Origin of the sequence: Staphylococcus sp. GDX8P80P (assembly GCF_017893095.1) — a bacterium.
Taxonomy (GTDB): Bacteria; Bacillota; Bacilli; order Staphylococcales; family Staphylococcaceae; genus Staphylococcus; species Staphylococcus borealis.
Genome location: NZ_JAESMI010000110.1, coordinates 1 through 42,905 on the forward strand (window position 1 = coordinate 1; position 42,905 = coordinate 42,905).

Here is a 42,905-nt window from a genome sequence, read left to right on the forward strand (position 1 = left end):
CATAAGCGCGATATCTCTCCTTTTATTTAGTTTGGTCACTTAATATTATAGAGATATTTGCGCTCTTTTTGTATAAAAAATGCGGTTAATGAAACAATCAATTTGTTTCATCAACCGCATTTCTCTTAGAACCTAAATAATAGACTTCAGGTGCATCATCTTTAAATATATTTAACTCAAATGATTTATATCCTGTAACATACACAGTTTTCATTTGTGCGACATCACCCTTCAATAGTTTGATAAATATAATTTAAATCGTAATTGACTGCTTTTACCTTTTCAGTAAACAACTTTTTACTCGTTCTATGAAAATGACAGTCGACAGATAATTCTTTATAAGACTTGATAAGTAAATCAAATTTGTTGGCGTTCATATAATTTAGTTGAATAATCTGTGGTTTTAATTTGATTAGGCTTTCTAATTTAGCATCTATCATTTGCGTGTATGGAAAAACCACATTGTAAAAATCATAATCATTTTGTGAAACTTTCACGTTATTAAAGCGTTCTTCAATTGTTTCTAGTTCATTGAGTAAGTCATTTATTGTTTTTGTATCCATGAAGACGCCCTCCTTATATCCAATTTAATTTATCATAATTTAAACCGACCGTCATTTAATTGATAGCTTCATTAATAGGATAAATACATTGAAATATTGTTTTACCAGATAAATAACGTTAAAATGAAGAAGATTAATAATGAAGTCACTCATGAGTATAAGTACTTATTTGTTTATGCTTCATTATTATCTATCCTAGTTTGAAATTACAATTCGTAATCACTTAAGGATACCATTTAGAATTGGTTGGTATTAGTGTTACATATCCACTATTAAATGTATTCAAACTTGTGTGGTGAATCTAATGAATTACCCTAATGGGAAACCTTTTAAGGGAAATACGACTAAGGTCGGAAGAAATGGCAAATCGAATTCTAGTAATATAGAATATGGTGGCCGTGGTATGACTCTTGAAAAAGATATTGAACGTTCTAACGATTATTATTTAAACCATGGCAAAGCGGTTATACATAAAAAACCGACACCGGTTCAAATCGTTAATGTTCATTATCCGAAGCGAAGTAAAGCAGTTATTAATGAAGCTTACTTTCGTACACCTTCAACTACGGATTATAATGGCGTGTATAATGGTCATTATATTGATTTTGAAGCAAAGGAGACTAAGAATAAAACTTCTTTTCCTTTGAATAATATTCATGATCATCAAGTAGAACATATGAAAAAAGCATTTCTTCAGAAAGGAATTGTATTTTTAATTATAAGATTTAAAATACTTGATGAAGTATATCTATTGCCATTTTCCAAATTCCAAAAATTTTGGGAAAGATATAAAAATGAAATAAAAAAATCAATAACAGTTGAAGAAATAAGAAAAAATAGTTACTATATTCCTTATCAGTATCAACCAAGATTAAATTACCTCAATGCAGTTGATAAGTTGATATTAGATGAAAGTGAGGACCGCGTATGACGGAAAATAAAGGATCTTCTCAACCTAAAAATGGTAAAAATGGGAAGTCCAAAGCAAAAAAGAATAAGAATGTGAAAAGAACGATTATTAAGATTATTGGCTTTTTATTAATCGCCTTTATCGTTTTAGTTCTACTAGGCATTTTATTATTTGCGTACTATGCATGGAAAGCACCTGCATTTACCGAATCTAAATTACAAGATCCTAAACCGGCAGAAATTTACGACAAAAATGGTGACTTGGTTAAAAAATTAGATAATGGCGCAAGACGAGAACATGTTGAATTAAAAGATGTTCCTAAAAATATGAGAAATGCCGTGCTAGCAACTGAAGATAATCGATTCTATGAACATGGTGCAATTGACTATAAACGTTTATTTGGTGCTATTGGTAAAAACTTAACTGGTGGATTTGGTTCACAAGGTGCATCTACCTTAACGCAACAAGTAGTTAAGCGAGCATTTCTAAGTGAAGAGAAATCTATCGGACGTAAAGCCCAAGAAGCTTACCTATCTTATCGTCTAGAGCAAGAGTACAGTAAAGATGAAATTTTTGAAATGTATTTAAATAAAATTTATTACTCAGACGGTGTATACGGTATTAAAGCTGCAGCTAAATATTACTTCGATAAAGATTTGAAAGATTTAAATCTTGCTGAAGAAGCATATTTAGCAGGTTTACCACAGGTGCCTAACCTTTATAATATTTACGATAATCCTAAACAGGCAGAAAATCGTAAGAACACTGTACTATACTTAATGCATTATCATAATAGAATTTCTGATAAAGAATATAATGATGCTAAGAAAATTAACTTAAAAGCTAATTTAGTAGATCGTACAGCTAAGGAACGTCAAATTGGCACAGATGATTCTGATTCTGAATACGATTCATATGTAAACTTTGTTAAATCTGAATTGATGAACAACAAAGAATTCAAGGATAAAAACTTGGCTGATGTTCTTCAAAGTGGAATCAAAATTTACACTAATATGGATAAAGATGTTCAACAAACATTACAAAATCGTATAGATAATGGTAATTACTACAAAAATGATGACCAACGAGTTGGTTCAACAATTCTTGATAGTAAAACGGGTGGTCTAGTTGCAATCTCTGGAGGACGAAACTTCAAAGACGCTGTAGATAATAATGCTGCAACAGATGCACACTTAACTGGTTCATCATTGAAACCATTCTTATCTTATGGTCCAGCAATCGAAAATATGCAATGGGCTACAAATCACGCAATTCAAGATGAATCTAGTTATTCAATTGATGGCGGTACATTCCAAAACTATGATGGAAGTGGTCATGGAACTGTAACTGCGTATGATGCACTAAGACAAAGTTTCAATATCCCAGCACTTAAAACTTGGCAACAAGTGAATGCACAAGCTGGTGACAATGCAGTTAAGAAATTTGCATCAAAAGTTGGATTAGATTATCAAAGTGATATTGGTCCTTCTGAAGTACTTGGTGGTGGCGCTTCTGAGTTCTCACCTACTCAATTAGCATCTGCATTCGCAGCAATTGCTAATGGTGGTACTTATAATAACGCGCATTCGATTCAGAAAGTTGTAACAGCTGACGATGATACAATTGAGTTTGATCATACGAGTCATAAAGCGATGGAAGACTACACAGCTTACATGTTAGCTGAAATGCTCACAGGTACATTTAAAGCCTATGGTTCAGCTTATGGACACGGCGTTTCAGGCGTTACAATGGGTGCTAAAACTGGTACAAGTACTTATGGTACTGAAATTAACCAACAATATAACCTACCTGATAACGCTGCGAAAGACGTTTGGATTAATGGCTTTACACCTAAATACACGATGTCTATCTGGATGGGCTTCAGTGAAATTAAAGAAGGTGGCGTTAACTCATTCTTAGGTCACACAGAACAAGAATATCCACAATTCTTATATGAAGATGTCATGTCAGATATATCTTCTAGTAATGATGGTGACTTTGAAAAAACAGATTCAGTTAACGGTTCTAGTCCTGATAATTTATCAGTTAGTGGTCATCCTGATAACAACACGACTAATCGTGAAGTTAACGGAAGCAGTGGCTCAAGTACATCAACTAACGCTAACAGTTCAAATAGCAGTAATAGTAACAATAGTAGTAATACTAATTCAGGAAATACGAATAACAATTCATCAACACAAAGTTCAAATAGTTTCGGAAGTACCCTTTCAAACATTTTTAATTTAAATAGTATTTTCGACTTTAAAAAAGCTTCATAGTGTTTTTGAAGTGTTAAATATTTAAATGAAAGACTGGGACATCATTCCTAGTAAAATAGCCAGTAAATGAGTTTTTGATAAATTCATTTACTGGCTTCTTTATTTTATAATAATTAGTACTGTTGGAGTGCTTGCCCAACTTATTTTGCTTGTAAAATTTCTTAATGAAATGCTTTTTGTTAAGGCCCGGCCGCAAGAATGACTAGAACTGAGAACGTTTATTTTAAGAGCCTTTTCAGAAGAGCGTATTGCAAGAAATTGAAATCATTAAACTGTAACCCTATTTTGTGATCTTTATCTATAAATAACGGCTCAATCTCAACGGCTATTATCTTAATTTTAGTCCTAACGCTTCCTTCTAATTTGATACGAAGCATTCATTTTAATTAACTCACTTTTTAGCGTCTTCATTTGACTATAGCCCATAAAATGATACTTTCTAGCTAACATATACTGATAGCGTTCCTCAAAGTTCATAGGTACCACTGGATATTGATCTAATAATTTGAAATCAATCGTCTCAATTTCATTTATCTCTTTAAAGAATTGAATGATTAAGTCAAAATATTTATCAATAACCTTTTTAGCTTCATTTGAGTTTAATCTGCGCTGATTAGCAAATTCATCAAGTTGTTCTTCAATTTCTATAAAATCCTGTTTATTAATCATTTAATCAAGCTTCCTAAATTATTATTTTGTTTGTGCTTTCATACGTTTTTGCCCTTCTCTACAATCATCTAGTAAAGGACAAATGTCACACTTAGGCTTTCTGGCTAAGCAATGATAACGACCAAAGAAAATAAGTTGGTGATGACTTTTACTCCATCTTTCCCTAGGAATAATACTACATAATCGCTCTTCCACTTGGGTAACATTATCTTTCCATCTATTGATACCAAGTCGCTTAGAAACACGCTCAACATGTGTATCAACTGCTAATGAAGGTTCGTCAAATGCTACGCTCATTACAACATTTGCTGTTTTGCGTCCAACACCCGCTAAACTTTCTAGCGCTTTATGCGTATTAGGAATGTCACCATTAAATTGGTCGATAAGTGACTGACATAGCTTTTGTATGTTTTTAGCTTTATTACGATACAAACCAATGGAACGTATGTCATTTTGCAATTCTTCGATATCAACGTTTAAATAATCTTGAGGCGTTTTATATTTCTGAAAAAGTGTACGTGTCACCTTATTCACTAAGTTGTCTGTACACTGTGCAGATAATAATACCGCAATCGTTAATTCAAAAGCATTATCATGTTTAAGTTCACATTCTGCATCTGGAAACATTTCAGCTATGACGTCTATCATTTCAAGTGCTTTCTTTTTACTTATCATCTAATTTCTCCCCATTTAACCAATCAAACTTTGGTATATGTTTAACCGTATGTGTCATAGTTGGTTTGTTAAATTGTTCTCTAATTTTCTTAGATTCTTCAGTCGTCGTTACGTTGTTCTTTTTCCAGTTCAATAAAATACGGTCAACATATTTAAAGCTAAGCTTGTCATGGCTATATGCTTCATCTAATGCAGCTCGTATTAAAGCAAAATCATGTTGGTCTACATCAATCCATTGATTAAGCGTTTCGATTTCATAAGGAGAAATAGGTCTAGCAAACAAAGTTTCAATGTATTGAAACAAATCTTTGAAATCTTGCTGCGTTTGATTCGTTTTTTGATTTGTTTGTTCCTGAGATAAAATAGTACTTAATTTCTCAAAAAAGCCATCCAAATCCATATATTCAGTAAATTTACCTTCTTCATCCTTCTTCACTTGAAGTTGTAACAAATCTTTTTGAATTAAATGTTGAATAATACTAGTAATTTCCCTTGGCTCCATGTTTGACCCTAATTTTAATTCATCGACGGATGGTTGCTTATTTGATGATTCAGAGGCGTAAATCAATTTAATTAAAATGATTAAATCTTTTTCAGATAGTCCTAATTCACTATAATGATCAAATAATTCTCTTCTAATGACAACAGGACGTTTTTTAAGTTGAAATTTATTCAAATTGATATTCCTCCCTCTTTAAAGTTGAAAAAGCGTCCAGTCAAACTGCTGACTGGACGAGTAAATAACTGTGTATGAAAAGTAATCATAAAACCTATGGATATAAACGATTTAATAATCGTGGGAATGGTGCAGTTTCTCTTACGTGTTCTACACCTGAAATCCAAGCAACTGTTCTTTCTAAGCCCAATCCAAATCCACTATGTGGCACACTACCATAACGACGTAAATCTAAATAATAATTGTAACTTTCTGCGTCCAAATGATGTTCATCAATACGTTGTTCTAATAATTCTAAATCATTAATACGTTCAGAACCGCCGATGATTTCACCATAACCTTCTGGTGCAATTAAATCAGCACAGAGTACAGTGTCTTCATTATCTGGATTTGGTTGCATATAGAATGGCTTAATTTTAGTTGGATAATTTGTAATAAATACAGGTAAATCATAATGATTTGCAATTGCAGTTTCATGTGGTGCACCAAAATCTTCGCCCCACTCGATATCGTCGAAACCTTCTTCTTTTAAGAATTTAATTGCGTCATCATACGAAATTCTTGGGAATGGTGTTGATACCTTTTCAAGTTTACTTGTATCTCTATCCAATGCTTTAAGGTCTAATTGACAATTTTTAAGTACAGATTGAACGACATGTGTTACGTATTGTTCTTGTACTTCTAAACTTTCAGCATGATTAGTAAATGCCATTTCTGGTTCAATCATCCAAAATTCAATTAAATGGCGTCTTGTTTTAGATTTCTCTGCTCTAAAAGTTGGACCAAATGAGAATACGCGACCATGAGCCATTGCAGCTGCTTCCATATATAATTGGCCACTTTGAGAGAGGAAAGCATCTTCATCAAAGTATTTCGTATGGAATAGTTCACTTGTGCCCTCTGGCGCACTTGCTGTTAAAATTGGTGGATCAATCTTAGTAAATCCATTCTCATTGAAGAATTCATATGTTGCTCTAATAATTTCATTTCTAATTTTCATAACAGCATGTTGTTTTTTAGAACGTAACCATAAATGACGGTGATCCATTAAAAATTCAGTACCGTGATTTTTAGGTGTAATTGGATAATCATGTGCTTCGTGTATAACTTCGATTGATTTCACTTGCATTTCATATCCTAAATCTGAGCGGTTATCTTCAGTAATAACTCCAGTCACATAAAGTGATGATTCTTGTGTGATTTCTTTTGCAAGTTGGAAAGTTTCTTCATCCACTTCTGATTTAACTACCACGCCTTGCATGAAGCCACTACCATCACGTAATTGTAAAAAGGCAATCTTGCCACTTGAACGTTTATTCGTTAACCAAGCACCAATAGTCACTTCTTGGTTAAGGTGTTGTTTAGCTTGTTTAATCGTTGTTTTCATAACTAATCTCCTAATTGTCATTCTATATAGTCAATACTTATTTATTTTAACAAAATAAATTGTGAAGTTCTAGCATGTGACGATGTTGTTTAATCGTTTAATCCTATTAGTTATTGTTTCTTATCAATATTTTGCTGGATTTTTGTAATGAGTTTACCAAACTGTTTGATATCCCCTTTTTTCTGTTTATAATTTTCTAGAGTTTGAGCAAAAAAGTTCTTATAGTTACTGCTAATTAAACGGTCATCAAATGAAACAATAAGTCCTTGATCATCCTCATTTCGAATTAATCGACCGAGTCCCTGTCTAAAACGTGTAACTGCATCAGGTAATACATAGTCTTTAAAGGTAGACTCAAACTCTGAATCCATGAGCCAATGTTTTGTATTATATTTATTCATAAATGGTAGTTTGGCAATCATGACACATTTAATACCATTTGATTGATAATCAAAGCCTTCAAAAAAGGTCGACGTACCAAGCAATATCGTTCTATCGAAACTATTAAATTGTTGAACGATTTTATAATTTTGATTTTGCTGCTGTGTGAGCACAACATAGTCCTCAAATGCAGGTAGTTCATTTAATAACTCTTGAACCATATGCATCATGCGATAACTTGTAAATAATACTAAACATTTCGACTGCGTGATTGTAACATATTCCTGTATATAATCGACAATAGATGCTACATAATCATCGATATTTTTGAAGTTATAAGCACTAACATCGCTAGGAATATACACATTCGTATTCATACGATTTGATAATGTCGATGGAACTTGATAAGTGTTAAATTGCACATCCTCTTTGAACCAATTTTTGAAGGCATCGAACTTATGATTAAAAGTTAATGTCCCTGAAATAAAGGTTAAAGAGTTAAATTTATCTAAGACACGTGTTGTAAGAATATCTCGGACAGCGTAATCTTTAACAATTAATTTAATTGTTGATTTCTGAGTCAAATTTCTAATAGATAAATAAGCTGTATGATGATCTTTAAGGCTTTGTTCTATGTTTCGATAAGTATCGTTAATATATAGCAGTTGTTTACGTAAAGTCTTAATCGTTTTATGCGTCATGCCATTAAATATTTCTAATGTTTTATTTATTTTATCAACAATTAAATGTAAATCTTTAAGAATCTGTGTTGAATCAAATTCAAATACATAGTGGTGTCGATGAATGTCATCATCGTGAACGTCCGAATTTTGAATGATTTCAAATATATGATTGAATAAACGCTCATTTAAATCGTGTATTTCTGAGATGTTGATCTTCAGTCCAAATACATCAATTGGTGGAATATCTAAACGTTCTAATATACGTTGTTGTTCAAGATGATCGATTGCTTTCAACAATTTTTCATTTTCATTCTTCCCTATTAAGCCAAGTTGATATTTTAAATCTGAGTAATCAAGTTCATTTGTAACTTGATTTAATGCATAATCAGGCAAGCGATGGGCCTCATCAATGATACAATCATCGAACAGTTGGTATATTGAGTTCTCTTGATCTGAATGTATAAGATGTGCATGATTAGTGATGCCGATTTGGATGTGTTGTGCATTTCGTTTGATGTAATTGTAATAATGAATATCATGTCTAACGGGCACATAGGTTTCAACTTTTTGATCAAAATACATTTTTTGACCACCTTTAAGATTTAAATCTTGAATATCCCCTGTTTCAGTTTCGATAATCCATGTCAATAATTGCATTTTTAAAATATTAACTTCATAGTTAGTAGTTTCATCTTTTAATATTTGACTAATTAGACCAAGTGAAATATATTCTGTTTTACTTTTAATAAGTGTTGCATTAATTTTAAAATTTAGCGCTTGATTTAAACTAGGTATGTCTTTTAATAAAAGTTGATTCTGTAATAATTTAGTATTGGTTGAAATCATGACATGACGTCCTGTTTCAATATTATACATTAGCGCTGCTAATAGATATGCTAATGACTTCCCACTACCTAAAGGTGCTTCTATCATTGCTTTATCGTTGTGCATCAATTGTTCTAATATAATTTCAGATAAATATAATTGTTGAGGACGATATGTAAGATTGAGTGCTTTAACTGCATCGCGATACAGATCTTTAAGTGATCCATTAAATTTAGTTTTTGGTGCTTTTAAATCCACTTGCTTTTTATAAATAATTTGTTCAAATTGTCCAAGCGTATTATCTAAAGGTAATGATGGATGCTGACGAACCATTTCAAACAAGATATTATATAAATCATATTTTAAATTTTTACTTAAATAATAGAGTTGTTTTAACGTATCTATTGGAAGTTGTTCGAATTTTTGAAAGGCTTTAATCATTAATAATGCAGTTGTTGTAGCATCCTCATCAGCTCTATGTGCATTATCTAAAGGTATATTATGAGACTCCGCTAATTCACTAAGTTGATAACTTTTATCTGTTGGATAAGCAATTTTAAATAACTCTAATGTATCGATGACTTTTTTAGGTTTGAAATGTATATTACAATTTTTAAAAGCCTTCTTAATAAAATTCAAGTCAAAATCTACATTATGCGCCACAAATACACAATCTTTTAGTTGTTGATAAATATCTTTTGCGATTTCATGAAAATAAGGGGCTTGTTCTAACATTGTATCTTCAATTGAGGTCAATGCTTGGATGAATGGTGGAATTTCCAAATCAGTACGAATCATAGAATGATAAGTCCCAGATATTTTATTATTACTTACAAAGGTTATACCAATTTGTATAATTTCATCATAATCAAGTTGATTGCCAGTTGTTTCTAAGTCGACAACTGCATAACTTGTGTGTCCCATAACTAACTCTCCTTATCTTCTTGTCATACGCTTTATATATCTATATCCGCACTAATAAGGCGTCTAACTTCATTATTCTCATCTTTTACAATTAAGAAACCATCACGATCAATATCAATCGCTTCACCAATAAATTGTTTGTTATTCTCAGTAAAACGTAATTGGCGTTGCCAAATATTAGAAGCTTGAATATACTCATTTCTAATTTCAGCAAATGGCTGAGTTAAAAATTGAGTATAACGTTTTTCGATTGACGAAATGAGCGCTTCTAAAAATGTATATCGATTGATTTTAGTATCACTATGTAAACCGACACTTGTCGCGCTATGTTTAATCTCATCAGAGAAATCACTATCTTCATGGTTTAAATTGATGCCAATACCACAAATGATGGCGTCAATTGAATCATAATTTGCTATCATTTCAGTCAAAAAACCGCATACTTTTTTGTCAGCGATATAAATATCATTCGGCCATTTAATTTCTACTTTGTCATTTGAAAATGACTGTATAGCGTCTCTAATTCCTAAAGCAGCAAATAAATTAAATTTTGGAATCATTGAGAAAGGTACATTAGGACGTAATACTAATGACATCCATAAACCTTTACCTTTTGAAGATGCCCAATTACGATTAAATCGTCCACGTCCTTGTGTTTGTTCATCACTTAAAATAATCATTGATTCACTATTGCCAACTAATTCTTGCTTAGCAATCGTTTGAGTTGACGCAACACTCTCAAATACCTCTATTTCTGAGGCTAATTGTGAATCTTTTAAAATATAAGCTACGATACCTTGATACCAACAATCTGGTAGTTCATTTAATTGATGACCTTTATGATTGATGGAGTCTATTTTACACCCATCTTTTTTTAGTTGATCGATGACTTTTTTTACAGCTGCTCTAGAAATATTTAATTGATCAGCAATATATTGTCCTGAAATATATTCAGATTGATGCTTATATAGTATACGAATAACATCTTGACTATATTTTGACATTCTCTTTCACCCACTTCAATAATTCATCTTTAGAATTTGAAACTTTATGTGTAACAACTTCACTTTCGATTTGTCGTAACACCTCTTTTAACCAAGGACCACTTTTTTTAGACACAACTTTGAGTATATCGCCACCATTGATATTAAGCGCTTTACGACTTTTAATTGGTAATTGATGATTAATTTCTTTAATCGATTGATAATTAAAGATTAGAGGTGACGCTACTTTAATATTATTTTCTTTAAGTAAAGGAATTATGTCAATGATGTCCAAAATATTATTTGCGTCATAATCATAAACAAATAACTGTAATTGATTTTTAGTCGAGATTTTTGGCATCTCTAATAATAGTTTATGATATTGATTGATTTTGGCTTTCTCTTTATTGCTTATTTTCAAGCTTGAAAGCGGCGTGTCTGATTGCTCAATGGTCTTCAAAATTGCTAGCCATAATTCAAAGCTTATCGGTGCATTAATCCTTGTTGTTTTCATATCTAGATCTTTAAAAAATGGAACATAATTAAAGAAGTTCAATGTCAATAAGGTTGTATAGCTTTCACTAACATTTTGACCTTGTATTAATTTTTTAAGTTCTACAACGATACGTTCTATAGATAAAAATTCGATATCTGCAATATGATGTCGCATTGCCTCAAACGTATGATGTGAGATCGTGAAATTTAATTGTGATTGAAAGCGTACGCCTCTCAAAATACGTAAAGCATCTTCATCGAAACGCTCGTGTGGTATACCAACAGTAGTTATAATCTGTTGCTGTAATGCCGTTTGACCATCAAAATAGTCATAAATTTTAAAATCTTTATCCATAGCAATAGCATTAATTGTAAAGTCACGACGTTGTAAATCTTCTTTTAAATCACGTACAAAATACACTTCATTAGGTCTGCGATGATCAACATAATCTGATTCAGCTCTGAAAGTTGTCACTTCGTAATTCGTTCCTTCGTACACGACATTAATCGTTCCGTGCTCTTTTCCAATTGAGATTGTCTTATCAAATATCGATTCTATTTCATCTGGTGTTGCGCTAGTTGTAATATCGATATCATGGATGGGTCTATCCATTAAATAATCACGCACAGACCCTCCGACGAAGTATGCTTCAAAGCCATGATGTTCTATTTTTTCTAAAATGGGTTTTGCTTGAGTAAATAGTTTTGTTCCCATACTAATCCTCTTTTTGATTTAACATTTTTCTATAGTAGTGTTCGTATTGATCTGTAATTAATTCTGAACCAAATCGTTCTTCTATGTCATTTAACATAGCAGTTTGCATGTGTTGGTATAAATCTGGGTTAGTAAGAAGCTGTATGGCATAATCACTTGCGCTAGTGCTATCACCAATATCTACGATATAACCTGTCTCATTATGCTTGATAACCTCTTTTATACCACCTGCATTAGAACCGATAGGCACAACACCTGTTTTCATTGCTTCTAGTAATGTCAATCCAAAGCTCTCTTTTTCACTTAATAGAAGCACTAAATCAGACATTTGATAGAATTCACTCACTTGATCTTGTTTGCCTAAAAATAACACATCATTTTCGATATCTAATTGACGTGCTAACTTTCGCATATCTAATAATTCTGGACCGTCTCCTAATAAAATGAGTTTACTTGGTATATGATGATGAACTTTCGCAAACGTTTCTAAAATAGTATCAATACGTTTTACTTTTCTGAAATTAGATACGTGAATAAGTACCTTTTCATTTGGTTTGATGCCATAGACCTCTTTAAGTTTTTCATCATGACGTGTTGGAAATTCATTTTCACGAACAAAATTATAAATAGGGATAATTTCTTTCTCAGTTTCAATGATGGACTTTGTTTGACGTGCTAATGAATGACTCACGCTTGTAACAATATCACTTTGCTCAATTCCGAATTTGATTGCACCTTTAAGTGAGTGATCGTAACCTAATACGGTAATATCAGTGCCGTGTAACGTCGTCATTATTTTAATATCTTTACCAGACATTTGACGTGCTAAAATGCCACAAACAGCATGAGGCACGGCATAGTGCATGTGCAATACATCTAAATCATATTCTTTTATCACTTCAGAAATTTTAGTACTCAAAGTGATATCATATGGAGGATATTGAAAGACGGCATACTGATTTACTTCAACTTGATGAAACGTAATATTAGGTAAAGGTTTGCGGATTCTAAAAGGAATATTCGACGTTATAAAATGTACTTCATGACCTCTCTCAGCCATTTTAATGCCTAACTCAGTAGCGATGATACCAGAACCGCCCATTGATGGATAACATGTAATACCTATTTTCATGTTACACTATCCTCCTTTTTAAAAATGATTATTTTCGTTCAAAACGATTTTTATCTCTAGTGTTGAATTTTTCCATTGTTTCATTAAAGCTTTCAGTCATGTCGATATCGAGTGAGTTTGCTAAGCAAAGTAAAACAAATAAATTGTCTCCTAATTCGGCTTTAATTGTATTTTCATCTTCAGTTTCTTTCTTTTTCTTTTCACCATGATAATGGTTGATTTCTCTAGCAAGTTCTCCGACTTCTTCTGTCAAACGTGCTAAATTTGCAAGTGGAGAAAAATACCCAGCTTTGAATTGTCCAATGTATGCATCCACTTCATTTTGCATCTCTTTCATAGATTTCATTGTGTTCACTTTCTCCTTTATTATTGATACTTAATAAGTATATATCATATTAAACAATCATGCATTTTATGAATATGAAAAGAACGGATTATATTTTAATTAAATTTTCAAGAATTATAAAATAAAAAATTGGGAGTAGAACAGAATTCTTTACGAATTCAATGTCCTACTCCCACGTCGCTATCTAAAATTGAAAAGCATATTATAATTACTTACTCAACTTTAGTGAGCGATTAATACTAGTAGCATAAAAATGATGTTGTTTTATGCTAAATATTTATAAGCTAAATTAATTATCACTAGCTCTAGCGATAAGAATAATTCTTACTAATTCTGCGACAGCTGTTGCAGTTGCGGCAACATACGTCATTGCAGCTGCTGAAAGAACTTTTTTAGCATGTTTATATTCTTTTTCATTGACAATATTCAAAGCAGTTATTTGTTTCATTGCTCTTGAACTTGCGTCGAACTCAACAGGTAACGTTACAATCGAGAATAGGACAGCGAGTGACATTAATCCAGCGCCAATCCATAGTGCTGTTGATCCAAATGCACTTCCCATAGCTGTAAGGATAATTCCTAACATGATAATCATGTAACTTAAAGAACTACCTAAATTGGCAAATGGTACTAACGCACTTCTGAATCTTAAAAATACATAACCTTGTTGATGTTGAATCGCGTGTCCAACTTCGTGTGCAGCAATAGCTGTACCAGCTACTGAAGGTCTATCGAAGTTTGCAGGAGATAAACAAACAACTTTCTTTTTAGGATCATAGTGGTCAGTTAGGAAACCTTCACCTTTAACAACGTCAACATCATAGATGCCATTCGCATGAAGGATTTCTTCAGCTACCTCACGGCCAGTCTTACCACTTGTTGATCTCACTTGTGCATATTTTTCATAATTCGATTTTACTTTGTGTTGTGCCCACATTGGAATGAGCATAATAATGACGATATATATTATATAAGACATTATAGACAATAATTCCACTCTCCTTTATCCATATTCTACTGAGAATCCTTGATTTAATCAAATAATTTAATTGGTATTATCTTTTGTAAATAATAATATAAGCATAATGCCAATGAACTTAACCAAAACGCGATATAGCCAACCATAACTTTCTGTTGCTCAATAAAGTCATAGTACGGATACTTATTTAAAACATAATCAATGAAGTCATTATGAAATATCCACATCATCGCAATTAGCAAACTACTTATTCTAATCTTTAAGCGAGGATAAAAGTAAATTGCTTGTATCGCCATAATACCATGACTCAAAATTAAAAATATATTCATGATTGTTATATTATGATTTAAATGAATCATTAGAAGATTCATTATTACAGCCCATAGCCCATATTTTAATAAAGTAACGAAAGCAAGGGCTTCTATAAACGGGATGTGTTTATTGATAATTAAACAAAAAATAACAATACATAAAAAAAGCGAAGCAATTGGACTATCAGGTATAAAAGGTAAGAAATACCAAGGTGTTTGAACTAATTGATCACCATACCAAATGAACCCATACAACGTGCCAAGTAAGTTACAAACAAGTAAAAAGATTAAGCAGGATTGACGATATAATGTTAACTCCCACATTTGTTTAAATGTTAGCATACGTTTTATTTCCTTTAATGACTTTTATCGATTTTCAAGTACCTCTAAAATTTGAGTTAATTGATAGAATTGTTCTCGATCATTAAATTGAAGGCTTAAATCAATATTATGGCGCAAGTGCTCAATGAGTGAGTAGACACTTGTCGAATCAAGAGATAAATTGTAAATCGTATTTAGATAAGCCATATATTGAGTTGAATACATTAATTGATGGATCATCAAGTCATTTAATTTAAAATCGGTAGTGTGTTCGTCTGAAAAATGAATCAGAATATCAAATTCACAATGATGAGATATAATATAATTGAAAATCTCATTTGTGTTTATGAGTATGTGATGATTATTAACCAACTTAATTGCTGGAGCATCTGCATTACTTAAACTAATTTCTAGCGTTTTATGATTGGATATTTTTTGATTAACAAAATGAACGTGTTCAAGCAGATCGTAATGAGATTTAATATAGTTTAAAATCCATACACTAATACGCGATTTAAAATGATAATGAAACAAAGCATATTCAATATAACTTTGTTTCATTTGATTAAGGGTTTGACTCAAGTAAATCACCTTCATTAATAATCAAGACGATTGGCTTCTTCTTGCCAAGTCTCATTACTAGGATCCATTTCTAGTAATTGTTGTAAGAGTGTCATTGCTTTTTCTTTATTACCGATTTCAATTAAATAATAGTAATAGTCACTTAAGAATGCGCTTTGCGTTTTCATTGTAGGATAAGCAAGTTCAAAGAAATGCTGTGCTTCTTTATCACGTTCTTCTTGACCAAATGCATGCGCTAAATGCCACATGAAAACAGGATCTAAATCATCTTCATCAACATATGATAACAATGCAATAATTGCTTCATAGTCTTCTTCGTTTCGGAATAAATCACTCAAAATTAATAATGGCTCATGATAAGCGTTGTCCACTTCAAGCGCTTGTTTGAGTAATTCAACACCTTCATTTGCATCGCCATGCTCAATTTCTAAACTTCCTGTTGAAACCATCAATTCTTTATAAAATTGATTTAAGCGTAAGCCTTCTTTACCAGTTTCTATTGCATCAGGATAATTTTTTTCATTTTCATAAAGTGATTGTAAATAGAAATATCCTTGTATAAAGTCAGGATCTTTAGATAGAAGATTTTTCGTGATTTTAATGGCTTCTTGAGTGATATCATTTTTTTCATATGCGATGGCTTTTTTGAAGAAATCTTCAGAAGTCATTTCATCTTCATTAATTTCATCATATAAATTAATCGCATCACTATAGTTACCACTTTGTAATGCGCAATCTGCCATGCGAGCAAACAAATTGATGCCATTTACTTCGTACTCACCTGTATCTAATACGACTTCATATTCACGAGTCGCACGTAAGTATTGACCATCAAAATACAACAATTCAGCTAATGCAAAATGGATGATTGGGTCGTTAGGTTCTAATTCTCTTGCTTCTAATAATTTATCAATAGCAACTTCGGTCATATTAATTTGTTGATATAAATCAGCTTCTAACATTAGTTTTTCGGTTGATATTGCAACTTGACTTAAATATTCTAACGCCTCATCAGTTTGATTCTCTGACATTAAGCCTTCAATAAAGTATATTAGTAATTCACTCTCATCTGGATACTTATGATATAAAGTTCTAAACACCTCTAGTCCCTGAGGTGTTAATCCAAAATTATATAAGGTTTCACCAAGAATAAATAATGCATCATCATTATTAGAGTTCAATGCATCATTTACGCGTGTATCTAAATGATCTAATTTTTGAAGATTGATATCGTCTATTAATTTATAGATATCTTCCATTTTATTTTATCCCTCATTTTCTAAAAGCTTTAATTTAGGAAGGAAACCAGGGAATGATACATTTACAGCATCAAATTGTCGGATATTAAGCGGTTCATTACTCAATAATGAAGCTATAGCTAACATCATTCCAATTCTATGGTCAGTTAAACTATCTACGGTTGCTGACTTTTTGAATTCTGAAGGATGAATGATTAACCCATCTTCAGTTGGTTGTAATTCGAAGCCTAATAATCCAAGCATATCTGCAGTTGTATCAATTCGATTTGTTTCTTTCACTTTTAATTCTTCTGCATCTTTAATGATACTTGTACCAGTTGCTTGTGTACACAATAGTGCAATGATAGGTAATTCGTCAATCGCTTTCGGTACTAAATTGCCTTCGATATGGACGGGTTTTAAGTTTGGTGTATATTTTACACGAATCGATGCAGTTGGTTCTGACGTTTGCGTGACATTAAAACACTCAATACGCCCTCCCATTTGTTCAACGATATCTATAATACCTGAACGAGTTGGATTGATGCCAACATTATGAATTATTATATCGCTTCCAGGCGTAATAAGTGCTGCTACGATAAAGAATGCTGCTGAAGAAATATCTCCCGGAACATTAAAGTCTGTAGCTTTGATATGTTGGATAGCGTTTGCCTGTGTAGTAATCACCTTGCCAGAAATGCTAATTGGAATGCCATAATGTTCAAACATTGTTTCAGTATGATTTCGACTTATATCTAACTCAGTAATTTCAGAAACTTCATTTGAAAATAGACTAGCAAACAATAACGCACTTTTAACTTGTGCACTCGCTACTTCCATTTCATAGGTAATGCCTTTTAGTGAAGCGGGTTCAATAATTAAAGGCGTATAGTTATCATCTATTCCTGAAATATTAGCACCCATCAATCTGAGTGGTTTCATCACTCTATCCATAGGTCGCTTACCTATTGACGCATCACCAGATAACACACAATTAAGGTTGAGACCACTTAGCAAACCTGCTAATAAGCGTGTCGTAGTTCCCGAATTGCCTGTGTATAAAGTTTGATGTGGTGTTTTAAATTTATTATAGCCTGGTGAATTAACAACGATTTTGTCATCCGCAATTTGTATGTCAACACCCAATAATTTAAATATTTCGATTGTACGTAAACAATCTTCGCCTAATAACGGTTTAAATATCGTTGATTGGCCAGTTGCTAAAGAAGCCAACATGATGGCTCTGTGCGTCATGGATTTATCTCCAGGCACTTCAATTTCACCAACTAACGGTCCCTTAATATCGATCATTTGTTCATTTGACATGCTATCATCCACCTACTTTAATACTAATTGTAAATCCTCAAACGCTTGAATTAATATGTCTTTTTCAACGTGGCAGACACGTGGTTTACCAAGCTCTTCTAGTAAGACCATTTGAATACCTTCACCATTATTCTTTTTATCCGTTAACATATATTGATACATATCATTAAAATTTAATTGTTGAACCAATTCAACTGGATAACATAATGTTTTTAAATAATTAGCATAATGTGAAACATCAAATTGTGATTCAAACAGTCTGTTGGCGATAATAAATTGATAGATAATACCAATCATTATGGCGTGACCATGTGGTATTTTTGTTTTATATTCAACAGCATGGCCGAACGTATGCCCTAAATTTAAATATTTTCGCATATTATGCTCTTTTTCATCTTTAACGATGACGTTCAATTTCGTCTTAATGCCTTTGAAGATAAACTGATCCATATCTTTTAGAGAATTCAGCTTTTCTCTAGTAGAAAAGTGCTTCTCAATATCATCTGTAGCGACTTGTCCTGTTAATAAAGCATGTTTATAAACTTCAGCATAGCCACTTAAAATTTCTTCATAAGGTAAAGTATTTAAAAAGTTTAAATCATAAATGACAGCTTTTGGTCGATAAAATGCACCGATTAAATTCTTCCCATGAATAGAATTAATACCTACTTTGCCTCCAACACTTGAATCATGCGCAAGTATCGTCGTAGGTACTTGTATGAAATCAACACCTCTTAATAAAGATGAAGCTAGAAATCCAGTAAAATCACCTGTAGCACCGCCACCTATCGCAACTAAACACGTGTTGCGCGTTAAGTTATATTTAAGTAATTGTTCTAATGTTTGTTGATAGTGCTCAAATGTTTTCATTTTCTCACCGGCAGGTACAACGATCTTATAAGTGTTTGATGCGTTAAGTAGTGTAGTGAACTTATGTTTAAAATTAAAATCAACAAATTCATCAACGATGAGAAAGACTTTATCATAGTCTTGTATATAGTCAGATAATGTTTCAAACGCATTATGTTCGACGATAATTGGATAATTATTATTTGGATACGTTGTTTGTAATTGCATTCAAAATACCTCGTTTCTATACGTACATTGATTTAAAATTCAATGTTTAGACGTCTTCGTTCCTCAATTTGGGCTTTTAATTGATCAATATGATTGGATTGGAACTCTTCTGTAATCGCTTTGGCTACTTCAAAAGCAACAACATGTTCACAAACTACACTTGCTGCAGGTACAGCACAACTATCAGAACGTTCAATCGTAGCTTTGAAGTCCTCTTTAGTGTTGATATCAACAGAATTAAGCGGTTTGTATAAAGTTGGTATTGGTTTCATAACGCCATTTACGATAATTGGCATACCATTTGTCATACCACCTTCAAAGCCACCTAGGTGATTAGAACCACGGTAGAAGCCTGATTCGCTATTATATAAGATTTCATCTTGTATTTCGCTTCCTGGTTTTTCTGCAGCTTTAAAACCTTCACCGAAGCTTACTCCTTTAAATGCATTAATACTAACAACACCTTGAGCAATACGACCATCTAGTTTACGATCATATTGTACGTAACTACCAACAGCCACAGGCATATTCTCGACCATTACTTGAACAACGCCACCAATTGAATCGCCTTCTTTTTTAGCGGCATCTATCTTATCTCTCATTTTCTGTGCGATAGATTCATCGATAACACGTACATCATTCTTATCTATATTTTGTTTGAAAGTTTCAGTATCATATAACCCCTCGTCTTTAATACCGCCAATTTCAACTACACGACTATACATATGAATATCTAATTGTTCTAACAGTATTTTAGATACTGCCCCAACTGCAACACGCGCTGCTGTTTCGCGAGCAGAAGAACGTTCTAAAACGTTTCTTAAATCTCTATGATTGTACTTCATACCACCAATTAAATCCGCATGTCCCGGACGTGGTTTTGTAATAGTACGTTTCATATTCTCTCTTTCTTCATCTGTAATAGGCGCAACACCCATAATGTTTCTCCAATGTGTGAAATCATCGTTTGTGACAACAAGTGTGATTGGACTGCCAAGTGTATAACCATTTCTGACACCTGATACAATTTCTACAGCATCTTTCTCAATTTGCATACGTCGTCCTCTACCGTAGCCACCTTGACGTTTAAACATTTCCGTATTAATATCTTCTGCTTTTAATTCTAAATTCGCAGGTACACCTTCAATAATTACTGTTAATTGAGGACCATGTGATTCTCCTGACGTTAAATATCTCATGAGAATACGCTCCTTTCCCTTTACTACGTTAAATTGTGATATGTGTTATCATATCACATTCAACCGTATAACATAACTAGTGTGCAATAGTAAATTTGAATTTATTAGAATATTTCAATAATTAAAGAATGAAAAATGAAATGATGATATTTCATCCTAAATAAATAGAAAGAGAGCGAACTAGTATTCATAATGCATTCTAGTTCGCCCTCTATAGGATGACAAGTGTTAGGCAACGTATTATTAACGGCTTCACTATTTTGTCAGTCTTTGTGATTTATCTAAAAGGTAAGCCTCAACCTATTTGTCTAGACTACCCTTATCAGTAGAATATGCGTATTAAATTTCTATTCGTATAACCAAGCATCTCTAGGTGACGCATAGCTACTTAATTCGTCTTCATTAAACCAAAGTGCAATTTCACGTTGTGCTGATTCAACTGAATCTGAACCATGAATTACATTTCGTCCTATAGTTAAGCCGAAATCGCCTCTAATTGAACCTGGTGTTGCTTCAGATGGATTTGTTTTACCTATAATATGTCTTGATACATCAACGGCATCTTCGCCTTCAACAACCATTGCAAAAACAGGTGCAGAAGTAATAAATGAAATTAATTTGCCGTAGAATGGTTTATCCGTGTGTTCAGAATAATGTTCTTCAGCTAATGATTGAGGAACAGTCATCAATTTACCACCTACTAGTTTTAAACCTTTTCTCTCAATGCGTGAAATAATTTCTCCCACTAAATTACGTTGAACTGCATCTGGTTTAATCATTAAAAATGTTCTTTCCATCGTAAATTATCCCCCTGTGTGTGAAGTCTCAATGATATAAACATAAGACTTGAATGATGAATATTTAAATATGTATCGTATTTTGGCGTAACAAAAAACCTGCTACTATTCAATAGTAACAGGTTGTTAAAGCGCTTTCAATATTTTTTCGTTTTAAACGTTACGTGATCCCATTTTCTTTATTAATTTAATAAAAAGACTTTGAGCATTGGGTTCATCAAGTTCATTAATTAACTTGAGTGCTTTAGCTAAATATTTATCACTAATTGCTTTAGATTCTTTAATGCTATTAGAGTTTCTAATTTGCTCAATCAAAGGTTCAAAGTCTTGAGAACTAGATTGATGGTTGAGTGAAGCAATTTGACGCTTGAATGATATATTTTTTTTCATTTCAAGTAGCACTGGTAACGTAATGTGTCCATTCATTAAGTCACTACCCACAGGTTTGCCCAGTTTCTTTTCAGTGCTAGTGAAGTCCAAAATATCATCAACAATTTGGAAACTCATGCCAATATAGTGGCCTATCATTTTAAGCTTTCGAATAGTTTCATCATCAGCCTCAGAAGTAATCGCACCGACTTCAGTCGCTAATTGAATTAACAAAGCGGTCTTTCTATTGATGCGTCTCAAATAATTGGTAATACTTTGCTCACTATTGAATTGGTCTTGAAACTGGAATAATTCACCAAGTCCTACGTTTACAATCGAATTTGAAATAATATGATGAATACGGTTATCACGAATTTCAGATAAATGTTCAAGACCCAATGCAAGTAAGAAGTTTCCAGTTAATATTGCGGTAGTAACGTCCCATTTTTTAACTATGGTTAAACGTCCACGTCGTTTGTCGCTTTTATCGATAACATCATCATGTACTAGTGTTGCCATATGAATTAATTCAAGGGCAACTGCAACACGATACGTATCTTCAGTTTGCTTTTGTGGTCCGAACTGACTACTCAAGATAACGAATGCAGGTCTAACTCTTTTGCCTCCTGAAGAAAGCAAATGAGATGATGCTTCATGTAAAATTGGATCATTGCTTTCGATAGCTTTTTGAAGGCGTTTTTCTACGTTCTTAATTTCGCTATTCATGTTTAACTTTGCCACGTTAATCACCTTTTATTTTGTCTAACTTTTTTGTTTATAGCCTAGATGCATTGCAGCAACGCCACCTGTAAAGCTACGGATTTTAATTTTAGTGAAGCCAGCTTGTTCAAATAATTGTTTTAATTTGTCTTTATCTGGAAAATCGAACGTAGATTGTTGTAACCACTCATATTCTTCCTTAGATTTAGCGAATAATTTACCGAAAATTGGCATTATGAATTTAAAGTATAATTTATAAATTTGTTTAAATACTGGCATTGTTGGTTGACTTGTTTCAAGACAAACGACCATTCCACCTGGTTTTAAGACTCTATTCATTTCTTTTAATGCAACTAAATAATCAGGTACGTTACGGAGACCGAAGCCAATTGTGACATAATCAAATGAATTATCGTCGAATGGTAAATTCATTGCATCTCCATGAACTAAATGAATATTATCCATATGCTTTGTTTTCTCTTTACCCACTTCTAACATGTTTTCACTGAAGTCTAAACCAGTTACTTCACCATGCGCACCTACTGCTTTACTTAGTGCAATAGTCCAGTCAGCAGTACCGCAACACACGTCAAGTGCTTTACTACCAACTTTAACGTGCATATCTTTCATTACATGTTTTCGCCACACTTTATGTTGTTCAAAACTAATAATGTTGTTTAAGCGATCATACTTACTTGAAATATTTTGGAAGACTGTATGAACTTGTTCTTTTTTTGCATTATTTTCAGTCATTAATATTACCTCTACTTTTCTCTATATAACTTTGATTGATATTTTGTAAAAACTGACGTACATCAGATGGTTGGTACATCTTAAGATAAGATGGATAATAGTCATCTACCTCGGAGATTAATTGTTGATATAAATCTAAAGGCGTAACTTGTTCTTTACTGAAATGAGACAAAGTTATATATGGGAAGATTGTTTCAATTTCAATAATTGCATCATAGATAGCTTCAGACTCTAATACTTGATGATGTAATGATGATTTTAATTCATTCGATTTGACTATCGCTTTGCTCATTGCTAATTGAAACGTTGGATCATTTATTTCAGCTAAAAGCGTATAAAAATGAGCGCTTAGTAAATCACCAATTAAAATAGATTTTTTTGACTTTTGGTTTTGTGTTATCTCATCAAGATGTTTCATTGAAGTATCGATAGTGAGGCAAGCAAGTTTAGCATTTTCAGGAATGTCATAAGTATCGAGTAATGCACTCAAATTAGCATTTATATGAATCGTTTCATAGTCATGAATTCCTGTAAGCTTTTGATTAATTTGTGTATTTAATTTGCTTATTGTTGTTTCCATGTTCACACCTCACGTTATTATCACTATACATCTTAACATTATATGAATAAAAATAAAATACAGTGACTTAAGTGGATGTGACTTTACTTATTTGAATATATGCACTGATGAGACATTTGTAATAGTCAAGTTAAACTACATATGACAAATTAAGTCTATTGAAATGATATATGTATAAAAAAAAGCCCTTTATAGGGCTTTTAAGTAAATTATTTAACAGCATCTTTTAATGCTTTACCAGCTTTGAATGCTGGAACTTTACTTGCAGGAATTTCTATTTCTTTACCTGTTTGAGGGTTACGTCCTTTACGTGCAGCACGTTCACGTACCTCGAAGTTTCCGAAACCAATTAATTGTACTTTTTCACCTTTAGAAAGTGATTGTTGGATTGATTCGAAAACAGCATCTACAGCTGAACCAGCTTCTTTTTTAGTTAAATCAGCTTGTTCTGCAACTGCGTTAATTAAGTCAGTTTTATTCATTACGAGTTCACCTCCAGATGAATGATAATGATATCTTTATATCATTATGCTATGACTTTAACACAATAATTAATGTTACCGCAATAATTTATGCACTTAAAACACTGAAATATCAGTATTTTAAGTGCAAATCTGCGAAAATTTTTCGAAATAAAGTAATATTACACTCTATTCGGATTTTTTATCTCTTCCCATCAAGTCTTTAACACTATCTTTAACTGGTTTATCTTCGAATAAAACCTTGTAAAGTGCATTCGTTATAGGCATATCCACATTTTGTTGTTTGGCTAAATGATATACAGAATTAGTAGTATAAATACCTTCTACAACCATATTCATCTCATTTAATGCTTCATCCATAGTTTGGCCCTGTCCTAACTTATATCCCAATGTGTAGTTACGGGAATGTGTAGATGTACACGTAACAATTAAGTCACCAATGCCGCCAAGTCCTAAAAACGTCATAGGATCAGCACCTAATTTTTCACCTAATCTGCTTATTTCAGCTAAACCACGTGTCATTAAAGCAGCTTTAGCGTTATCTCCATAGCCCATACCTGCCACAATACCACTTGCGACTGCTATTATATTTTTTAACGCGCCACCTAATTCAACGCCAACTAAATCGTTATTAGTATAGACACGTAAATAATCATTCATAAATAAATCTTGAATGAGTTCACTAACTTTTTCATCTTTTGATGATGCAGCCACAGTTGTTGGTTGCTTAATTACTACTTCCTCAGCATGGCTAGGACCTGATAATACGCCTATGCCACCATTATGTTCTTCAGATATAGAATCTTCAATCATTTCTGAAACACGTTTAAATGTATCATTTTCAATACCTTTAGCTACATGGATGAAGGTTTTCTTTGAGTTAATCAAACCATCAATTTGACTAGTTACTTCACGCATAGCTTTAGTAGGTAAAGCCATTAAATAAATATCGGTAAAATTCACAGCCTCATTGATATCGCTAGTGGCTTTAATACTACTATTGAGTACGACATCTTTTAAATAACGGTTATTTTGATGGTGATCATTTAATTCTTTGACACTATCTTCGTTTTTACCCCACATTAGAACAGTATGTCCATTTTCTGCTAACACATTGGCTAATGCAGTACCAAAACTTCCCATACCAAAAACAGTAATTTTAGTCATAGTATTATCTCCTTTTTAGTTTCTTCTTCTCGGAATGATGTGAATGGGTGTTCCTTCAAAACCAAATGCATGACGAATTTGATTCTCAAGGTAACGTTTATAAGAAAAGTGCATTAATTCGACATCATTTACGAATACAACAAACGTAGGAGGTTCGATAGCTACTTGTGTAGTATAAAACACATTTAAACGACGACCCTTATCTGTTGGCGTAGGATTCATAGATATAGCGTCTGTCACTACTTCATTTAATGTAGAACTTTGAACACGTTTCTTATGATTTTCGCTTGCTTCATTAATATAAGGGAATAGCGTGCGCAGGCGTGTACCTTCTTTGGCAGAAACGAAAGCGATTTGTGCATAATCTAAAAATTGAAATTGGTTTCTAACATCATCTGCAAATTTCTTCATTGTGTTACTATCTTTATCGACTGTGTCCCACTTATTCACTACAATTACTACGGCTTTACCTTCTTCATGAGCATAACCTGCTACACGTTTATCTTGCTCTATTATACCTTCCTCTGCATCTATTACAATTAGTACAACATTAGAACGTTCGATGGCTTTAAGCGCACGTAATACGGAATATTTTTCAGTAGACTCATACACTTTACCCTTTTTACGCATTCCAGCAGTATCGATTAAAACATAATCTTGACCATCGTAACTATATTCAGTATCAATGGCATCCCTAGTCGTTCCAGCAACATTCGATACAATAACACGGTCCTCGCCAAGAATGGCATTTACTAAACTTGATTTTCCTACATTAGGACGTCCGATGATTGATAATCGTATTGTGTCTTCGTCGTAAGGGTCTTCATAATCCTCTGGAAAATGTTTAACCACTTCATCTAACAAATCACCTAATCCTAAGCCATGTGACCCTGAGATAGGATATGGATCTCCAAAACCTAATGCGTAAAAATCAAAAATGTCGTTTCGCATTTCAGGATTATCCACTTTATTAACGGCTAACACAACGGGTTTTTTAGATTTATATAACATCTGTGCAACCATTTCATCACTTTGAGTTAAACCTTCACGCACATTTACCATAAAAATAATAATATCTGCTTCATCTATTGCAATTTCAGCTTGTGCTCTAATTTGTGTTTGGAATGGCGCGTCACCGATTTCAATTCCACCAGTATCAATAATGTTAAATTCATGTGTTAACCATTCACCTGATGAATAAATTCTATCACGAGTAACACCAGGTGTGTCTTCGACTATTGAAACACGTTCACCTACTACTCTATTAAAGATTGTAGATTTCCCTACATTTGGTCTTCCTACAATCGCTACAATAGGTTTCGTCATAAGCTAACTTCCTCTCTTTCTAAAATCTCTATAATTTTATCATATGACCTACTTATTTCAAACATAGTATATAAGTTAAGTTACATTATAATGAATTGATAATTGAAATTTGAATGATAACAGCTTAATTAAATAGAGAACGACTCATTAAATGTTTTTCTTAAAAGATATTACTAAGATTGATAATCAGGTTGAGATCAAAATTTTGTTAAGGTTAATCATCAAAATTCATGCAACCTATCACGTTGATAATACGCTTAAATCAAATTGATTCACATCTGACAGCTACTGCCAGAACAATAAAATAGACTGAGACATTTTATTTTGTCCCAGCCTCATGAATTTCTATCCTAACTTTAGATTAGAATTTTAAGTTTTTGAATTTATCACCAAAGACATCGCCAAGTGTTGGATTATCTTCGTTTGAATCATTACTTAAATAAGATTGAGTTGTAGCATCATCGCTTTCAACGACATCTTCTTTAGGTAAAGTAGCTTTGATTGAAAGTGAAATACGTTCATTTTCTTCATCAATACCTAAAATTTTAACATTAACTTGTTGACCTGGCTCAAGCTTTTCACCTGGTGTACCGATATGTTCATGTGCAATTTCTGAAATATGAACTAAGCCTTGTACACCTGGTGCGATTTCAACGAAAGCACCAAAGTTAGCTAAACGTACAACTTTGCCTTCGACAACATCATCTTCGTGGAATTGTCCTTTAATACTTTCAAATGGTGTTGGTAAAGTGTCTTTAATAGAAAGTGAGATACGTTCTGCATCTTTCTCTACAGATTTAACTTTCACATCTACTTCTTGTCCTACAGAAACAACATCTTTTGGAGAATCAACATGTTCGTGTGAAAGTTCTGAAACGTGGACTAAGCCATCTACGCCACCGATATCAACGAAAGCACCAAAGTTAGTTAGACGAGCTACCTTACCTTTAATAACATCGCCTGCATTTAATGATTCTAGTAAAGAAGCTTTTTTAACATCATTTTCAGCTTGCTCTACTGCTTTACGGCTTAAAATGACTCTATTATTTTCAGGATCTAATTCTTCTACCTTGATACGAATAGTTTGTCCTTCAAATACAGAGAAATCTTCAATGAAATCAGTTGAAATGAGTGAAGCAGGTACGAAACCACGTTGACCTACATCTACAACTAGGCCACCTTTAACTACTTCTGTAACTTTTGCTTCAATTATTTCATCATTATCTAATTTTTCTTGTAAATATTCATATGATTTTTCAGTTTCAAGTTGACGTTTAGAAAGAATATACGCACCTGAGTCATTTTCTTCATCAACTTCTATTTTAGTAACATATGCTTCTATTTCATCACCTTGTTTAACAACCTCACTAGGGTTTTCAATATGATGAGTTGAAAGTTGGCTAATTGGAATAATTCCATTGAATTTGCCACCATTAATATGAACTACGACTTGTTTGTCTTCAACTTGTTGAACCTCACCAGTGACTTTGTCACCTTCTTTAATATCATTAATCATTGATTCATTGAATTCTTCAGTCATCTTATTTGCCTCCTTATACACTACATACATATAACATCTTATAAACCAGTAGAATTGTCAAGAAATTCCCCTTTAGTTTCATAAGTCCTTAAAAAAATTATCAATTATCAAAATTATTAAATAGAAATTTAACTGATTTGTAACTTTTAAAGATTTATATTTTTAATGAACCTTAATAAATGTTATACGATTTAAACAGTGATTAATTATTACCACTTTTAATTATATAGAATAAAAATAGCTATTTAAAATAATTCGCACTTTATTCTAAATTAAGTACAAATTATTCTATATAGCTATTATTGCTCATTTATAAATTGTTAACTAAGTTCATTATTTCTTCAGTTACTTCTTCAATCGTTTTACCAGTTGTATCCACTGTAATCGCATCGTCTGCTTTTTTTAAAGGTGAAATGTCACGATTCATATCATAGCGGTCTCTTTCTTCGATTTCTTTTTTTAGTTGCGATAATGTTGAAGGAATACCACGTTGTTCATTTTCTTTTTGTCGTCTTTCAGCTCTCTCCTCAACTGAAGCAATCATGTACACCTTTAATTCTGCATTTGGTAGCACTACTGTGCCAATATCACGTCCATCCATGACGATACCTTTTTTTGCTGCTAGGTCTTTTTGTTTTTCAACTGCAAATGTTCTAACTGGCGCTTTAGAAGCGACATAGGATACATTTTGAGTCACATCATTTTCTCTTAAAAAATCGGTAACATCTTGATCATCTAATAAGATGCGTTGTCCTTTACTTTTATCATAAGTCAATTCTAAAGTAGTTTGATCAACGAGTGCTTTAAAATCTTCAGGTTTATGATTTTGAAGATATTTATAAGTTATTGCGCGATACATTGCACCAGTATCAACGTATATCATTGATAATTTACTAGCAACTTGTCGAGCAATTGTACTTTTACCTGCTGCTGCAGGACCATCCAAGGCAATATTTATTAAGTCCATATTATTTTATCCTTCCTTGTTGTTTTGTTTGTATTATTTTATCATAAATATGTAAATTAAAAATAGGAGGAACGCAATGAAGCGATTATTAGTTATACATACTGGTGGTACGATTAGCATGTCTCAAAATCAATCTAACCAAGTAGTAACAAATGATGTAAATCCAATATCTTTACATACAGACATTATTGGTCAATACGCTGACGTAGATGAAATACATCCATTTAACATTCCGTCTCCACACATAACAATTCAAAACGTTGAACAATTGAGAAATATCATTATTGATGCAAATAAGACAAGTCAATACGATGGTTATGTGATTACACACGGAACAGACACGCTTGAAGAAACTGCATATCTTCTTGATTTATTAATAGATATTCGATATCCAGTTGTGATTACTGGAGCGATGAGATCTTCAAATGAAATTGGTTCTGATGGTTTATATAATTTTATTTCGGCCATTCGTGTAGCTTCATCTAGTGATGCGCAAGACAAAGGTGTAATGGTCGTATTCAATGATGAAATACATACTGCCAGAAATGTCACTAAGACGCATACGTCTAACATTAATACCTTCCAAAGTCCTAATCAAGGTCCATTAGGTATTTTAACCAAAGATAATGTTCAATTTTATAATCAGCCCTATCAACAACAGTCTTTTGATACAGTCAATCATGAGTTAAGCGTGCCATTGATTAAAGCCTATATGGGGATGGACAGTGATATATTTAATTTCTATTCACAACAGCATGTAGATGGTATTGTCGTTGAAGCTTTGGGTCAAGGTAACTTACCACCAAGTTGCTTGAATGGCGTTCAATCATGCTTGGACAATAATATACCAATTGTGTTAGTTTCAAGATCCTTTAACGGTATTGTAAGCCCTGTATATGCTTATGATGGCGGAGGGTTCCAATTATCGAATAAAGGCTTAATATTTTCAAATGGATTAAATGGTCCGAAAGCGAGACTAAAATTATTAATTGGTTTAAGTAATCATCTTAATACGTCAGAATTGAAGCATTATTTTGAAAAGCAAAATTAGCAAGGGCCGAAAAAAAGGCGTATTGAATTGAATCTGATGAGCATAAAATAAGATGACAAGAGCTGAGAAACGTCATATGTAGACGTCTACTCAGCTCTTCTATTTAGCTACTATGAAAGTACATTGTAGCTTTGAAATATTTATCTCGTTGCGTTTAGCATTTTATGATTACACTTTAACTTTCGAGAGGTGTTTGTTTTTTACTTAAAATGCTTTGGGTAATAATGCCTCCATGATATTTACCGTTTTCAATGAAGATTGCATTATTATCATTACCAGCAGCAATGACGCCAGCAATATAACAATTCTCTACATTTGTCTCAAACGTTTCTTTATTATGAACTGGCGCAGTACCGAATTCATTTGTATTGATTTCTATTCCAATTGATTCTAAAAAGTCATAATCAGGATGGTATCCTATCATCGCGAATACATGATCATTAGGTATTTCAATTAATTTACCTTCTTTTTCATAAATCACACTATTTTCAGTGATTTCAGTTACATTAGCATTAAATTCCATTGTGATTTTTTCATGATTAACTAATGATTCAAAGTTAGGTAAAATCCATGGTTTAATAGCAGATGAATAACGATTGCCTCTATATAATACAGTTACATTTGCGCCAGCTTTTTCTAATTCTAATGCTGCGTCAACTGCAGAGTTTTTACCACCAATTACAGTTACATTTAAATTGAAATAAGGATGTGCTTCTTTGAAGTAATGTTGTACTTTCGGAAGTTCTGCACCTTTAACCTCTAATGTATTATGTTGACCATAATATCCAGTTGCAACAGTTAAGAATTTACATTCATATACATCTTTGGTAGTTGTTATAGTGAATTTATTATCAATCTTTTTAACAGTTAACACTTCTTCAAATGCATGAACATTTAATTGGTGATGTTTAACAACTTCTCTATAATAAACTAACGCTTGATTACGTCGAGGTTTACTTTCTTCTACGATAAATGGTATATCGCCAATACTCAATTTATCACTAGATGAGAAGAATGTTTGATGTGTTGGATATTTATATATAGCATCTACAACATTCCCTTTTTCGATGACTAATGTTTCAATACCCTTTCTTTTTTGTTCGATAGCAGCACTTAAACCGCATGGGCCTCCGCCGATTATAATACTTTCTATGCTTTGCATGTCATTGGCCTCCTTTAATCACCAATTAATTATAGCAGTTGTAACATGATTTCTAAATAGAATCGCACCTATATTATTTACAATTTAATGAGATTATAAGTTTTATAAAGAAAACAGGGATAGGACTGAATTCTTTTTGAATCCATTGTCCTACCCCTGCAAGGTTAACTAAATGAGAGATATGCTTAATTTAAGCGCCCTTTCAATTTTAGTCAGCTACGATGAATGAACAACGTAGCATTATTTTCTAATTTTTATCCTATGGTCGTTTTTTAATGTAATTATTGTGGAATTACTAATCTTTGGCCATTTGAAATGTTATTACTAGATAAGCCGTTCGCTTGTTTAAGTTTGTTAACATTTTCAACAGTACCTTCTCCGTAGTATTGAATCGCGATACGATATAGGTTCTCGTTACCTGATACGACATGCGTTTGTTGTCCTGAATTAGTATTATTTGATTGATTGTTATTACTATTATTTTGGTTACCACTATTCTGAGTGGCTTGTGAATTAGCATTATCACTGTTGCTATTTGAATTATAAGCATCGCTATCTGACGTTGAACTGTTGTCAGATGCGTTTGATGAATCATTGTTGTCAGAAGTACTACTATTATCATCGCTTGAATTACTTGATGATTCATTATCAGTTGTAGCTTTGTCACTTGAGTCATCATCTTTAGTGGCATTATCTTTATTCTTGTCACTGTCGTCGCTAGCTTTGTCTTTGCTATCTTTGTCATTATCTTTGTTTGCAGTTTGTTCAGTTTTGTTATTATCAGCTTGGTCGCTATCTTTTTTATCATTGTTTAAATACATACCAATAAAGATAGCAAGTGCTGCTAGAATAAGTAATAACGCAATTAATGGAAGTAAAAGGCCTGCTAAACCACGTTTCTTTTTACCGTTGTGAGCTTGGAATCCATCATTATCCTCTTGATGTTTTTTATCATTGTGCTCTTCATTCGTATGATTATCTTTTTGATTGTGATGGTCTTTATTATCTTTTTTATGTTTTGCGGCTGCTACGCCAGCAGCACCAGCAGCACCAGCGGCACCAGCACCGACTGCAGCTTTTTTCCCTTTATTACCTTTTTTTGATTCGTCTTTAGAAAGATGTTCTTGATTGTCATCTAGTTGCTTTTCATTGTTATGTTTTTTATTGCGATCACGCTTATTATCATGATTTAAATGATCGTCATCTTGATGTTCATTATGATTTGAACGATGATTCGTGTCTTTATTTCGTTTATCCTTAGCAGCTTTGGCACCAGCACCACCAGCGACACCAGCTAGTGCAGCATCTTTACCATGTTTTGACTTATCATGTTTGTTTGCATCGATATGCTCTTGGTGATCACGACGGTGACGATCATCATCATTTAAACTTTCATTATCATAGTCTTTATCATGCTTTCTACTTGATGCTTCATGACGATGATTTTCTCGAGACGATTGATTATTAAAGTCTCTTTCGGGTGAGTGTTCATCATCTTTATGTATTGATGCTTTATCTAATTGATTCTCTTTTTGATTGTGTTGTAACTCATTTAAAGAGTCTTCATCGTGTCGATCATCAAGTGAACCAGTAGCATTTGAATCAGAAGTTTGATTATCGAATTTTCTGTTTTTATTTGTAGCTTGGTTTCGTCTTCTTTGACGTCTTTGTGCATTTCTAGGTGGGAATTGTTGATCTGATTGATTCTCAAATTCATCTGAATGATTTGAGTTATCATCAAACTCATTTGTGTTTTCTTCGAATTGTTCATCAGAATTAATAGACTGACGATTTTTTTCGAAATCATCTCTAAAATTATTTTTAGACACGGTCATCATCCTCTCTTAATTAAATATTTTAATATCACATACCATATACCCCACAAAGTGTGAAATATGTATAGTACCACGATATTTCTTGAAAAAACTTTAAGTATTTTAATTATATCCTCTTAAAATAATTTTAGTAAAGAAAAGCAACTATACTTTAAATAAATATTTTAACTTTTCACTATAATTTAATTTTCTTTTAACTTTTTTTCGGTTTGTAACGTGAATGGATTCTAAATCCGAATCAATATCACAGCATTGTTTAGGTTGAATTGGTGTATCGTCAAAAAATTCTAATAAATAGCGGCGTCTACATTGATCTAAAGATGTATATCCAATCATCCTTTGATAACCTAATTTTTTACGTATTAAAGCGTTGTTGAAAATTGATTTAAGCACTTTGGATGAATACCTTTGGCTTAAAATGGATAGAATTTCTTCCTTTTGTGGTGGTAGAAATGCGCCAATATCATAAGCGTCAATATCTTCAGTTGTAATCGCATCACTAAAAAGTAATGTTTCCAATATGAAGCTGTCATCAGGTTGATATAGGCTTATCGCTTGGCTTGGTAAATTATCTCTACCTGCTCTACCTATTTCTTGTAAATAGTTTGATGGACTTGTCGATAAATGAAAGTGAATCACTGTTCTAATATCTTTTTTATTGACCCCCATACCGAAAGCGCTTGTGGCCACAATAACGGGTATAAAGTTTTCCATAAATTGATTTTGAACGGTATGGCGTTCTTGATAGGATAGATCACCGTGGTATATACCAGTTAAATAGCCATGGTGATAGATCATGGTCGCTAATTCTAAGCATACTTTTTTGGATGAAACATAAATGATTGTAGGTCCAGATTGTTCTAAAAAGTTTAATAACCACTTGATTTTACTATCATCATTATCAAAATTGAGATGTGAAAAAGCAATATTTTGCCGATTCATAGAAGTCTTAATAACAGTTAATTCCTTAGATAAAATAAGTTTTAAATCTTTCTCGAGATGAGGTGGCGCTGTCGCCGTTAGGGCTAATATAGTTGCATTCTTGTAATAAGATGTAATTTCTCCAATAATTGCATAGTGTGGTCGAAAATCATATCCCCATTCTGATAGACAATGTGCTTCATCAAGTACTATTAAACCGAAATCTATGTTCCTAATTAATTTGAAATTTTGAGATTGTAACATAAATTCTGGACTTAAAAACACAAATCGACTTTTTTGTAGTAAATTTATATTTTGCCTTTTTTCATTTTCATCCATACCAGAGTGAATTGAAGTAACTAATTTCTCTCCTTGAGATTTCAATTGCATGACTTGATCATCCATAAGAGAGATTAAAGGTGAAATGATGAGAGTTGGCTTTTCTTTTATATAAGTTGGCATTTGATAACATAAACTTTTGCCACTACCTGTTGGAAGAATTCCTAACGTATCTTTATCACTCAACACGCTTTCAATAATTTCTTTCTGACCCGGATTAAATGAGGAGAAACCAAACCATTCTTTTAATTTATCTTCAAGCACTTAACTCACCTCTTTCAATTCCAATAATTAATAATTTAATTTGAAAATAAGACAATTGATTGAATTGTTCTTTATATATTTTTAATCGATATCCTCTATTCTGACGATAGAATTCTATGAACGATTTATAATCTGTCGTACTTACAAATTGTTGATACGCTGTAAAATAACCTTTAATAAATAATTCAAGTACATGGTCTTCAATCGTATTGATTTTAACATTTTGAGTCACTGCAGCTTCATTCATTGAAAGTCCTTTGAGTAATTGATGATATGTAATTGTAGTTTTATTTAGTAATGTAGGTAAAATAATGGTTTGAGATAATATTGGAAATTGTTCTTTATGCTCTAATGCAAACATTATTTGAACTAAATTATTCAATTCATGGACAAATAAATCGGTTACTGCTATGTCTTCAATGAGAGAAACTTGTTGACGCGTATACATTGGTTCTTCATACCCTTGTAGATAATAATGAATCAAACAGTTGCCATTGCACGTTTCATTAATGATATGAAAAAGCTGCTCAATTTCATTTTCTAAATCATTAATTAAGTCACTCTCAATTATAGTTGAATATAATTGCTTTACTTTATTTTGAACTGTGACTTGTTGCGTAATAGGTATAAAGTCTAAATGATTATTTTTGTAATGCGTCATCGTTTGTATAAGTAATTGAATACAACTAAATGTTTGAATAATACTATCGTATGTAAACCTTGGATGAATAGTAATGGTGATATTTGGGTCATCATTACTATTCAAAAATCGCTCAAAAGACGGATATTTTAATTTAGGTAAACTGTGATATAATGATAAAAGTTGTTGGGAACATGCATCAAAAAAAGTTTGATGTGATTTTTTTCCAATTAAAATATTATAGATACTTTTATTGGTTTTATATTCGAATGAATGATTTGATGCATAGGTAATAATAGAATGCATTAATGATTCCTCACTTTATGTAACTAATAAAATAGTAAATAAATTAATCGAAGTGTTAGTTAACATTTGTTATACTAGTGTAGCATTTTTATCAAAGGAGGCGAAGAATTTGGCAAAGTATACAATCGTTGATATGGATACATGTATTGCTTGTGGCGCATGTGGTGCTGCGGCGCCAGACATTTACGATTATGACGACGAAGGTATTGCTTTCGTAATCCTTGATGATAATCAAGGTACTGCAGAAGTACCAGAAGAATTATATGAAGATATGGAAGATGCGCTTGAAGGTTGTCCAACTGATTCAATTAAAATTGAAGAAGAACCATTTGATGGTGATGCCCTTAAATTTGAATAGTTTATGGCACAATCAAATAAATATCAAATCTCCTATTGCTGAGTACTTAATTCAACAATAGGAGATTTTTTTATGATAAAACGCGTTTTAATCGATTGTATAATAGTACAAATATAATTGAAATCACAACACCTTTAATAATATTAAAAGGTATAACGCCAGATAAAATGACAATTTTTAAATTATTAAATACATCTCCTAAATTAAAAATCATCCCATATAAAGGAAGTAACACAAAGTAGTTTAATACACTTAACACAATCGTCATAACTATAGTACCGATTGCGAGTCCTATCACTAGAGAACTTGGCGTATGTGCATGTTGTCTTTGACGTTTTGTAACATAGTAAGCGGATAATAAGAAACTTACACCTGCTAAAAAGTTAGCAACTGGCCCCACTGGATCGCCCATGTTAAATAAAAAGTTAAGTATATTTTTTATGAGTGCTACGATAATACCAGCAACGGGACCCAAAAGGAATGTTGCTAATAATGTTGGCACATCACTAAAGTCTAATGTTAAGTATGGTGGTAAAAATGGTAGCGGAAATTTAATAAATGTTAAAATGAACGCTATCGCACTTAACATACTTATCGTGATAAGACGTTTGTTTTGTTGCATATTGAATTATCTCCTTCCATTCATCTTACTTAGAATAGGAGATAATTTTGCACAACAAAAAATCTCCATCTTCTCCCATCCAGACTATACTGTCGGCTTCAGACTTTCACTGAATCAGCCACTTCATAAGAAGCGGGTCGCAGGCTTGAATTACTGCCGGTTGGGACTTACACCCTACCCCGAAGATGAATTATAACTATATATTAATTTAATTTTTATATTACCTCATGTGAGCACAATGCGCAATAATGGTGCTTAAACTAACTAGATAAAAAAAGAGTGAAATCAGATTCAACATGAATTCTGACCCACTCTTGATATAGCAATTTCATTTTTAGAACATAAGCTAGTACGTTAAGTAAAACGTCGTGATGTACGAGTTTCTACTGTAACTTAAATTAAAGCGCTTGATAGATAAGTGCGTAAGATTGTAATCATATTAGCACTTAGGTTTAGGTAATTTAATGATAAAGGTTGTACCTTTGTTTACTTCGCTTTCTACTTGAATAGAACCACCATGTTCTTCGATAATCATCTTGCAAATAAATAATCCTAAACCAGTACCTTGTTTCCCTCGAGTTCTTGATGCTTCGACTTTATAAAATCTATCAAAAACAAGTTCAAGATGTTCTGGAGATATACCACTTCCGGTATCGCTAATGTACAATGTCTGGTATGTGTCATCAGATGATGAAGTGATTGTAATTGAATCACCTGGTTGAGTATAACGTGTGGCATTATCAATCAGATTTGTTAGTACTTGATCAATACGATCGGCATCATAATCCCACATTTCATCAGTCATTTCTGGCGCGAGTGACATGTCTAACTCTAAATCTTGTGCCTGTTGTTTATACTTCATTTGCATTTTGTTTAATAAAGGTTTAATAGGTTGTTTCTCTTTATTAACAGTTAAACCTTCTGCATCCATACGCGCTACATTCAATAATTCATTTACTAGACGATTTAAACGTTTTGTTTCATCAAGCACGATAGATAAAGAGTCTCGAATTTCATTGGGCTCTGTTACAATGCCATCTACAATGGACTCTGTATACCCTTGTAATAAAGAAATAGGAGTTCTTAATTCATGTGAAACGTTAGCAATGAAGTCTTTTTTCATTTGATCAAGATTATGTTCGTTAGTCATATCTCTAATAATGACTACTAGACCACTACGGCCATCTTGTTGGATTCGCTCGATATAACTCATGATAATGACATAATATTTGTTATTAATTTCGTATTCTTGGAATTCTGTATTCTTAGAAACAAATGTTTTTTCGATTTGCTTTTCAATGTCTTTATATACAGGTGCACTAAGTGATTTAGTAATATCATCAGCCATTTTATTTGAAAGGATAACTTCTCTTTTGTCATTTAGGCCTAGTACACCTTCTATCATAGAATTGATTAGACTATCTCTAATATTTTTTTGAGTTGAAAGTGCTTCAATATTCTCTTGTATTTCAGAACTCATATGATTGAAAGTATGTGATAATTCACCTATTTCATCTTTAGTTGAGACGCTTGTCTGTTTAGAATAGTCCCCTTTAGATATATTTAACGCTTGCGTTCTAAGTTGTCTCAAAGGCTTTGTAATTCTATTTGATAAAAAGAAAGCAAATACAGTTGAAATAGCAATAAAGATAATCGCAGTAATTAGTATGATAATTGTAATTGCATTATTCGTATCTTCAATAGATTTCAAATCTTGATATATAAATACAGCACTATACTTTGAGTTTGCATTGTCTTGTGCTTTCATTGGATAGCCCAATAGAATATAAGAGTGCGAGTTACCATTATTACTAATGGTTATATTTTGAGTAGTAGATTTACCCTTTGAAAAGACTTGTTGGAATTTGGCATTATTGTGTATTGCTTCAAGCATTTTATTTTTAGTTTCACTATTAGAATGATTAAGGCTAGAAGATTTATTTGCCATAATAATCACGCCACCTGAGCCATCAATTAATTGTTGACTATGTTGAATGGCTAATGTCTTATTATCTGCTTGTTCAACTAAGTGACTAATTCTAGACGCGTCTTCCCTTATAGCATTTTCAGTTTGTTGAGTGTAATAATACTGTATAAATGTAATTAAAGCTGCACTTAATAAAATTAAAACTGTCGTTACTATGAAAAGTATAGTTAACCACAGTTTTATTACCACACTATTTAGTCGGCTCGTCATTAGACTTTACCTCGAATTTGTAACCAACACCCCATACAGTTTGAATCATATGTGCAGCATCTTCAGATACACGATTAAGTTTCTCACGAAGGCGTTTTACATGAGTGTCTACCGTTCTTAAGTCTCCGTAAAACTCATAATGCCATACTTCTTTTAATAGTTGTTCACGATCAAAAACTTTATTAGGTGTCTTAGCTAAATAAATAAGTAACTCATATTCTTTAGGCGTTAAATTCACTTGTTGATTATCAGCTAAAACGCGATGCGCATCATTATCAATGATTAAATGATTAAATTCTATAACATCTCTTGCGTGAGGTTCACTTTGTTCAGGTTTAGAAGATTGCGTTCTACGCAATAATGCTTTAACTCTTAATACAACTTCTCTTGGAGAGAATGGTTTAACAATATAGTCATCAGCGCCTGATTCAAACCCCTCAACCCTATTAGTTTCTTCACCTTTAGCAGTAAGCATAATAATAGGTGTGTCTTTATGTTCACGTAATTTAGATGCCACTTCAATTCCATCCATCTCTGGTAGCATCAAGTCTAAAAGTATGCACGCATAGTCATTCTCCATTGCAAGATCATAGGCTTCTTTACCATCACTTGCTTCATGAATCGTAAACGATTCTCTCTCTAGGTAGAGTTTAAGTAATCTTCTAATTCTATCCTCATCGTCTACAATTAAAATTTCGTTTGTCATTTTGTTTATACCTCCTACACATGCTCAATACACTCAATATTATAGCATATAGCATGATTGAAAGCTTTACTTTAAAGTTAACTTTGTGAAAAAAATAGCAAGAGAAATTAAGTTAAATTAAATTCTCTTACTATTGTAAAATATTATTTATTTATTTTCCATTTTCTGCCATGTGTCTTAATACTTTAACTTCATGTGGTGTTAGGACTCTACCCTCACCTGCATTTAAACCTTTAAGATTTAAGTTACCGAACTCAATTCTTGTTAATTTATCAACTTGGTGACCAAAGTGTTCAAACATACGACGAACTTGACGATTTCTACCTTCACTTATAGTAATTTCTACAAGTGTAGTGTTTTTATCTTTATCCTGTTTTTTTACTTTCACTTGTGCTGGTTGCGTAAACCCATCTTCCAGTTCGATCCCTTTTTCTAAAGCTTTGACTTCCTCTCGCATGAGATATCCTTTTAATTTAGCAACATACTTTTTCTGAATGTGGTATCTAGGGTGTGTCATTAAATTCGTAAATTCACCATCATTTGTTAGTAGTAATAGTCCTGAAGTATCATAATCTAATCTGCCAACTGGATAAATTCTAGTCTCTAAATCTTTAAAATAGTCTGTGACTACTGTACGTCCTCTATCATCAGACACACTTGTGATCACTTGCGTTGGTTTGTAGAATAATATATACATTTTGTCTTCTTGTTCTATTTTAATGCCTTCTACTTCAACAGTATCAGAACTTTTAACTTTAGTACCTAATTCAGTCACAGTTTCACCGTTGACTTTTACTTTTCCTTCTGAAATTAAAGTTTCAGCTTTTCTGCGTGATGTATACCCACTATTAGCAATGCGTTTTTGAAGCCTTTCTAATTCTTTGCTCATTTCGTATCTCCTTTTTGATTTACTAAATTACTAAAGAAATCTTCCATCTCTTCTTCATCTTCTTCAGTAGTTGGTAAATCTTCAATTTTTTCTATTCCGAATACATTTAAAAATAAATCTGTTGTTTGTAAAGCATGACTACGAGAATTTTCAACATCTTTTGCTTCAATTAAACCACGGGCAATTAAAGTTCTAACTGCACCATCGGAATTAATGCCTCTAATTAATTCGATATCACTCCGCGTTAATGGTTGATTATATGCAATAATCGACAATGTTTCCATTGCTGCCTGTGATAACTTCATATTTGATTTTTGTTCAATAAGTTGTTCAATATAAGGCGATGCTTCTTTCTTTGAAGTTAAGATATAAGTTGAACCAAATTTTTGAATCATTAAACCACTTGAAGTATACGATGACACTAATTCAGCTAATTTTGCTTGATTAATATCTAGAATCTCTAAAATTTGCTTTTCTTCAAGACCCTCATCTCCCGCTGTATATAGCAATGCCTCTATGATTCCATGTTTATCCAAGATTAAAATTCACTCCTCTAACGATACGTATATCATCAAAATTTTTAACTTGTTCAATATTGATTTGTCCAGATTTAGACATTTCTAATATTGCTAAGAAGTGAGTAACCACTTGTTCTAATGGTTCACTAAAAGTAAACAAACTAAAGAAGTTAAACGATGTATGATGTTTTAATTGTGTCGTTACTTTTTCAGTTGCTTGTTGAATCGTAAAACTTTCTTTAACGATGTCAACAGTCTTAGGTGTATTAAGTGCTAGTCTATTTTTTACACGTTGATAAGCAACAATTAAATCAGTTAAATCTAATGTTTGACTTTGATCCCATGTGACGGCTTTTTCAAGATGGGATAAATCAGTTGGGTGCTTAGTGAAATAGTGCTCGCGTTCTTCTTTCTTTTCGGTTAATAATTCTGTATATTCTTTATAATTTTGATATTCAATAAGTCGACCCACTAAATCTTCTCGTGGATCTTCCTCTAAATGTTCGTCAACATCATGTTGCGGTAGCAATAATTTGCTTTTTATCATTAACAACTCTGATGCCATAACTAAATATTCACTCGCTATATTGATTTCTAATTGTTTCATAGCATGAACATATTGCATATATTGTTCTGTTAATGATTTCATAGGTATATCATAAATATCAATTTCATATTTTTGAATTAGGTGTAGTAATAAATCTAATGGGCCATTGAAGGCATCTAATTTTACTTCATACATGTTAATCGTCCTTATAATGAATCTAAATCGTGCATAATTTACTAAAGTATTATAGCATGAATATTACAAACATTAAATTAAGGATGAGTCGGATTGGAAAAAGCCTTAATCGATTTTTATTATTATTTTCATAAACAGCAACATTATTTCTTATGTCATGATATTTTAGAGGATGCTTGGAAAGCAAATAGTCAGTTTTCTAAAAAGGATGGCATTGTAAGCCTAATTTTATTTTCTACTGCCATGTATCATTATAGAAGAGGAAATACCAAAGGTGCGCGGATAACTTTTGAAAAGTCATTAAATACGTTTAATGACGCATATGATAAAACTGTGCTAAATCTTAGTGAACAGGCATTTCAAACATTAATTGTGAATGAGATTAAAGCTATAGATGACTTGAAACCATTCAAACCGGTATATTTGCCTATCAATTCAACCTTTGAAAAACAAATAATAGATAGGTATCCAGATTATTCTTTTACATTTCTTTCTACTGAAGATAATTATATTGTTAATTATCACAAACTTAGAGATAGAAGCGATGTGATCAATGCTAGACAACAAGCATTGATGTATAAAAAGAGGATGAGAAGTTGGATGGATAATTAGTTAAAATTCAAACTGCCACTAAATAACTCGCTTTACTGTAGAAATAGAGAGTATTTTATTAGAGTCTGAGACAAAAATAATATAGTAATACTATTTGGGATTTTCCCAATAGTTGACTGATTGATGAAGACACTTAAGTTAAGTTGCTTTTAGTTCTAGTTGTTTTTTTAAGGTAGAGCCCCAGCAAAAAGAAATTCTACAAGCAAAGCAAGCTGGGGATCGGGGCCCCAGCAAAGAGAATTTCACTAATAAATTCTACAAGCAAAGCAAGCTGGGGATCGGGGCCCCAGCAAAGAGAATTTCACTAAGAAATTCTACAAGCAAAGCAAGCTGGGGATCGGGGCCCCAGCAAAGAGAATTTCACTA

Annotated in this window: 41 protein-coding genes, 1 pseudogene and 1 riboswitch; of the genes and pseudogenes, 5 read left to right on the forward strand and 37 right to left on the reverse strand. The window is 32.5% G+C overall.

The window, feature by feature from the left end:
- Window positions 1-133 precede the first annotated feature (133 nt).
- Both KA858_RS12920 and KA858_RS09720 read right to left on the reverse strand, forming a co-directional pair.
- Window positions 134-214: pseudogene (locus tag KA858_RS12920) on the reverse strand (SLOG family protein); the annotation flags it as partial.
- 10 nt (window positions 215-224) lie between these two features.
- The gene (locus tag KA858_RS09720) at window positions 225-563 is read right to left on the reverse strand and encodes a DUF1798 family protein (RefSeq protein WP_210135550.1); all 339 of its coding nucleotides are present in this window, start codon (window positions 561-563) and stop codon (window positions 225-227) included.
- 304 nt (window positions 564-867) lie between these two features.
- Here KA858_RS09720 and recU point away from each other — a divergent pair, with 304 nt between their 5' ends.
- Entirely contained in the window at window positions 868-1,494 is a 627-nt protein-coding gene (recU, locus tag KA858_RS09725; protein WP_053029419.1) for a Holliday junction resolvase RecU, read from the forward strand.
- Complete coding sequence (locus tag KA858_RS09730; protein WP_210135551.1) at window positions 1,491-3,752, forward strand: transglycosylase domain-containing protein; 2,262 nt, start codon at window positions 1,491-1,493, stop codon at window positions 3,750-3,752. Before recU ends, KA858_RS09730 begins: the two co-directional genes overlap by 4 nt.
- Before the next feature lie 345 nt (window positions 3,753-4,097).
- Here KA858_RS09730 and KA858_RS09735 read toward each other — a convergent pair whose 3' ends face one another.
- The 25 genes from KA858_RS09735 to cmk form a co-directional block, all read right to left on the reverse strand.
- Window positions 4,098-4,421 (reverse strand): YpoC family protein, encoded by a 324-nt coding sequence (locus KA858_RS09735; RefSeq protein WP_193839333.1) that lies wholly within the window; start codon window positions 4,419-4,421, stop codon window positions 4,098-4,100.
- A 21-nt stretch (window positions 4,422-4,442) separates the two neighbouring features.
- On the reverse strand, window positions 4,443-5,096 hold the full coding sequence (gene nth, locus KA858_RS09740; protein WP_053029422.1) for an endonuclease III: 654 nt from the start codon (window positions 5,094-5,096) through the stop codon (window positions 4,443-4,445).
- Window positions 5,086-5,772, reverse strand: a complete 687-nt coding sequence (locus KA858_RS09745) for a DnaD domain-containing protein (protein WP_075108781.1) — start codon at window positions 5,770-5,772, stop codon at window positions 5,086-5,088. The genes nth and KA858_RS09745 overlap by 11 nt, the downstream gene beginning before the upstream one ends.
- Before the next feature lie 94 nt (window positions 5,773-5,866).
- Entirely contained in the window at window positions 5,867-7,159 is a 1,293-nt protein-coding gene (gene asnS / locus KA858_RS09750) for an asparagine--tRNA ligase (protein ID WP_210135552.1), read from the reverse strand.
- Between the two features lie 110 nt (window positions 7,160-7,269).
- A complete protein-coding gene (locus KA858_RS09755) occupies window positions 7,270-9,972 on the reverse strand; it encodes a helicase C-terminal domain-containing protein (protein ID WP_210135553.1) in 2,703 nt (900 codons plus the stop codon).
- Window positions 9,973-10,004: 32 nt separating this feature from the next.
- On the reverse strand, window positions 10,005-10,976 hold the full coding sequence (locus KA858_RS09760; protein WP_210135554.1) for a biotin--[acetyl-CoA-carboxylase] ligase: 972 nt from the start codon (window positions 10,974-10,976) through the stop codon (window positions 10,005-10,007).
- A complete protein-coding gene (locus KA858_RS09765) occupies window positions 10,963-12,165 on the reverse strand; it encodes a CCA tRNA nucleotidyltransferase (protein ID WP_210135555.1) in 1,203 nt (400 codons plus the stop codon). Before KA858_RS09765 ends, KA858_RS09760 begins: the two co-directional genes overlap by 14 nt.
- 1 nt (window position 12,166) lies before the next feature.
- Window positions 12,167-13,297, reverse strand: coding sequence for an N-acetyl-alpha-D-glucosaminyl L-malate synthase BshA (gene bshA, locus KA858_RS09770; protein ID WP_053029428.1), 1,131 nt, complete (start codon window positions 13,295-13,297; stop codon window positions 12,167-12,169).
- A gap of 28 nt (window positions 13,298-13,325) precedes the next feature.
- Window positions 13,326-13,643, reverse strand: a complete 318-nt coding sequence (locus KA858_RS09775) for a nucleotide pyrophosphohydrolase (RefSeq protein WP_053029429.1) — start codon at window positions 13,641-13,643, stop codon at window positions 13,326-13,328.
- A gap of 289 nt (window positions 13,644-13,932) precedes the next feature.
- A complete protein-coding gene (locus KA858_RS09780) occupies window positions 13,933-14,631 on the reverse strand; it encodes a zinc metallopeptidase (RefSeq protein ID WP_210135556.1) in 699 nt (232 codons plus the stop codon).
- 44 nt (window positions 14,632-14,675) lie between these two features.
- A complete protein-coding gene (locus KA858_RS09785) occupies window positions 14,676-15,275 on the reverse strand; it encodes a DUF1405 domain-containing protein (RefSeq protein WP_210135557.1) in 600 nt (199 codons plus the stop codon).
- Window positions 15,276-15,299: 24 nt separating this feature from the next.
- Window positions 15,300-15,836, reverse strand: a complete 537-nt coding sequence (locus KA858_RS09790; RefSeq protein WP_245342084.1) for a YpiB family protein — start codon at window positions 15,834-15,836, stop codon at window positions 15,300-15,302.
- 14 nt (window positions 15,837-15,850) lie between these two features.
- Window positions 15,851-17,095, reverse strand: a complete 1,245-nt coding sequence (locus KA858_RS09795) for a tetratricopeptide repeat protein (RefSeq protein WP_107629476.1) — start codon at window positions 17,093-17,095, stop codon at window positions 15,851-15,853.
- Window positions 17,096-17,101: 6 nt separating this feature from the next.
- A complete protein-coding gene (aroA, locus tag KA858_RS09800; protein ID WP_210135558.1) occupies window positions 17,102-18,400 on the reverse strand; it encodes a 3-phosphoshikimate 1-carboxyvinyltransferase in 1,299 nt (432 codons plus the stop codon).
- A gap of 12 nt (window positions 18,401-18,412) precedes the next feature.
- Window positions 18,413-19,477 carry a 3-dehydroquinate synthase gene (aroB, locus tag KA858_RS09805; RefSeq protein ID WP_210135559.1) on the reverse strand — a complete coding sequence of 355 codons (1,065 nt, stop codon included), beginning with the start codon at window positions 19,475-19,477 and terminating at the stop codon, window positions 18,413-18,415.
- Between the two features lie 32 nt (window positions 19,478-19,509).
- Window positions 19,510-20,676 carry a chorismate synthase gene (aroC, locus tag KA858_RS09810; protein ID WP_210135560.1) on the reverse strand — a complete coding sequence of 389 codons (1,167 nt, stop codon included), beginning with the start codon at window positions 20,674-20,676 and terminating at the stop codon, window positions 19,510-19,512.
- A 347-nt stretch (window positions 20,677-21,023) separates the two neighbouring features.
- Complete coding sequence (ndk, locus tag KA858_RS09815) at window positions 21,024-21,473, reverse strand: nucleoside-diphosphate kinase (RefSeq protein WP_210135561.1); 450 nt, start codon at window positions 21,471-21,473, stop codon at window positions 21,024-21,026.
- A gap of 153 nt (window positions 21,474-21,626) precedes the next feature.
- Window positions 21,627-22,583, reverse strand: a complete 957-nt coding sequence (locus KA858_RS09820) for a polyprenyl synthetase family protein (RefSeq protein ID WP_210135562.1) — start codon at window positions 22,581-22,583, stop codon at window positions 21,627-21,629.
- A gap of 21 nt (window positions 22,584-22,604) precedes the next feature.
- Window positions 22,605-23,315, reverse strand: a complete 711-nt coding sequence (locus tag KA858_RS09825) for a demethylmenaquinone methyltransferase (protein ID WP_210135563.1) — start codon at window positions 23,313-23,315, stop codon at window positions 22,605-22,607.
- The gene (locus tag KA858_RS09830) at window positions 23,308-23,895 is read right to left on the reverse strand and encodes a heptaprenyl pyrophosphate synthase subunit A (protein ID WP_210135564.1); all 588 of its coding nucleotides are present in this window, start codon (window positions 23,893-23,895) and stop codon (window positions 23,308-23,310) included. The genes KA858_RS09825 and KA858_RS09830 overlap by 8 nt, the downstream gene beginning before the upstream one ends.
- Before the next feature lie 209 nt (window positions 23,896-24,104).
- Complete coding sequence (locus tag KA858_RS09835) at window positions 24,105-24,377, reverse strand: HU family DNA-binding protein (protein ID WP_011275733.1); 273 nt, start codon at window positions 24,375-24,377, stop codon at window positions 24,105-24,107.
- Window positions 24,378-24,545: 168 nt separating this feature from the next.
- Window positions 24,546-25,544 carry an NAD(P)H-dependent glycerol-3-phosphate dehydrogenase gene (locus KA858_RS09840; RefSeq protein WP_075108766.1) on the reverse strand — a complete coding sequence of 333 codons (999 nt, stop codon included), beginning with the start codon at window positions 25,542-25,544 and terminating at the stop codon, window positions 24,546-24,548.
- 15 nt (window positions 25,545-25,559) lie between these two features.
- Window positions 25,560-26,870 carry a ribosome biogenesis GTPase Der gene (gene der / locus KA858_RS09845; protein ID WP_210135565.1) on the reverse strand — a complete coding sequence of 437 codons (1,311 nt, stop codon included), beginning with the start codon at window positions 26,868-26,870 and terminating at the stop codon, window positions 25,560-25,562.
- Between the two features lie 361 nt (window positions 26,871-27,231).
- Window positions 27,232-28,410 carry a 30S ribosomal protein S1 gene (gene rpsA / locus KA858_RS09850; protein WP_210135566.1) on the reverse strand — a complete coding sequence of 393 codons (1,179 nt, stop codon included), beginning with the start codon at window positions 28,408-28,410 and terminating at the stop codon, window positions 27,232-27,234.
- Between the two features lie 310 nt (window positions 28,411-28,720).
- Window positions 28,721-29,377, reverse strand: coding sequence for a (d)CMP kinase (cmk, locus tag KA858_RS09855; protein ID WP_210135567.1), 657 nt, complete (start codon window positions 29,375-29,377; stop codon window positions 28,721-28,723).
- 76 nt (window positions 29,378-29,453) lie between these two features.
- On the opposite strand from cmk, the gene KA858_RS09860 reads away from it, so the two are divergent.
- On the forward strand, window positions 29,454-30,428 hold the full coding sequence (locus KA858_RS09860) for an asparaginase (protein WP_210135568.1): 975 nt from the start codon (window positions 29,454-29,456) through the stop codon (window positions 30,426-30,428).
- Window positions 30,429-30,603: 175 nt separating this feature from the next.
- On the opposite strand, the gene ypdA is transcribed toward KA858_RS09860, so the two are convergent.
- From ypdA to KA858_RS09880, 4 genes are all read right to left on the reverse strand, one after another.
- Window positions 30,604-31,590, reverse strand: coding sequence for a bacillithiol disulfide reductase YpdA (gene ypdA / locus KA858_RS09865; protein ID WP_210135569.1), 987 nt, complete (start codon window positions 31,588-31,590; stop codon window positions 30,604-30,606).
- Between the two features lie 281 nt (window positions 31,591-31,871).
- Entirely contained in the window at window positions 31,872-33,425 is a 1,554-nt protein-coding gene (gene ebpS, locus KA858_RS09870; protein WP_245342085.1) for an elastin-binding protein EbpS, read from the reverse strand.
- Window positions 33,426-33,569: 144 nt separating this feature from the next.
- Complete coding sequence (locus tag KA858_RS09875; RefSeq protein ID WP_210135571.1) at window positions 33,570-34,949, reverse strand: RecQ family ATP-dependent DNA helicase; 1,380 nt, start codon at window positions 34,947-34,949, stop codon at window positions 33,570-33,572.
- Window positions 34,942-35,895 carry a YpbB family protein gene (locus tag KA858_RS09880; protein WP_210135572.1) on the reverse strand — a complete coding sequence of 318 codons (954 nt, stop codon included), beginning with the start codon at window positions 35,893-35,895 and terminating at the stop codon, window positions 34,942-34,944. The genes KA858_RS09875 and KA858_RS09880 overlap by 8 nt, the downstream gene beginning before the upstream one ends.
- Before the next feature lie 109 nt (window positions 35,896-36,004).
- On the opposite strand from KA858_RS09880, the gene KA858_RS09885 reads away from it, so the two are divergent.
- Window positions 36,005-36,253, forward strand: coding sequence for a ferredoxin (locus tag KA858_RS09885; RefSeq protein ID WP_002449743.1), 249 nt, complete (start codon window positions 36,005-36,007; stop codon window positions 36,251-36,253).
- A 70-nt stretch (window positions 36,254-36,323) separates the two neighbouring features.
- On the opposite strand, the gene KA858_RS09890 is transcribed toward KA858_RS09885, so the two are convergent.
- From KA858_RS09890 to KA858_RS09915, 6 genes are all read right to left on the reverse strand, one after another.
- Window positions 36,324-36,875, reverse strand: a complete 552-nt coding sequence (locus KA858_RS09890) for an ECF transporter S component (RefSeq protein ID WP_210135573.1) — start codon at window positions 36,873-36,875, stop codon at window positions 36,324-36,326.
- 63 nt (window positions 36,876-36,938) lie between these two features.
- A riboswitch (FMN riboswitch) is annotated at window positions 36,939-37,066 on the reverse strand.
- A gap of 248 nt (window positions 37,067-37,314) precedes the next feature.
- Entirely contained in the window at window positions 37,315-39,072 is a 1,758-nt protein-coding gene (locus KA858_RS09895; RefSeq protein ID WP_210135574.1) for an ATP-binding protein, read from the reverse strand.
- Window positions 39,053-39,778 (reverse strand): response regulator, encoded by a 726-nt coding sequence (locus tag KA858_RS09900; RefSeq protein ID WP_053029451.1) that lies wholly within the window; start codon window positions 39,776-39,778, stop codon window positions 39,053-39,055. The genes KA858_RS09895 and KA858_RS09900 overlap by 20 nt, the downstream gene beginning before the upstream one ends.
- Window positions 39,779-39,929: 151 nt before the next feature.
- Entirely contained in the window at window positions 39,930-40,667 is a 738-nt protein-coding gene (locus KA858_RS09905) for a pseudouridine synthase (protein WP_053029452.1), read from the reverse strand.
- The gene (gene scpB / locus KA858_RS09910; RefSeq protein ID WP_053029453.1) at window positions 40,664-41,203 is read right to left on the reverse strand and encodes an SMC-Scp complex subunit ScpB; all 540 of its coding nucleotides are present in this window, start codon (window positions 41,201-41,203) and stop codon (window positions 40,664-40,666) included. Before scpB ends, KA858_RS09905 begins: the two co-directional genes overlap by 4 nt.
- Window positions 41,196-41,927 carry a segregation and condensation protein A gene (locus tag KA858_RS09915; protein ID WP_210135575.1) on the reverse strand — a complete coding sequence of 244 codons (732 nt, stop codon included), beginning with the start codon at window positions 41,925-41,927 and terminating at the stop codon, window positions 41,196-41,198. The genes scpB and KA858_RS09915 overlap by 8 nt, the downstream gene beginning before the upstream one ends.
- 93 nt (window positions 41,928-42,020) lie before the next feature.
- On the opposite strand from KA858_RS09915, the gene KA858_RS09920 reads away from it, so the two are divergent.
- Window positions 42,021-42,539 carry a DUF309 domain-containing protein gene (locus KA858_RS09920; protein ID WP_210135576.1) on the forward strand — a complete coding sequence of 173 codons (519 nt, stop codon included), beginning with the start codon at window positions 42,021-42,023 and terminating at the stop codon, window positions 42,537-42,539.
- Window positions 42,540-42,905: the final 366 nt, after the last annotated feature.

What these genes read in the sequence shown, in the direction of transcription:
- asnS (WP_210135552.1), bottom strand. Translation starts at nt 7,159, where the DNA reads ATGAAAACAACGATTAAACAAGCTAAACAACACCTTAACCAAGAAGTG.
- ebpS (WP_245342085.1), bottom strand. Translation starts at nt 33,425, where the DNA reads ATGACCGTGTCTAAAAATAATTTTAGAGATGATTTCGAAAAAAATCGT.
- KA858_RS09795 (WP_107629476.1), bottom strand. Translation starts at nt 17,095, where the DNA reads ATGGAAGATATCTATAAATTAATAGACGATATCAATCTTCAAAAATTA.
- KA858_RS09860 (WP_210135568.1), top strand. Translation starts at nt 29,454, where the DNA reads ATGAAGCGATTATTAGTTATACATACTGGTGGTACGATTAGCATGTCT.
- KA858_RS09835 (WP_011275733.1), bottom strand. Translation starts at nt 24,377, where the DNA reads ATGAATAAAACTGACTTAATTAACGCAGTTGCAGAACAAGCTGATTTA.
- KA858_RS09775 (WP_053029429.1), bottom strand. Translation starts at nt 13,643, where the DNA reads ATGAAATCTATGAAAGAGATGCAAAATGAAGTGGATGCATACATTGGA.
- KA858_RS09825 (WP_210135563.1), bottom strand. Translation starts at nt 23,315, where the DNA reads ATGACTGAAAATAATGCAAAAAAAGAACAAGTTCATACAGTCTTCCAA.
- recU (WP_053029419.1), top strand. Translation starts at nt 868, where the DNA reads ATGAATTACCCTAATGGGAAACCTTTTAAGGGAAATACGACTAAGGTC.
- KA858_RS09900 (WP_053029451.1), bottom strand. Translation starts at nt 39,778, where the DNA reads ATGACAAACGAAATTTTAATTGTAGACGATGAGGATAGAATTAGAAGA.
- ndk (WP_210135561.1), bottom strand. Translation starts at nt 21,473, where the DNA reads ATGGAAAGAACATTTTTAATGATTAAACCAGATGCAGTTCAACGTAAT.
- KA858_RS09830 (WP_210135564.1), bottom strand. Translation starts at nt 23,895, where the DNA reads ATGGAAACAACAATAAGCAAATTAAATACACAAATTAATCAAAAGCTT.
- bshA (WP_053029428.1), bottom strand. Translation starts at nt 13,297, where the DNA reads ATGAAAATAGGTATTACATGTTATCCATCAATGGGCGGTTCTGGTATC.
- KA858_RS09760 (WP_210135554.1), bottom strand. Translation starts at nt 10,976, where the DNA reads ATGTCAAAATATAGTCAAGATGTTATTCGTATACTATATAAGCATCAA.
- der (WP_210135565.1), bottom strand. Translation starts at nt 26,870, where the DNA reads ATGACGAAACCTATTGTAGCGATTGTAGGAAGACCAAATGTAGGGAAA.
- KA858_RS09735 (WP_193839333.1), bottom strand. Translation starts at nt 4,421, where the DNA reads ATGATTAATAAACAGGATTTTATAGAAATTGAAGAACAACTTGATGAA.
- aroC (WP_210135560.1), bottom strand. Translation starts at nt 20,676, where the DNA reads ATGAGATATTTAACGTCAGGAGAATCACATGGTCCTCAATTAACAGTA.
- aroB (WP_210135559.1), bottom strand. Translation starts at nt 19,477, where the DNA reads ATGCAATTACAAACAACGTATCCAAATAATAATTATCCAATTATCGTC.
- KA858_RS09785 (WP_210135557.1), bottom strand. Translation starts at nt 15,275, where the DNA reads ATGCTAACATTTAAACAAATGTGGGAGTTAACATTATATCGTCAATCC.
- KA858_RS09755 (WP_210135553.1), bottom strand. Translation starts at nt 9,972, where the DNA reads ATGGGACACACAAGTTATGCAGTTGTCGACTTAGAAACAACTGGCAAT.
- KA858_RS09890 (WP_210135573.1), bottom strand. Translation starts at nt 36,875, where the DNA reads ATGCAACAAAACAAACGTCTTATCACGATAAGTATGTTAAGTGCGATA.
- ypdA (WP_210135569.1), bottom strand. Translation starts at nt 31,590, where the DNA reads ATGCAAAGCATAGAAAGTATTATAATCGGCGGAGGCCCATGCGGTTTA.
- KA858_RS09905 (WP_053029452.1), bottom strand. Translation starts at nt 40,667, where the DNA reads ATGAGCAAAGAATTAGAAAGGCTTCAAAAACGCATTGCTAATAGTGGG.
- KA858_RS09840 (WP_075108766.1), bottom strand. Translation starts at nt 25,544, where the DNA reads ATGACTAAAATTACTGTTTTTGGTATGGGAAGTTTTGGTACTGCATTA.
- KA858_RS09895 (WP_210135574.1), bottom strand. Translation starts at nt 39,072, where the DNA reads ATGACGAGCCGACTAAATAGTGTGGTAATAAAACTGTGGTTAACTATA.
- rpsA (WP_210135566.1), bottom strand. Translation starts at nt 28,410, where the DNA reads ATGACTGAAGAATTCAATGAATCAATGATTAATGATATTAAAGAAGGT.
- KA858_RS09730 (WP_210135551.1), top strand. Translation starts at nt 1,491, where the DNA reads ATGACGGAAAATAAAGGATCTTCTCAACCTAAAAATGGTAAAAATGGG.
- cmk (WP_210135567.1), bottom strand. Translation starts at nt 29,377, where the DNA reads ATGGACTTAATAAATATTGCCTTGGATGGTCCTGCAGCAGCAGGTAAA.
- aroA (WP_210135558.1), bottom strand. Translation starts at nt 18,400, where the DNA reads ATGTCAAATGAACAAATGATCGATATTAAGGGACCGTTAGTTGGTGAA.
- KA858_RS09915 (WP_210135575.1), bottom strand. Translation starts at nt 41,927, where the DNA reads ATGTATGAAGTAAAATTAGATGCCTTCAATGGCCCATTAGATTTATTA.
- KA858_RS09880 (WP_210135572.1), bottom strand. Translation starts at nt 35,895, where the DNA reads ATGCATTCTATTATTACCTATGCATCAAATCATTCATTCGAATATAAA.
- KA858_RS09765 (WP_210135555.1), bottom strand. Translation starts at nt 12,165, where the DNA reads ATGGGAACAAAACTATTTACTCAAGCAAAACCCATTTTAGAAAAAATA.
- nth (WP_053029422.1), bottom strand. Translation starts at nt 5,096, where the DNA reads ATGATAAGTAAAAAGAAAGCACTTGAAATGATAGACGTCATAGCTGAA.
- KA858_RS09720 (WP_210135550.1), bottom strand. Translation starts at nt 563, where the DNA reads ATGGATACAAAAACAATAAATGACTTACTCAATGAACTAGAAACAATT.